Annotated in this window: 58 protein-coding genes and 5 pseudogenes (2 of these 63 only partly in view); 38 read left to right on the top strand and 25 right to left on the bottom strand. The window is 65.2% G+C overall.

Annotation, left to right across the window (positions count from 1 at the left end):
- On the top strand, positions 1-230 hold the 3' end of the coding sequence (gene folD, locus BLV47_RS09900) for a bifunctional methylenetetrahydrofolate dehydrogenase/methenyltetrahydrofolate cyclohydrolase FolD (protein WP_092312774.1). It extends 625 nt beyond the left edge of the window; only the last 230 of its 855 coding nucleotides appear in the window; its start codon lies beyond the left edge, outside the window; it ends in the stop codon at positions 228-230.
- 297 nt (positions 231-527) lie between these two features.
- Positions 528-1466, top strand: coding sequence for a D-alanyl-D-alanine endopeptidase (pbpG, locus tag BLV47_RS09895; RefSeq protein WP_092312771.1), 939 nt, complete (start codon positions 528-530; stop codon positions 1464-1466).
- A 52-nt stretch (positions 1467-1518) separates the two neighbouring features.
- On the opposite strand, the gene BLV47_RS09890 is transcribed toward pbpG, so the two are convergent.
- Positions 1519-2193 carry a peptidase C39 family protein gene (locus tag BLV47_RS09890; protein ID WP_092317131.1) on the bottom strand — a complete coding sequence of 225 codons (675 nt, stop codon included), beginning with the start codon at positions 2191-2193 and terminating at the stop codon, positions 1519-1521.
- Positions 2194-2419: 226 nt separating this feature from the next.
- On the opposite strand from BLV47_RS09890, the gene BLV47_RS36125 reads away from it, so the two are divergent.
- Positions 2420-2584, top strand: coding sequence for a hypothetical protein (locus BLV47_RS36125; protein ID WP_167365635.1), 165 nt, complete (start codon positions 2420-2422; stop codon positions 2582-2584).
- A gap of 77 nt (positions 2585-2661) precedes the next feature.
- On the opposite strand, the gene BLV47_RS09885 is transcribed toward BLV47_RS36125, so the two are convergent.
- Together BLV47_RS09885 and BLV47_RS09880 are read right to left on the bottom strand one after the other, a co-directional pair.
- Positions 2662-3417 (bottom strand): TerC family protein, encoded by a 756-nt coding sequence (locus BLV47_RS09885; protein ID WP_092312768.1) that lies wholly within the window; start codon positions 3415-3417, stop codon positions 2662-2664.
- Positions 3418-3447: 30 nt separating this feature from the next.
- Entirely contained in the window at positions 3448-3696 is a 249-nt protein-coding gene (locus tag BLV47_RS09880) for a hypothetical protein (protein ID WP_060840196.1), read from the bottom strand.
- 133 nt (positions 3697-3829) lie between these two features.
- Between BLV47_RS09880 and nhaR the strand changes: the two genes are divergently transcribed.
- On the top strand, positions 3830-4735 hold the full coding sequence (gene nhaR, locus BLV47_RS09875) for a transcriptional activator NhaR (RefSeq protein ID WP_092312765.1): 906 nt from the start codon (positions 3830-3832) through the stop codon (positions 4733-4735).
- Here nhaR and BLV47_RS09870 read toward each other — a convergent pair.
- Positions 4716-5891 (bottom strand): MFS transporter, encoded by a 1176-nt coding sequence (locus BLV47_RS09870; RefSeq protein ID WP_092312762.1) that lies wholly within the window; start codon positions 5889-5891, stop codon positions 4716-4718. The genes nhaR and BLV47_RS09870 overlap by 20 nt on opposite strands.
- A gap of 320 nt (positions 5892-6211) precedes the next feature.
- On the opposite strand from BLV47_RS09870, the pseudogene sstT reads away from it, so the two are divergent.
- Positions 6212-7444 (top strand): annotated as a pseudogene (sstT, locus tag BLV47_RS09865) (serine/threonine transporter SstT).
- Between the two features lie 64 nt (positions 7445-7508).
- Here sstT and BLV47_RS09860 read toward each other — a convergent pair.
- Positions 7509-8018 (bottom strand): DUF1993 domain-containing protein, encoded by a 510-nt coding sequence (locus tag BLV47_RS09860; RefSeq protein WP_092312759.1) that lies wholly within the window; start codon positions 8016-8018, stop codon positions 7509-7511.
- A 71-nt stretch (positions 8019-8089) separates the two neighbouring features.
- Positions 8090-9118, bottom strand: coding sequence for an AraC family transcriptional regulator (locus BLV47_RS09855; protein WP_092312756.1), 1029 nt, complete (start codon positions 9116-9118; stop codon positions 8090-8092).
- 175 nt (positions 9119-9293) lie between these two features.
- Between BLV47_RS09855 and BLV47_RS09850 the strand changes: the two genes are divergently transcribed.
- A complete protein-coding gene (locus tag BLV47_RS09850) occupies positions 9294-11813 on the top strand; it encodes a flavin-containing monooxygenase (RefSeq protein ID WP_092312753.1) in 2520 nt (839 codons plus the stop codon).
- Between the two features lie 217 nt (positions 11814-12030).
- Complete coding sequence (locus BLV47_RS09845; protein ID WP_092312750.1) at positions 12031-12681, top strand: YceH family protein; 651 nt, start codon at positions 12031-12033, stop codon at positions 12679-12681.
- A gap of 120 nt (positions 12682-12801) precedes the next feature.
- Here the strand turns inward: BLV47_RS09845 and BLV47_RS09840 are convergent, their stop codons facing one another.
- Positions 12802-13620, bottom strand: a complete 819-nt coding sequence (locus tag BLV47_RS09840) for a shikimate 5-dehydrogenase (RefSeq protein ID WP_092312747.1) — start codon at positions 13618-13620, stop codon at positions 12802-12804.
- A gap of 254 nt (positions 13621-13874) precedes the next feature.
- Between BLV47_RS09840 and BLV47_RS09835 the strand changes: the two genes are divergently transcribed.
- Both BLV47_RS09835 and BLV47_RS09830 read left to right on the top strand, forming a co-directional pair.
- Positions 13875-14234: a hypothetical protein gene (locus BLV47_RS09835; RefSeq protein WP_060840205.1), complete on the top strand. Its 360-nt coding sequence runs from the start codon at positions 13875-13877 to the stop codon at positions 14232-14234.
- A gap of 276 nt (positions 14235-14510) precedes the next feature.
- Positions 14511-14705, top strand: coding sequence for a hypothetical protein (locus BLV47_RS09830; RefSeq protein WP_016965586.1), 195 nt, complete (start codon positions 14511-14513; stop codon positions 14703-14705).
- Between the two features lie 78 nt (positions 14706-14783).
- On the opposite strand, the pseudogene BLV47_RS09825 reads toward BLV47_RS09830, so the two are convergent.
- Positions 14784-15191 (bottom strand): annotated as a pseudogene (locus tag BLV47_RS09825) (AI-2E family transporter); the annotation flags it as partial.
- 195 nt (positions 15192-15386) lie between these two features.
- On the opposite strand from BLV47_RS09825, the gene trhP reads away from it, so the two are divergent.
- Entirely contained in the window at positions 15387-16712 is a 1326-nt protein-coding gene (trhP, locus tag BLV47_RS09820) for a prephenate-dependent tRNA uridine(34) hydroxylase TrhP (protein ID WP_092312744.1), read from the top strand.
- A 135-nt stretch (positions 16713-16847) separates the two neighbouring features.
- On the opposite strand, the gene BLV47_RS36970 is transcribed toward trhP, so the two are convergent.
- From BLV47_RS36970 to BLV47_RS09810, 3 genes and pseudogenes are all read right to left on the bottom strand, one after another.
- Entirely contained in the window at positions 16848-17603 is a 756-nt protein-coding gene (locus BLV47_RS36970; protein ID WP_375136282.1) for a methyl-accepting chemotaxis protein, read from the bottom strand.
- A gap of 102 nt (positions 17604-17705) precedes the next feature.
- Positions 17706-18437: pseudogene (locus BLV47_RS36965) on the bottom strand (cache domain-containing protein); the annotation flags it as partial.
- Positions 18438-18718: 281 nt separating this feature from the next.
- Positions 18719-20035 (bottom strand): Na+/H+ antiporter family protein, encoded by a 1317-nt coding sequence (locus BLV47_RS09810; protein ID WP_167365689.1) that lies wholly within the window; start codon positions 20033-20035, stop codon positions 18719-18721.
- Between the two features lie 347 nt (positions 20036-20382).
- Here BLV47_RS09810 and BLV47_RS36960 point away from each other — a divergent pair.
- Positions 20383-21672: pseudogene (locus BLV47_RS36960) on the top strand (cache domain-containing protein); the annotation flags it as partial.
- Positions 21673-21774: 102 nt separating this feature from the next.
- The gene (locus BLV47_RS36955) at positions 21775-22530 is read left to right on the top strand and encodes a methyl-accepting chemotaxis protein (protein WP_425272167.1); all 756 of its coding nucleotides are present in this window, start codon (positions 21775-21777) and stop codon (positions 22528-22530) included.
- Between the two features lie 171 nt (positions 22531-22701).
- Here BLV47_RS36955 and BLV47_RS09800 read toward each other — a convergent pair whose 3' ends face one another.
- Genes BLV47_RS09800 through BLV47_RS09785 form a run of 4 tightly spaced genes read right to left on the bottom strand, consistent with a single transcriptional unit; the run spans position 22702 to position 25314 of the window.
- A complete protein-coding gene (locus tag BLV47_RS09800) occupies positions 22702-24015 on the bottom strand; it encodes a sensor histidine kinase (protein ID WP_092312732.1) in 1314 nt (437 codons plus the stop codon).
- Positions 24012-24680 (bottom strand): response regulator transcription factor, encoded by a 669-nt coding sequence (locus BLV47_RS09795; RefSeq protein WP_092312729.1) that lies wholly within the window; start codon positions 24678-24680, stop codon positions 24012-24014. The genes BLV47_RS09800 and BLV47_RS09795 overlap by 4 nt, the downstream gene beginning before the upstream one ends.
- The gene (locus BLV47_RS09790) at positions 24680-24994 is read right to left on the bottom strand and encodes a PepSY domain-containing protein (protein WP_092312726.1); all 315 of its coding nucleotides are present in this window, start codon (positions 24992-24994) and stop codon (positions 24680-24682) included. Before BLV47_RS09790 ends, BLV47_RS09795 begins: the two co-directional genes overlap by 1 nt.
- Positions 24994-25314 (bottom strand): PepSY domain-containing protein, encoded by a 321-nt coding sequence (locus tag BLV47_RS09785; RefSeq protein WP_092312723.1) that lies wholly within the window; start codon positions 25312-25314, stop codon positions 24994-24996. Before BLV47_RS09785 ends, BLV47_RS09790 begins: the two co-directional genes overlap by 1 nt.
- A 162-nt stretch (positions 25315-25476) precedes the next feature.
- Here BLV47_RS09785 and BLV47_RS09780 point away from each other — a divergent pair, with 162 nt between their 5' ends.
- The 13 genes from BLV47_RS09780 (at position 25477) to codA (ending at position 38609) form a co-directional block, all read left to right on the top strand.
- The gene (locus BLV47_RS09780) at positions 25477-26556 is read left to right on the top strand and encodes a patatin-like phospholipase domain-containing protein (RefSeq protein ID WP_092312719.1); all 1080 of its coding nucleotides are present in this window, start codon (positions 25477-25479) and stop codon (positions 26554-26556) included.
- A 129-nt stretch (positions 26557-26685) separates the two neighbouring features.
- Positions 26686-27042 (top strand): 6-carboxytetrahydropterin synthase QueD, encoded by a 357-nt coding sequence (gene queD / locus BLV47_RS09775; protein ID WP_092312716.1) that lies wholly within the window; start codon positions 26686-26688, stop codon positions 27040-27042.
- A gap of 138 nt (positions 27043-27180) precedes the next feature.
- The gene (locus BLV47_RS09770) at positions 27181-27687 is read left to right on the top strand and encodes a nucleoside 2-deoxyribosyltransferase (RefSeq protein ID WP_092312713.1); all 507 of its coding nucleotides are present in this window, start codon (positions 27181-27183) and stop codon (positions 27685-27687) included.
- A 141-nt stretch (positions 27688-27828) separates the two neighbouring features.
- A complete protein-coding gene (locus tag BLV47_RS09765) occupies positions 27829-28689 on the top strand; it encodes a MurR/RpiR family transcriptional regulator (RefSeq protein WP_092312710.1) in 861 nt (286 codons plus the stop codon).
- 32 nt (positions 28690-28721) lie between these two features.
- Entirely contained in the window at positions 28722-29279 is a 558-nt protein-coding gene (ddpX, locus tag BLV47_RS09760) for a D-alanyl-D-alanine dipeptidase (protein WP_092312707.1), read from the top strand.
- 149 nt (positions 29280-29428) lie between these two features.
- Entirely contained in the window at positions 29429-31003 is a 1575-nt protein-coding gene (locus BLV47_RS09755; protein ID WP_092312704.1) for an ABC transporter substrate-binding protein, read from the top strand.
- Positions 31004-31121: 118 nt separating this feature from the next.
- Entirely contained in the window at positions 31122-32138 is a 1017-nt protein-coding gene (locus tag BLV47_RS09750) for an ABC transporter permease (RefSeq protein ID WP_092312701.1), read from the top strand.
- 1 nt (position 32139) lies between these two features.
- Positions 32140-33036: a D,D-dipeptide ABC transporter permease gene (gene ddpC / locus BLV47_RS09745; protein WP_092312699.1), complete on the top strand. Its 897-nt coding sequence runs from the start codon at positions 32140-32142 to the stop codon at positions 33034-33036.
- Positions 33033-34028 (top strand): ABC transporter ATP-binding protein, encoded by a 996-nt coding sequence (locus tag BLV47_RS09740; RefSeq protein ID WP_092312696.1) that lies wholly within the window; start codon positions 33033-33035, stop codon positions 34026-34028. Before ddpC ends, BLV47_RS09740 begins: the two co-directional genes overlap by 4 nt.
- Complete coding sequence (locus tag BLV47_RS09735) at positions 34025-34996, top strand: ABC transporter ATP-binding protein (protein ID WP_092312693.1); 972 nt, start codon at positions 34025-34027, stop codon at positions 34994-34996. Before BLV47_RS09740 ends, BLV47_RS09735 begins: the two co-directional genes overlap by 4 nt.
- Before the next feature lie 101 nt (positions 34997-35097).
- Positions 35098-35721 carry an NUDIX hydrolase gene (locus BLV47_RS09730; protein ID WP_092312690.1) on the top strand — a complete coding sequence of 208 codons (624 nt, stop codon included), beginning with the start codon at positions 35098-35100 and terminating at the stop codon, positions 35719-35721.
- A 178-nt stretch (positions 35722-35899) separates the two neighbouring features.
- Entirely contained in the window at positions 35900-37171 is a 1272-nt protein-coding gene (gene codB / locus BLV47_RS09725; RefSeq protein WP_092312687.1) for a cytosine permease, read from the top strand.
- Between the two features lie 181 nt (positions 37172-37352).
- A complete protein-coding gene (codA, locus tag BLV47_RS09720; RefSeq protein WP_092312684.1) occupies positions 37353-38609 on the top strand; it encodes a cytosine deaminase in 1257 nt (418 codons plus the stop codon).
- Positions 38610-38621: 12 nt separating this feature from the next.
- On the opposite strand, the gene BLV47_RS09715 is transcribed toward codA, so the two are convergent.
- The 4 genes from BLV47_RS09715 to BLV47_RS09700 form a co-directional block, all read right to left on the bottom strand.
- Positions 38622-39281, bottom strand: coding sequence for a hypothetical protein (locus tag BLV47_RS09715; RefSeq protein ID WP_092312680.1), 660 nt, complete (start codon positions 39279-39281; stop codon positions 38622-38624).
- Positions 39282-39390: 109 nt separating this feature from the next.
- Positions 39391-40386 (bottom strand): diaminopimelate epimerase, encoded by a 996-nt coding sequence (locus tag BLV47_RS09710; protein ID WP_092312676.1) that lies wholly within the window; start codon positions 40384-40386, stop codon positions 39391-39393.
- Between the two features lie 73 nt (positions 40387-40459).
- The gene (locus tag BLV47_RS09705) at positions 40460-40888 is read right to left on the bottom strand and encodes a RidA family protein (protein WP_092312673.1); all 429 of its coding nucleotides are present in this window, start codon (positions 40886-40888) and stop codon (positions 40460-40462) included.
- Between the two features lie 32 nt (positions 40889-40920).
- Positions 40921-41919 (bottom strand): cyclase family protein, encoded by a 999-nt coding sequence (locus BLV47_RS09700; RefSeq protein ID WP_092312670.1) that lies wholly within the window; start codon positions 41917-41919, stop codon positions 40921-40923.
- A 98-nt stretch (positions 41920-42017) separates the two neighbouring features.
- Here BLV47_RS09700 and BLV47_RS09695 point away from each other — a divergent pair, with 98 nt between their 5' ends.
- Complete coding sequence (locus BLV47_RS09695; RefSeq protein ID WP_092312667.1) at positions 42018-42908, top strand: LysR family transcriptional regulator; 891 nt, start codon at positions 42018-42020, stop codon at positions 42906-42908.
- A gap of 3 nt (positions 42909-42911) precedes the next feature.
- On the opposite strand, the gene BLV47_RS09690 is transcribed toward BLV47_RS09695, so the two are convergent.
- On the bottom strand, positions 42912-43382 hold the full coding sequence (locus tag BLV47_RS09690; RefSeq protein WP_092312664.1) for an Lrp/AsnC family transcriptional regulator: 471 nt from the start codon (positions 43380-43382) through the stop codon (positions 42912-42914).
- Positions 43383-43733: 351 nt separating this feature from the next.
- Here BLV47_RS09690 and BLV47_RS09685 point away from each other — a divergent pair, with 351 nt between their 5' ends.
- On the top strand, positions 43734-44885 hold the full coding sequence (locus tag BLV47_RS09685) for an MFS transporter (RefSeq protein WP_092312661.1): 1152 nt from the start codon (positions 43734-43736) through the stop codon (positions 44883-44885).
- A gap of 18 nt (positions 44886-44903) precedes the next feature.
- On the opposite strand, the gene BLV47_RS36120 is transcribed toward BLV47_RS09685, so the two are convergent.
- Positions 44904-45056 (bottom strand): hypothetical protein, encoded by a 153-nt coding sequence (locus tag BLV47_RS36120; protein WP_167365634.1) that lies wholly within the window; start codon positions 45054-45056, stop codon positions 44904-44906.
- A 125-nt stretch (positions 45057-45181) separates the two neighbouring features.
- On the opposite strand from BLV47_RS36120, the gene BLV47_RS09680 reads away from it, so the two are divergent.
- The 3 genes from BLV47_RS09680 (at position 45182) to BLV47_RS09670 (ending at position 46774) form a co-directional block, all read left to right on the top strand.
- Positions 45182-45757 (top strand): helix-turn-helix domain-containing protein, encoded by a 576-nt coding sequence (locus BLV47_RS09680; protein WP_092312658.1) that lies wholly within the window; start codon positions 45182-45184, stop codon positions 45755-45757.
- A gap of 70 nt (positions 45758-45827) precedes the next feature.
- Complete coding sequence (locus BLV47_RS09675; protein WP_092312655.1) at positions 45828-46277, top strand: hypothetical protein; 450 nt, start codon at positions 45828-45830, stop codon at positions 46275-46277.
- A gap of 50 nt (positions 46278-46327) precedes the next feature.
- A complete protein-coding gene (locus BLV47_RS09670; protein ID WP_092312652.1) occupies positions 46328-46774 on the top strand; it encodes a GNAT family acetyltransferase in 447 nt (148 codons plus the stop codon).
- A gap of 11 nt (positions 46775-46785) precedes the next feature.
- On the opposite strand, the gene BLV47_RS09665 is transcribed toward BLV47_RS09670, so the two are convergent.
- Together BLV47_RS09665 and BLV47_RS09660 are read right to left on the bottom strand one after the other, a co-directional pair.
- Positions 46786-47202 carry a hypothetical protein gene (locus BLV47_RS09665; protein ID WP_092312649.1) on the bottom strand — a complete coding sequence of 139 codons (417 nt, stop codon included), beginning with the start codon at positions 47200-47202 and terminating at the stop codon, positions 46786-46788.
- 141 nt (positions 47203-47343) lie between these two features.
- The gene (locus BLV47_RS09660; RefSeq protein WP_092312646.1) at positions 47344-48159 is read right to left on the bottom strand and encodes an AraC family transcriptional regulator; all 816 of its coding nucleotides are present in this window, start codon (positions 48157-48159) and stop codon (positions 47344-47346) included.
- 540 nt (positions 48160-48699) lie between these two features.
- Between BLV47_RS09660 and BLV47_RS09655 the strand changes: the two genes are divergently transcribed.
- The 5 genes and pseudogenes from BLV47_RS09655 to BLV47_RS09635 all read left to right on the top strand — a co-directional run bounded on the left by BLV47_RS09655 (position 48700) and on the right by BLV47_RS09635 (position 50866).
- The gene (locus BLV47_RS09655) at positions 48700-49017 is read left to right on the top strand and encodes a YXWGXW repeat-containing protein (RefSeq protein WP_092312643.1); all 318 of its coding nucleotides are present in this window, start codon (positions 48700-48702) and stop codon (positions 49015-49017) included.
- 36 nt (positions 49018-49053) lie between these two features.
- Positions 49054-49647: pseudogene (locus tag BLV47_RS09650) on the top strand (RNA polymerase sigma factor); the annotation flags it as partial.
- Complete coding sequence (locus BLV47_RS09645) at positions 49644-50081, top strand: hypothetical protein (RefSeq protein ID WP_092312637.1); 438 nt, start codon at positions 49644-49646, stop codon at positions 50079-50081. The pseudogene BLV47_RS09650 and the gene BLV47_RS09645, both read left to right, overlap by 4 nt.
- On the top strand, positions 50078-50557 hold the full coding sequence (locus BLV47_RS09640; protein ID WP_092312634.1) for a periplasmic heavy metal sensor: 480 nt from the start codon (positions 50078-50080) through the stop codon (positions 50555-50557). The genes BLV47_RS09645 and BLV47_RS09640 overlap by 4 nt, the downstream gene beginning before the upstream one ends.
- Positions 50558-50650: 93 nt before the next feature.
- The gene (locus BLV47_RS09635) at positions 50651-50866 is read left to right on the top strand and encodes a YXWGXW repeat-containing protein (RefSeq protein WP_092312631.1); all 216 of its coding nucleotides are present in this window, start codon (positions 50651-50653) and stop codon (positions 50864-50866) included.
- Positions 50867-50873: 7 nt separating this feature from the next.
- On the opposite strand, the gene BLV47_RS09630 is transcribed toward BLV47_RS09635, so the two are convergent.
- On the bottom strand, positions 50874-51749 hold the full coding sequence (locus BLV47_RS09630; RefSeq protein WP_092312628.1) for a LysR family transcriptional regulator: 876 nt from the start codon (positions 51747-51749) through the stop codon (positions 50874-50876).
- A 196-nt stretch (positions 51750-51945) separates the two neighbouring features.
- Here BLV47_RS09630 and ampC point away from each other — a divergent pair, with 196 nt between their 5' ends.
- The 3 genes from ampC to BLV47_RS09615 all read left to right on the top strand — a co-directional run bounded on the left by ampC (position 51946) and on the right by BLV47_RS09615 (position 54876).
- On the top strand, positions 51946-53115 hold the full coding sequence (gene ampC, locus BLV47_RS09625; RefSeq protein ID WP_092312625.1) for a class C beta-lactamase: 1170 nt from the start codon (positions 51946-51948) through the stop codon (positions 53113-53115).
- Between the two features lie 327 nt (positions 53116-53442).
- A complete protein-coding gene (gene pcsA / locus BLV47_RS09620) occupies positions 53443-54165 on the top strand; it encodes a phosphatidylcholine synthase (protein WP_092312621.1) in 723 nt (240 codons plus the stop codon).
- A 48-nt stretch (positions 54166-54213) separates the two neighbouring features.
- Positions 54214-54876 carry a LysE family translocator gene (locus tag BLV47_RS09615; RefSeq protein ID WP_244168851.1) on the top strand — a complete coding sequence of 221 codons (663 nt, stop codon included), beginning with the start codon at positions 54214-54216 and terminating at the stop codon, positions 54874-54876.
- A gap of 82 nt (positions 54877-54958) precedes the next feature.
- On the opposite strand, the gene BLV47_RS09610 is transcribed toward BLV47_RS09615, so the two are convergent.
- Positions 54959-55303: the 3' end of a sulfite exporter TauE/SafE family protein gene (locus BLV47_RS09610; protein ID WP_092312615.1), read on the bottom strand. The gene runs 438 nt beyond the window's last position; only the last 345 of its 783 coding nucleotides appear in the window; its start codon lies beyond the right edge, outside the window; the stop codon is at positions 54959-54961.

The following is a 55303-nucleotide window of genomic DNA, read 5'->3' as shown; positions in this document are numbered from 1 at the left end:
CCGCAGGCAAGCCCGGCCTGGTCAAGGGCGAATGGATCAAGGAAGGCGCCATCGTCATCGACGTGGGCATCAATCGTCAGGAAGACGGCAAACTGGTGGGCGACGTCGTGTATGAGACTGCCCTGCCCCGCGCCGGCTGGATCACACCCGTACCTGGCGGCGTCGGCCCCATGACCCGCGCCTGCCTGCTGGAAAACACCCTGTACGCCGCTGAAACGCTGCACAGCTGAGTTTTTGCCAGCCCGCTTCAATCAGCCCGCCATTGGCGGGCTTTTTTATGCCACCGCCGCACACTCCCAACTCCCGGCATATAGCTCCTGAATCTTAGCGCCCCAGGCCAAGCCGAGCCTATGCTGACGAACACCTGCCACTCAGGGAAAAACTGGTGTTTTTTCTTGGTTTTTAAGGGTTTTCGACTGACCGCTGAAGAACAATCGACAGTTCCTCAGCTATATTCATAAAATGTAACGTTTTCCCGAAAAAACCCGTTGCCAGACGGCATATCCATCTTTATCGAGTCCGCCCGCGTGAAAATTCGTCTCTCCATCCTCAGCTTGTTGTTTGCTGTGTCCGGCACCTTGATCGCGCACAGCGTCGACGCCAGCGAAACCACCGCGGCGCCAAGAGACACTTCACAGTTGCATATCGCCTCCGGCAGCGCCCTGCTGCTGGATCTGCAGACCAACAAAGTCATCTACTCCAGCAACCCGGACGTCGTGGTGCCCATCGCCTCGGTCACCAAGCTGATGACTGCCATGGTCGTGCTCGACGCCAAGCTGCCACTGGATGAACACATCTCCATGAACATCAGCGACACCCCGGAGATGAAGGGCGTGTTTTCCCGGGTCAAGCTCAACAGTGAGCTGAGCCGTCGCGACACCTTGCTGATTGCCCTGATGTCCTCGGAAAACCGCGCCGCCGCCAGCCTCGCCCATCACTATCCAGGCGGCTACTCGGCGTTCATCGCCGCCATGAACGCCAAGGCCAAGTCCCTGGGCATGACCCATACCCGCTATGTCGAGCCCACCGGACTGTCGATCCACAACGTCTCCACCGCTCGCGACCTGAGCAAGCTGTTGGTGGCCGCTCGCAAATACCCGCTGCTGAGCGAACTGAGCACCACCAAGGAAAAGACCGTGGCGTTCCGCAAACCCAACTACACCCTGGGCTTTCGCAACACCGACCACCTGGTCAACAAGGAAAAATGGGACATCAAGATCACCAAGACCGGCTTCACCAACCAGGCCGGCCACTGCCTGGTGCTGGTCACCAGCATGGGCAATCGCCCGGTAGCCCTGGTGATTCTCGACGCCTTCGGCAAGTACACCCACTTTGCCGACGCCAGCCGCATCCGCAACTGGGTCGAAACCGGCAAAAGCGGTTCGGTGCCGGACGTGGCCCTGCGCTACAAGGCCGACAAGAACCTCAAGAACCACCAGAACGCAGCCCCGCAAGCCTCACATTGATCTCCAGCAACAACAACGGCGCCCTAAGGCGCCGTTGTTGTCTGTAGAGCGTTCAATGACCGTCGAGCGCCTTGCCGGCCCGAGCCGCCGCCTGCTCCTGGCCGGCCCGGGCCAGCTCATTGGCCGCGTTCAACCAGCGCTGGCGATCGACCTTGGCCGGTAGCTGGTTGGGCGCCTGAATCAATACCGCGAAACTGCCGGCGTCTTTCCAGGACGACTCGAAGGCACTGAAGCTCATCAGCTGCCGACGGTCTTTCGCCCCCCGCAACAGCACTGTCTGCTTATCCCGGTTATAACCGGCAAGCACCGCATAGCGCGGCTGCGCCCACAAGCTCGAACCCTCGGTAAAACGCACCAGCACCGGATAGCCCGCAGCCACCTGGGTCAGCAAGGCCGACAGCTGATCATCCAGGGGATAGACCACCATGCCGTATTGCCGGGCCAGGCCCTGCAGGTTCTGCTGCAACTGCGCCTCGGCTCCCGGCAGGTGCAAAGGCTTGTCCAGCAGCCCGGGGGTAATCACGACGCCCTGTTGCGACAACATACTGGCTAGCGCTCCGGGAGCGCTCTGGTACGTCTCGCCACGGAAGAACGGCACGCTGTTGAGCTCCACCCGCTCCGGCAGTCGCTGAATCTCCGGTGCCACGCTGCCGGCACAACCGGCCAGGCCCAGAACACAGGCGCTGGCCAGCAGCGCCGCTCGAAATCGAGGAAATACCCGCACCATCATTGCTCTCTAATAGACAGACGCCGGACGACCCTGCTCCGGCTGGGGGCTTGATCATAGGGCCCTCACGGGCGAGGGTATAGCGTTAGGCAACAGTTAATTGAAAACCATAGAGCGAAGTGTTCGAAGACTCGCGACTATTGGTCAATAGCCTGAAACACAGGGGCTACTAGACTGTCCATTAGTAAGTGTGTGTGCCCTGGACAGGGCATATAAGGAGGCACTGATGAGCCTGACAACGACAATCCTGATGCTGATCCTGGGCTGGCTGGCCGTCGCCGGCGCCATGCTCTGGGGCGTGCTGCGTATCACCCGCCGCCACCATCCTCAGCCCCGCAAGCCAGGCATCGAAAGCGAAAAGAGCGCCCGGCGCCCCGCCGCTGTGCACTGACCCACCTTCCCTTCCCGTAAAACGACACGGCCGCCTGACTCCAGCGAGTGCAGACGGCCGTTTGCCTTGGCTACGAATCAGACCTCGGTCTGCTGCGCCTGGCGCTTTTGCCGAGCCCGGCGGGCCAGCATGTTCAAGCTCTCAATGGCCGCCGAGAACGCCATCGCCGCGTACACATAGCCCTTGGGCACATGGGCGCCGAAACCTTCGGCGATCAGGGTCATGCCGATCATGATCAGGAAGCCCAGGGCCAGCATGACCACGGTCGGGTTGTCATGGATGAACTTGGCCAGCGGTTCGGCGGCCAGCAACATCACCAGCACCGAGATCACCACGGCAATGATCATGATCGGCAGGTGCTCGGTCATGCCCACCGCGGTAATGATGCTGTCGATGGAGAACACCAAGTCCAGCATCAGAATCTGCCCGATCGCCGCGGCAAACCCGATGCTCACCTTGGAAGTGGCAGTCGCGGGCTTCTCGGGCTCAGGGTCCATGCTCTGATGGATCTCGGTGGTGGCTTTCCATACCAGGAACAGGCCACCGGCAATCAGGATCATGTCCTTCCAGGAGAAACTCTGCCCCAGCGCGTCGATCACCGGCTCGGTGAGCTGGACGATGAAAGCAATGGTGCTGAGCAGCGCCAGACGCAGGAACAACGCCATGCTGATCCCGATGCGCCGCGCCTTGGCCCGGTGCTTTTCCGGCAGCTTGTTGGTGAGGATGGAAATAAAGATCAGGTTATCGATGCCAAGCACGATCTCCATCACCACCAGAGTGGCCAGAGCTACCCAGGCGGTGGGGCTGGCAGCGAGCTGTAAAAGGTAATCCATGGGTCAATCCTGCATCGGTGAAATGAAAAGTCAGATTTCCTGGGAAGAGTCGGGCTTCTTGGCCGCGTCATCCTCTGGTTTTTCCTTGCCGGTCACGCTTTGCGTGGCCTCGCTCAAGGCCTGTTCGGCAGCCTTGTGGGTGTCATCGATGGCTTGCTTGGCCGTCTCGGCAGCCTTGTCCAGCACTTGTTGGGCGCTTTTTTCCGCCTGATCACAACCCGCCAGGGTCAGCATAGACAGGGCCAGCAACGAGGCCGCGCCCAGGGTTTTGAATGACATGCCGTATTCCTCGATAGAACGGACAGGGCCATGCGGGCTCCGTCGATAGCGGGGCATTCTAGGGAGACGAATACTTCAGGAAAATTCGTATTTTTGGCAGTTATACTTCGGTTTTTACGAACCGATAATCACCATGCTCAACTACCGCCAACTACATTACTTCTGGGTTGTGGCCAAGACCGGCAGCATCGTGCGTGCCTGCGAGCAGCTCAACCTGACCCCACAAACCATCAGCGGCCAGATCAGCCTGCTGGAACAGACCTACGGCATCGAACTGTTTCGCCGGGTCGGGCGCCAGCTGGAACTGAGCGAAGCCGGACGCCAGGCACTGCCCTACGCCGAACAGATGTTCCAGCTCGGCGGCGAACTGGAAGCCATGCTCCGCGCCCGCCCCGACGAGCAGCAGATCCAGTTCCGGGTCGGCGTGGCGGATGTGGTGCCCAAGTCCATCGTCTATCGCCTGATCGCCCCGACCATGGAGCTCAGCGAGCCGATTCGCCTGACCTGCCGCGAAGACAAACTCGAACGGCTACTGGCGGATCTGGCCATCCAGCGCCTGGACCTGGTGATCTCCGACAGCCCGATGCCCTCGCACCTGGACATCAAGGGCTACAGCCAGAAGCTCGGGGAATGCGGCATCAGCTTCTTCGCCACCACCGAACTGGCCCAGCAGCACGGCGCCGACTTCCCTCGCGGCCTGCACGGTGCGCCGCTGCTGATTCCCGGGCAGGAAACCGTGGTGCGCAGCCGCCTGCTGCGCTGGTTCGCCGAACAGCAACTGCAGCCGCGGATCATCGGCGAATTCGACGACAGCGCCCTGATGCAGGCCTTCGGCCAATCCGGCAGCGGGATCTTCATCGCCCCCAGCGTGATTGCCGAGGAAGTCCGGCAGCAGTACGGCGTCCAGCTGATCGGCCAGACCGACGCCGTGACCGAGTCGTTCTATGCCATCTCGGTGGAGCGCAAGGTCAAGCACCCGGGCATCCTGGCCATCACCGAGGGTGCGCGCCGCGAACTGTTCACGCCCCTGGCGCATTGACAGAGGCGCAGGCCGGGGGCGTCTTGAGGTTCATCAGCAGCAGGGCCAGGGCAATCGACAGCAGAATGAACGCCGATGCCGCCATCCCCAGGCTGCCCAGGCCTAGGGTATCGATCACCCGCCCGCCCACCATCGCCCCCAGGCCGATCCCCAGGTTGGCCCCGGCGATGTTCAGCGACGCGGCGAATGCCGGCGCTTGCGGCGCGGCCTTGATCAGGCGCACATGGCTGACCAGGAACATCGCGGCCTGGGTCACGCCCCAGACGCCCATGGCCGCCGCCAGCCCCAGGGTCGAATCAATGCTCGGCACCAGGGCCAGCATGCCGCCGATCATCAAGGCGCAGAACACCATGGAGGCGATCAGCGGATGGCGGTCCACGGCCCGGCCGCCCAGGGAATTGCCGATCAGCCCCACCGCGCCAAAACCCATCAGGCACCAGCCCACCAGGGTGCCGTCGAAACCGGCCAGGCGTTCGAGGATGTCCGCCAGGTAGGTGTAGGCGGTGAACATGCCGCTGAACACCAGGATCGACAGCAGCACATGCCCTTGCATCAGCGGGCTGCGCAGGATGCGAAACTGCGCCCGCAGGCTCGCCTGCGGGTTGTGCGGCCTGGTTTTCGGCAGATAGACCCACAGCAGCAGGGCCTTGGCGAAGGCCACCAGGGCCAGGATGCCAAAGGCGCTGCGCCAGCCGAACGCATCGGCAATCAGGGTGCCCACGGGAATCCCGAACACCGTGGCACAGACGATGCCGAAGCCGATCTTGGCGATGGCGCGCCCGGCATGATCCGGGCCGACGATATCCACCGCCGTTTCACTGGCCAGGGCCCAGAACACCGGCAACCCCAGGGCCGGCACCAGGCGTGCCAGGGCCATCACCCAGATGTTCGGCGCCAGGGCCGCCAGGGTGTTGGCCAGGCCAAACATCAGCAGCACGCTGATAAACAGCTGCTTGCGCGGAAAACGCGCGAAATACGCCGTGAGGAAGGGCCCGAACGCCGCGACGGTAAAGGCGAACAGGGTCACCAGCAAGCCGGCCTGCGACACGCTGACCTGCAAGTCCCGGGCTATCGACGGCAACAGGCCGACGATGACGAACTCCGTGGTCAACACGGTAAAACCCGCGGCGGACAACAGCAGGATGGGCAACAACATCGCAAACTCCAGAAACAACGACAGCAGCGACAGCCCGAAGGGCCCGCTGACTGGATAGAAAAGGGGGTGGCGAATCTTAACAGAGTGGGTACGGGTCAGGGCAACCGCGCCGGCACCGGGCGTCGCAGGTGGCAGATCGTCACATCGACGCAGGAAGCCCGGGCGCCTGTGATAAAGTCCGCCCCCTGCCAAAAACAGTGGTTGTCGTACTGGCTTGCCCGTCAGGCCAACCGATCGCCCGTTGCCCTTTGCCACCGCATCCCTGGATGCCGGCTCAGCCCCGGCATGCACTGCACATTAAAAAAAACAGAGATACCGCTATGAGCGCTGCACCTCCTTCCTTCCTCCACACCCTCAAACGCCTGAGCCTGGTGACCCAGATCGTCATCGGCCTGATCGCCGGGATCGCCCTGGCCCTGCTGGCCCCCGAAGTGGCGAAGTCCACCACCTTCATCGGCTAGGTCTTCGTCTCGGCGCTCAAGGCCGTGGCACCGATCCTGGTGTTCGTGCTGGTCATGGCCTCCATCGCTAACCACAAGCACGGCCAGGAAACCCATATCCGGCCGATCCTGGTGCTCTACCTGCTGGGCACCTTCGCCGCGGCGGTGGTCGCGGTGATCGCCAGCAGCCTGTTCCCCTCGTCCCTGGTCCTGGCCACCCACGACGTCGCCGTGAGTGCCCCCGGCGGTATCAGCGAAGTGCTGCAAAGCCTGCTGCTGAGCGTGGTGGACAACCCGGTCAGTGCCCTGATGAACGCTAACTTCATCGGCATCCTGGCCTGGGCCATCGGTATGGGCGTGGCCATCCGGCATGCCGGCGAGACCACCCGCGGCGTACTCGATGACCTGTCCAACGGCGTGACCGTCATCGTGCGCGTGGTGATCCGCTTCGCCCCCCTGGGGATCTTCGGCCTGGTGGCCTCGACCCTGGCCACTTCCGGCTTCGACGCCCTGTTCGGCTACCTGCACCTGCTGGCGGTACTGATCGGCTGCATGCTGTTCGTGGCCCTGGTGATGAACCCGCTGATCGTGTTCTGGAAGATCCGCCGCAACCCCTTCCCGCTGGTGCTGACCTGCCTGCGCGAGAGCGGCATCACCGCCTTCTTCACCCGCAGCTCGGCCGCCAACATTCCGGTCAACCTGGAACTGAGCAAGCGCCTGGGCCTGCATGAAGACACCTACTCGGTGTCCATCCCCCTGGGGGCCACCATCAACATGGCTGGCGCGGCAATCACCATCACCGTGCTGACCCTGGCCGCCGTGCACACCCTGGGCATAGCCGTGGACCTGCCTACTGCCGTGCTGCTCAGCGTGGTCGCGGCGATCTGCGCTTGCGGCGCTTCGGGTGTCGCCGGCGGCTCGCTGCTGCTGATTCCCCTGGCCTGCAGCCTGTTCGGCATCCCCAGCGAAATCGCCATGCAGGTGGTCGCGGTGGGCTTCATCATCGGCGTGCTGCAGGACTCGGCGGAAACCGCACTGAACTCCTCCACCGACGTACTCTTCACCGCCGCGGCGTGCATGGCCCAGGAAGACAAGGCGCAAGCCACCGCCTGATCCAACGCCCACTAAAAAGCCCGGCCAGGGTCAACCTGGCCGGGCTTTTTTATCGCCTGGTGTTTTAGAACGCGCCCATGTAATCGCGCTTGCCCACTTCCACACCGTTGTGCCGCAGGATCGCGTAGGTGGTGGTGACGTGGAAGAAGAACTGCGGCAGGCCGTAAGTCAGCAGGTAGGACTGGCCACTGAAGCGTTTCTCTTTCGGGGTGCCCGGACGGGTGACGATCTCGATGCCTTCCTTGCCATCGATCTGCGAAGGCTGGATGCCGTCGATGAAGGCCAGCACCTTGGCAATCAGCGCCTGCAGGTCGGCGAAGGTGGTTTCGCTGTCGTCGTACTTGGGCAGCTCGACCTCGGCCAGGCGGGCCGACACGCCCTTGGCGAAGTCCACGGCGATCTGCACCTGACGCACCAGCGGGAACATGTCCGGGTACAGGCGCGCCTGAAGCAGGGCATTGGGCTCGATGTTCTTCGCCGTGGCGTGAGCTTCGGCCTTGTGCAGAACATCGCTCAGGGCATTGAGCATTTGCTTGAAGACGGGAACGGAAGCGGCGTACAGGGAAATAGTCATGACAGTCTCGACACAGATGGCGGGAATACAACGAGCAGCGATTATAGCCACTGCGGCCCGGAGCGGGGCCTTTATCCCGGAGGTCCCCGGCGATAGGCGCTGGGGGCGACGCCGAACCAGCGCTTGAAGCTCTGGGAAAAACTCGACAGATCGCTGAAGCCCAACTCTTCGGCGATCCGGGTCAGACTCAAGGCGCGATTGCCCAACAGCTCAAGGGCCCGGGCACCACGCTGTTCGGCCAGCACCTGGCGATAGCTGGTGCCCTCTTCCTGCAGACGCCGTTTCAAGGTGCGCACACTGGTCCGAGCCAGACGCGCCATGTCCGGCAGATCCGCGACCCTGCCGGCCGGCAGGGCCTCGAGATGCTGGCGGACCAGGGCCGCCGTGCTCTGATGGGCCTGTCGGCGCTCAAGCAACTGCCGGCACAGCTGCTCGCACATCGCCACCGTCAGCGGATTGGCCTGGGGCAAGGCGCGATCCAGAAACCGCCGGTCGAATGCCAGGCTGTCCAGCGCCGCCCGGTACTCGGGCACCCGGCCCAGCACCCGCGGCACATCGCTGGCCGCGCGATCCGCTGGCGGGGCGGCACGACGGGTCAGTCGGGCCAGAGAAAAATCCTCACCGACAATCTCCTTCATCAAGACCGCGGCAGCGGCCATGTCCCGTTCCAGCAGAAACCCGGCCACCTGCGGATCGGCTACCGGCGGCGCACCGAACGTCAGCACACCCAGATCCCGCTCCAGTCGGTAGTCGATGGACGCGAAGGCATAGGTCAGCGGCAGAAAGCGCAGGGCCAGATTCAGCGCATCCGCCGGCGTTGCGCTGCTGATCAGGCCATAGCCGAACAGGCCGTAGGTGGAGAAGTGGTAACGCGCGCCCACCTCATAGCCCAGCCCGGGAGGATGGCCCAGGAGCTGCAGCAGATTGCTCACCAACCGCAGCTCCTGAGCCGCCAGCAGCAGCGTGTTGGGGTCTTGCAATACCTCCAGGGACACCGCGCAACCGGCCAGCAGGCGCGTCGGCGACAGGCCCCTTTCAAGCGCAAAATTCACCAACAGCAAGGCGCTGGACGGTCCCCGGGTGAATGCTTGAACGTTCATGGCCTGACTCAAGGGCGGCGGATTTGGCCCAAATACTAAAACACTTGTCCCGTTGCAGCATGGGGTCCACGGATATTTACCCCCATGCTTGACTCAACGGGGCCACGCCACCATCGGCAGAACACGGCTCCGAATCGATCCATCCAGCGTCCACAACAATAACAACGAGGTCGTCATGCCCGAATCCACCGCCCCGCAAAACCTCTGTTCCAGCCCCTGCGCGCCCCTGGAAGCCCTGATCATCGGCGCCGGCTTCGGCGGCCTGGGCATGGCCATCGCCCTGCGCAAGGCCGGGGTCAGCCGGTTCCTCCTGCTTGAGAAAGGCCAGGACGTCGGCGGCGTCTGGCGCGACAACACCTACCCCGGCGCCGCCTGCGACGTACCTTCGCACCTGTACTCATTTTCCTTCGAGCCCAACCCACGCTGGTCCCGGGTATTCGCGCCCCAGGCCGAGATCCACGACTACCTGCAGCATTGCGCCCGCACCTACGACCTGCTGCAACACATTCACTTCGGCAGCGAAGTACGCCACGCCCGATTCGATGAAACCGGCCATTACTGGCAGGTCATCTGCAACGATGGCCAGGAGCATTTCACCCGCCTGCTGATCAGCGCCGTCGGCCAACTGAGCCGTCCCGCCCTGCCCAAACTGCCGGGCATGGACACCTTTCGCGGCAAGGTCTTTCACTCCGCCCACTGGGACCACCACTACCCCCTGGCCGACAAACGGGTGGCGGTGATCGGCACCGGCGCCTCGGCCATTCAGTTCGTGCCGCAGATTGCCGATCAGGTGGCGGCGCTCAAGGTCTTCCAGCGCTCGCCGGCCTACATCATGCCCAAGGCCGACCGGGCCTACAGCGAACAGGAAAAACAGCGCCTGGCCCGCCAGCCCTGGCGGCTGAAACTGCTGCGCGCGGCCCACTACCTGCATTTCGAATCCCGGGCCCTGGGCTTCACTCGCCTCAAGGGCCTGACCCAGTGGGTGGTCGGCATTCCCTTTCGCCAACTGCTGGAGGCCTCGGTGCCCGACCCCGAGCTGCGCCGCCAGATGACCCCGGACTACCCCATCGGCTGCAAGCGCATCCTGCTGTCCAACGACTACCTCAAGACCTTTGCCCGCCCCCATGTCGAGCTGCTGACCCAGGGCATCGCCCGCATCACCGAGCACGGCATCGAAACCCTCGACGGCCAGCAGCACCCGGTGGACGCGATCATCTACGGCACCGGCTTCGCCGCCACCGAGTTCCTTGCGCCCATGCACATCAGCGGCCGCAACGGCCTCGAACTGAACCAGGCCTGGCAAGCAGGCGCCAGCGCCTACCTGGGGCTCAGCGTCCCCGGCTTTCCCAACTTCTTCATGCTCTACGGGCCCAACACCAACCTGGGCCACAACTCCATCATCCACATGCTGGAAAGCCAGATCAGCCACGTGCTCAAGGCCCGCCAGGCACTGCTGGCCAGCGGCGCGCAAACCCTGGAAGTGGAGGAGGCCCCGCACCAGCGCCTGCAACAGCAGATCCAGCGGCGTCTGGCCGATTCGGTCTGGAGCGGCTGCACCAGCTGGTACGTCGACGCCCGCGGCCACAACAGCACCAACTGGCCCGGATTCACCTGGACCTACAGATGGCTGACCCGCTATGCCGGGCTTGCCGCCTATCGTTTCGCCGGCTCCCTGGAACGGCACTCGGCGGCGGCCGACGGGCTGCGCGTGGCGTCACCGCGGGATTGGCTGGAACGGGGTAGCGCGGCCTGGCTGCGGCTGTTCCTGCGGGCCAGCTTCCGCGCCCTGATCGGCCCGCCCCGGGAGCTGGTGCGCCAACGCCAGCTCGTCAACGCCCTGGCCTGGCTGATGCCCGGCTGTGCCGGGGTTCGCCGCCGGTGGCACTGGCTGGGCAGCTTGCCGGTGCAAAAAGTCGAAGCCGCTGCCACGCCCGGCAAAGGCGTGATTCTCTACCTGCACGGCGGCGCCTTCTGCCTGGGCAGCCCTCACAGCCACTTCAGTGTCACCAGCCGTCTGGCCCGGGATAGCGGCTGCAGCGTCTGGGTGCCCGACTACCGACTGGCACCGGAGCATCCCTACCCCGCCGCGCTGGAGGATTGCCTGGCCTGTTACGACGCCATCCGCGCCCAGGGCTGCCCGGCCGAACAACTGCTGATTGCCGGCGACTCCGCCGGGGGCGCCCTGGTCCTGGCCTTGGCCCTGGCTCTGAAACAGCGCGGCGAGGCGATTGCCGCCGGGCTGATACTGCTGTCGCCGGTCACTGATCCGGATCTGCGCGGCGCCAGTCTGCAATCGCGCCAGACGGTCGACCCGATGATTCGCCGCGACTGGCTGGAGCAAGCCCTCAAGGCCTACGCGGCGCCAGCGCCAACCCTGACCCATCGCCCCCTGGAGGCGGACCTGCGTGGCCTGCCGCCCATGCTGATCCAAGTGGGCGACCAGGAGTTGCTGCTGTCGGACTCGGTGCGCCTGGCCGAGCGCGCCCGGCAGGCTGGGGTGAGCTGCCGCCTGGAAATCTTTGAGGAGCGCTGGCACGTCTTCCAGTTGCAGGCGTTCTACCTGCGTTCCGCGAGAAACGCCCTGCTCGCCGTCGCCCGCTTCAGCCGCCAGTGCCTGGAAGCATCGGGGGAGCCCGCAGCCGCCGCAGACTCGACGCCGGCGACACAGCCGGCAACAGATCCGCAACCGAGCTGAGCGGGTCGCCCTCGCCCACAGCGCAGGGCGGGGGCACTCCGGCAAACCCGGAATCTGTCCGGGTCCGACCAAGTTCTGATGGCAAGATCCGGGTTCTGAAGGTAAAACAGAGCCCCTCCAAGGTGGCCCACCCGGCCACGGAACAACCGCGGCGCCGATCCAGGCCCTGTTGCGGTTTTTCACGACCCACCCATCAGTGACCAAGGGACCAGCACTTATGAGCGACGAGCACGACACTCCCGGCGAAGAACTGCGCTTGAGCAGCAGCGATATCCGCATCCTGGGTTCGTTGATCGAAAAGCAGGCCACCAACCCGGAAACCTACCCCCTGACCCTCAACGCCCTGGTGCTGGCCTGCAATCAGAAAACCAGCCGCGAACCGGTGATGAACCTGACCCCGGGCCAGGTTGGCCAAAGCCTGCGCGCCCTCGAAGCCCGGGGGTTCACCCGGCTGGTCATGGGCAGCCGCGCCGATCGCTGGGAACAGCGCCTGGACAAGGCCCTGGAACTGGTGCCGGCGCAGTTGATCCTCTGCGGCCTGATGTTTCTGCGCGGGCCGCAAACCGTCAACGAGCTGCTGACCCGCAGCGGCCGCATGCATGATTTCGAAGACAGCGAGCAAGTCCTGCACCAGCTCGAACGCCTGATCGCCCGAGGCCTGGCCCTGCACATTCCGCGTCAGGCCGGTCAGCGCGAAGACCGCTACACCCATGCCCTGGGCGACCCGGCGGACATCGAGGCGATTCTCGCCGCCCGCGGCAACCCGGTGGAACGCGGCACGGGCAGCGGCGTTTCAGTGGAACGCATCGAAGAACTGGAAGCACGGATTGCCGCCCTGGAACAGCGCCTGGCCCAGCTCGAAGGCTGATGCTCATAGCCGCTGCCGAAAGCTGCGATTGCCCTCCAAAAACGGCGCGGCACCCTTGCGGGCGCCGAAGGCCGTCAGGACCCGATCACAGCCTGCGGCAGCGGCTACAGGGTTTCGGTTTCAGGCCCGGGCGAAGGCCACGGCCTTCTGGAACTGCTCCTCGCTCGGGCGCACCCCGGTATACAGCACGAACTGCTCCAGAGCCTGGATGGCAATCACTTCCAGGCCGGTGATGACCGGCTTGCCCTCGGCCTGGGCCCGCAGGATCAACGGCGTCTGCGGCGGCACCGCCACCACATCGAACACCCTGTCCGCCGCCGCGATCGCCTCGGCGTCGAACGCCAGTTGCTGCGCTTCAGGCCCGCCGCTCATGCCGATCGGGGTCACGTTGATCAGCATCTGCGGCCGCAGGCTGCCCAACTCGGCCTGCCACTCATAGCCCAGGGAACTGGCCAGAGCACGCCCGGCCACTTCGTTGCGGGCCACGATTACCCCGCGGGCATATCCGCCATCACGCAAGGCACTGGCCACAGCCTTGGCCATGCCGCCGCTGCCGCGCAGGGCGAAGGTCGACTCCCGGGGCACGGCGTGTTCGGCCAGCAAGCGAGCCACGGCGATGTAATCAGTGTTGTAGGCCTTCAGATGGCCGTCGGTATTGACGATGGTATTGATCGAGGCAATCGCACGGGCCGAGGCATCCAGCTCATCCACCAGGGCGATGCAGTCTTCCTTGAACGGCATGGACACGCCGCAGCCACGAATACCCAACGCGCGAATCCCTCGCACCGCGCCGGGCAGGTCCCGGCTGCTGAAAGCCTTGTAATAGAAGTTGAGCCCCAACTGCTCATACAGGTGATTGTGAAAGCGCAGGCCGAAATTCCCCGGACGCCCGGACAGCGACATGCACAGCTGGGTGTCTTTGTCGGGATTCATTTGCATGTTCATCTCCTTGCTGGGCACTTTCGGATAGACGGGATTGGTCAGCCAAGCCCTTGTGCCCGATCATATCGCCGCGGGTTCACAGGCCTCTTCGGCGCCCAGGGATGACGGTAAAGAGGCCGGTACAGACCTTACACAATATTTACTCAGCGGCTGTGCAGATTTTGCAGAAACCGCTGTCTTAGAAGTATCCCCGCGTCAGTTCTTGAGTCTGGTGCAGACCATGAACGCGGAGGTTGAACCGAGGAACAACCATGATTTCCAAAATCCCCAAGATAGCCTTGCTCATTGGCGCACTCGCTGTTGCAGGCCAGGCATCCGCCCACGGCGGTGGCTGGGCCGGGCCCGCCGCATTGGGTGCTGTTGTCGGCGCAGCCGTAGTGGGTTCGGTGATCGCCAACCAGGATCGTCCGGTCTATGTGCAGCAGGCGCCGGTGTATGTCCAGCCGCAACCGGTGTACGCCGCGCCACCGCCGCCGGTCTACTACCAGCCGGCCCCGGTCTATGTACAGCAACCGGTCTACTACCGCCCGGCACCGGTGTACTACGGCCCGCCCCGCGGCTACTACGGCCACCCTCATTACTACTACGGCCCGGGTCCCGGCCGCTGGTAACACAGCACTGAAACAACCACAGGCCCCGCCCATCCAGCGGGGCTTGTTGCATTTTGCCATCACCCAAATGTCTGAATAGCTCAGCATCATGTCGCGATTGGAACAGTATTTGCCTGAAAATCCGGCAATAGTGTGCCCATCCCAGCGACGCGTCGGGCGACATGGGACTGTCACGCATGTGTCATTCAGGGACTGCAAGATCAATCGGGTCCGCTCGCCCCGCGCCTGTCATAGCAGCCCCGCCACAACAGGCCCATAACAACAAGGACGAACCCCATGCCCACGCAAAACCCGCACCGCGTCGAAGGCCTCTGCACCTCCAGCCGGGTGTACGACGCCCTGACCGAACTCAAGCATCTGGAAGGCCATCGCAGCGCCAAGTTCCTTTCGCTGCTGACCCAGAACCTGGTGCGCAAGGGCCTGCTCAACGAGCAGGAAGTGCTGCACATGCTCGATCAGGTGGTGGACTGAAGCGTCCATGCCGGTAGCACCGGTAGCAATCTCCGACAACGCAATAGGTGATGTTTCGTAGCACCGGGCCATCCAGTACTAGGGCAATCGCACCCGATGCCGGGTTTCGCCGAACAGCGCCCAGCTCGACATGAACAATGCAGCGATCAACGGCCCGATGACAAAACCGTTGAGGCCGAAAACCGCCAGCCCGCCCAGGGTCGAGATCAGGATCAGGTAATCCGGCATCCGCGTGTCCTTGCCCACCAGGATCGGGCGCAGCAGGTTGTCCACCAGACCGATCACCAGCACCCCGAACAGCACCAGCAGCACCCCTTGCCAGATCGCGCCGCTGACCAGGAAATACACCGCCACCGGCCCCCAGACAATCCCCGCCCCCACCGCCGGCAACAGCGACAGAAAGGCCATCAGCACCGCCCAGAACAGCGCCCCGTAGAACGGCAGCAGGATCCAGATGAACGCCACCGTCACCAGGGCCAGCAACAGCAGCAGGCTTTTGTTTTGCAGGGTGTTTTGATTCATGTCCGATCCAGGTCAGCCGACGCCCGATCGCGGCGTCCTGGGGGTTAGTCCGCAGCCGCGAGGCCGAGTGCGTTTTTTCTGCGCCAGACATAGACCCAGATCAATGAATGCCCCGGCGCACTGGCTTACCCTCGCGACCTTTTGCGACCGACAAGCCCCATGACGCTCCTCGCCAAACCCGAACTCCTGGCCCCCGCCGGCACCCTGAAGAACATGCGCTACGCCTTCGCCTACGGCGCCGATGCGGTGTACGCCGGCCAGCCGCGCTACAGCCTGCGGGTACGCAACAACGAATTCGACCACGCCAACCTGGCCCTTGGCATTCGCGAGGCCCAGGCCCAAGGCAAGCGTTTCTACGTGGTGGTCAACATCGCCCCGCACAATGCCAAGCTCAAGACCTTCCTCAAGGACCTGCAACCGGTCATCGACATGGCCCCGGATGCGCTGATCATGTCCGACCCGGGCCTGATCATGCTGGTGCGCCGGCACTTCCCGCACATGCCGATCCACCTCTCGGTGCAGGCCAACACGGTGAACTGGGCCAGCGTCGAGTTCTGGCAGCAACAGGGGCTGACCCGGATCATCCTGTCCCGGGAGCTGTCGCTCGAAGAGATCGAGGAAATCCGCCAGCAAGTACCGGCCATGGAGCTGGAAGTCTTCGTCCACGGCGCGCTGTGCATGGCCTACTCCGGACGCTGCCTGCTCTCGGGCTACATGAACAAGCGCGACGCCAACCAGGGCACCTGCACCAACGCCTGCCGCTGGAAATACAAGGCTGAAGAGGCCACCGAGAACGACCTCGGGGAAATCGTCCAGACCTTCCAGCCAGAGCCGACCCTGGGCCTGGGCGCACCCACCGAGCAAGTGTTCCTGCTGCAGGAAGCCAATCGCCCGGACGAACTGATGCCGGCCTTCGAGGACGAGCACGGCACCTACATCATGAACGCCAAGGACCTGCGGGCGGTGCAGCATGTGGAGCGCCTGACCCGCATGGGCGTGCACTCGCTGAAGATCGAAGGCCGGACCAAGTCGCACTTCTACTGCGCGCGCACCACCCAGGTGTACCGCCGGGCCATCGACGACGCGGCGGCCGGACGCGAGTTCGACCGCAGCCTGATGAACGACCTGGAATCCCTGGCCCAGCGCGGCTACACCGAAGGCTTCCTGCGCCGCCATGTGCATGACGAATACCAGAACTACCAGAACGGCAGCTCGGTGTCGGAGCGCCAGCAGTTCGTCGGCGAACTCACCGGCGAGCGCCGTGACCGCCTGGCCGAAGTCAAGGTCAAGAACCGATTCACCGTGGGCGATCACATGGAGCTGATGACCCCCAAGGGCAACTTCCACTTCGATCTGCACGAACTGCAAAACGCCAAGGGCCAAGCCATCGAAGTCGCCCCCGGTGACGGTCACACCGTGTACCTGCCGATTCCGGATCAGGTCGACCTGCGCTTCGCCCTGCTGATGCGCGACATCAGCGCCTGACCCGGCGCAAGGACAACGCGTTGTAGCCACGACTGCGCGTGAGCGTGCAGCGGTCGCGCTGCCTGGCCCGCCAGGCAAGGCCATTCGGGCCCTTTCCGGGCCTTGCCGGCTCGGCAGCGGCTATCGCAAGGTCCCTCAGATACGGAACTGCCCCACCAGCCGACCCAGGCGCTGGCCCAGGTCCGCCAGGCTGCGGGACGTCTGGGCCCCGCGCTGGGTTTCATCGGCGACGCTGTCCACCGCCACGGCGATCTGGTGCACGCTGCGGTTGATCTCCTCGGCCACCGCGGTCTGCTCCTCGGCGGCGCTGGCAATCTGCGCGTTCATCGAATTGATGGTGCCGATCAGCTGGGCCATGGTGTCCAGCGAAGCCCCGGCTTCGTTGGCCTTCACCGAGGTGCCGTCGCCGGCGTCGCTGGAGCGGCGCATGGCGTCCACCGCCACCCGGGTGCCCTGCTGCAGACGGTCGATCATGCCCTGGATTTCCTGGGTGCTCTGCTGGGTCCGGCTGGCCAGGGCGCGGACTTCGTCGGCGACCACGGCAAAACCGCGCCCGGCCTCCCCGGCCCGGGCCGCTTCGATGGCGGCGTTGAGCGCCAGCAAGTTGGTCTGCTCGGCAATCGAGCGGATCACGTCCAGCACGCTGACAATCGACGACACGTCCTGCTGCAGGCTGTCCAGGGAGGTGCCGCTGTTGCGGATATCGCTGACCAGGGAATGGATCTGCTGGATGCTGCCATCGACCACACGCTTGGCCGCCTGGCCTTCTTCATCGGTCTGCTGCGCGGCCACCGCCGCGCCCTGGGCACTGCGCGCCACTTCCTGGGCCGCGGAAGACATTTCATTGATCGCCGTGGCCACCTGATCGGTCTCGTGGCGCTGACGCTCCATGGCCTGCTCGGAGCGGTGCGCCTGATCCGAGACCTGGGTCACCAGCTCGGTGAGCTGCCCGGTCATCTCGGTGATCTGCCGCACCAGGCTGTGGATCTTGTCGACAAAGCGGTTGAACGAACCGGCCAACTGCCCCAGTTCGTCCTGGCTGGTGATCGCCAGGCGGCGGGTCAGGTCGCCTTCGCCGGCGGCGATGTCATCCAGATTGGCCTTCATCAGGTTCAGCGGCCGCAGCATGGTGTTGGCCACCAGCAGCCCCAGGCCCGCGATCACCAGCAGCACCACCGCGGCGATCCCGAGAATGCTCAGGACCATGCCTTCCATGCGCTGGTTGACGCTGTTCTCCACCGCCGCCACCTGGGCGTCGATGCCGTCGAGGTTGACCGAGGTGCCCAGCACCATGTCCCACTTGGGCAGGTATTCGGTGTAGCCCAGCTTGGGCACCAGCACATCGCTGCCCGGCTGGGTCGAGCTGTATTGCACGTAGTGACTGCCGTCCTTGCCGACCCGCACCAGTTCGCGGTTGACGTAGACCCCATTGGGGTCGCGGTTGTCCTTGAAGCTCTTGCCCACGCCGTCGGCGCTATTGCCCTTGAACAGGCGCACAGTCTCGGAGTCGTAGCCGAAGAAGTAGCCGTCCTTGCCATAGGTGATGTTCGACAGCAGCTTGAGCACCTCGGCCCGAGCCGCCTGATCCCCGGGAGCTGCCGCGTCGTACAGCGGCTTGACCGTGTTCAAGGCTACTTCGACATAGCTTTGCAGCGTGGCCTTGGCCTCGCCCAACAGGCGCTGACGGGTTTCCTCGACTTCTTTCTGGGCCTGCTGACGCAGCATGAATACCGTGCTCAGGCTGATCACCAGCGCAAACAACAGTACCGGGAGGACTGCCAGGGACAGGACTTTGGCCTTCAGGCTCAAGCGCATAGGGGGGCTCACTCTGTTTTTTATTGGCGTGATAACCGCGTTAGCGGCACGCCAAAACAAAAGTTGAGCCTGAACCCGCAGGAGCCGGCTTGCCGGCGAAGAGGCCCTTGAGCCTTGCACCGACCTTGTCGACGCCTTCGCTGGCAAGCCATCTCCTACAACACCCCCCGGCTTCTAGGAGAGCGAAATAATCAGAGGACCATGGCCGCCACCCAGCCGAAGGCCAGCAGCGGCAGGTTGTAGTGCAGGAAGGTCGGGACCACGGTGTCCCAGATATGGTGGTGCTGGCCATCGATGTTCAGGCCCGAGGTCGGCCCAAGGGTCGAGTCCGAGGCCGGCGAGCCCGCATCCCCCAGCGCCCCGGCGGTGCCGACGATGCAGACGATCGCCAGCGGACTGAAGCCCAGTTGCACGCACAGCGGTACAAAGATCGCCGCAAGGATCGGCACCGTGGAAAACGACGAGCCGATGCCCATGGTCACCAGCAGCCCCACCAGCAGCATCAGCAAGGCGCCCACGCCCTTGCTGTGGCCGATCCACGCCGCCGAGGCCTGGACCAGGGAATTGACCTCGCCGGTGGCCTTCATCACTTCGGCAAAGCCCGAGGCGGCAATCATGATGAAGCCGATCATGGCCATCATCTTCATGCCTTCGGTGAACAGCTCGTCAGTCTCGCGCCAGCGCACGATGCCCGACGCCGAGAAAATCAGAAACCCGCACAAAGCACCGATAATCATCGAGTCCAGCAGCAACTGGATCACGAAGGCTGCGACAATCGCCAAGCCCGCCACCAGCAGGGTCCGCGGGTTGTACTGCACCGCCACCTGCTCGACCTTCTCGATCCGCTCCAGGTCATACACGCGCTTCTTGCGGTAGCTGACAAAGGCCAGCAGCAAGCCGCAGAGCATGCCCAGGGCCGGAATGCCCATGGCGTGGGTGACATTCACCTGGCTGATGTCCACCCCGCTGCGGGCCACGTTGGCCAGGAGGATCTCGTTGAGGAAGATATTGCCGAAGCCCACCGGCAGGAACATGTAGGGGGTGATCAGGCCGAAGGTGATGACGCAGGCGATCAGCCGCCGGTCCAGCTGCAACTTGGTCAGCACATACAGCAGCGGCGGCACCAGCAGCGGAATGAAGGCAATGTGGATCGGCAGGATGTTCTGCGAGGCAATCGCCACCACCCACAGCAGGCCGATCAGCAGCCATTTGACCTGACCGCCGCCCTGAGCGTCCTGGCGATCCACCAGCACCAGGATCTTGTCCGCCAGGGCGTGGGCCAGGCCGGATTTGGCGATGGCCACGGCGAACGCGCCGAGCAAGGCGTAGGACATGGCCACGGTAGCGCCACCGCCCAGGCCACTGTTGAACGCCTTGAGCGTGGCCTCGATGCCCAGGCCGCCGGTCAGGCCGCCCACCAGCGCGCCAACGATCAGGGCGATCACTACATGCACGCGGGACAGGCTGAGCACCAGCATCACGCCAACCGCGGCAATTACTGCGTTAATCATCGTTACCTCATTACTGCGCCGGCAAAAATGGCGCAAAAGCCTGTGACCGACCGGAAGGCAGCGGGCTGCCGACATCGAAATGAAAGTGGGTCTTATTAGAGGGCGCGCACTTTGCAGCAGCGCAACCGGCTTGTCAAAACCCCGCCCCCGCCCCTGTAGGAGCGAGCTTGCTCGCGAAGCCCCCAAGACCGAGCCCGTACCCGTGACCAGGGAGCTTGCTCGCGTCGGGCAGCACAGCAGCCCCAGCGCCTCGCGGTTTATTTTCGAACAAGCGTTTAAAGAACACCGTTCGTCGGCCGTTACAGTGCGATGTCTCAGATATTTATCGAATAAAGGACGCCTCCATGCCACTCAGACAACTCTCCATCCAATGGAAGATCACCTTGCTGGCCGGACTCTGCCTGTTGGGCATCGTCTCGCTGTTGGTGGGGCTTTCGCTGTATCGCATGGAGCACAGCTCCGAGCTGGTCAAGGCGTCGAGCATGGAGATGCTCAACGAAGCCGCCCAGGCGCGGATCGAGGCCCAGGGCGAAGTCCAGGCGCTGGGCATTCGCCAGCAGTTCATGGACGCCTACCAATATGGCCACGGTTTTTCGCGCCAGGTGCTGTTCCTGCGGGAACAGGCCGAGAAGCGTTTTCTCGACGCCTTCGACCTGCGCGAGGACCTGACCCGCCAGGTCAAGTCGGCGCTGCAGGCCAACCCCGACCTGCTGGGCCTGTCCCTGGTGTTCGAAGCCAACGCCCTGGATGGCAAGGACGAACTGTTCAGCGGCCAGGGCGAGCTGGGCAGCAATGAAAAGGGCCGCTTCGCCCTGTACTGGTCCCAGCCCACCCCGGGCCAGCTGACCGCCATGGCGCTGCCGGAAAGCGACATGAGCGACACCCGCACCGGCCCCAGCGGCCAGCCGGCCAACGCCTGGTTCACCTGTCCGCGCAGCACTCTCAAGCCCTGCGTGATCGAACCCTACTTCTATGACATCGCCGGCCAGAAGGTGCTGATGACCAGCATCGTCTTCCCGCTGCTGGTCAACGGCAAAGTCATCGCCTCGCTGTCGGTGGACATCAACCTCAACAGCCTGCAGGCCATCAGCCGCAACGCCAGCCAGAAGCTCTACGCCGGCCAGACCAACGTCAGCATCCTGAGCCCGGTGGGCCTGCTGGCCGGCTACAGCCCGGACGCCAGCAAGCTCAGCCAGCGCCTGGACAGCGTCGACAGCCTCAACGGCGCCGAGCTGATTCGCCAATTGGCCGGCAGCACCCAGACCCACAGCCTGCACAGCAACCATGAACTCAAGGTGCTCGCCCCCTTCACCCCGATCCCCGGTGGCAAACCCTGGGGCGTGTTGCTGGACGTGCCGGAAAAGGTCCTGGTGGGTCCGGCCGAAGCCCTGAAAAACCAGCTCGACGCCGGCAACCGCAGCGGCAGCCTGATCGAACTCGGCCTGGGCCTGCTGGCCGCGGTGATCGGCCTGCTGCTGGTGTGGCTGATGGCCCGCAGCGTGACCCGGCCGATCCTCGGCGTGGCCCACATGCTCGAAGACATCGCCAGCGGTGAAGGCGACCTGACCCGGCGCCTGGCCTACGACAAGCAGGACGAGCTGGGCCAGCTGGCCGGCTGGTTCAACCGTTTCCTCGACAAGCTGCAGCCGATCATTGCCGAAGTGAAACGCTCGGTGCAGGACGCCCGCGGCACCGCCGACCAGTCATCGGCCATCGCCACCCAGACCAGCGCCGGCATGGAACAGCAGTATCGCCAGGTGGATCAGGTGGCGACCGCGTCCCACGAAATGAGCGCCACCGCCCAGGACGTCGCCCGCAGCGCGGCCCAGGCCGCCCAGGCGGCGCGGGATGCCGACCAGGCCACGCAACAGGGCCTGAGCGTGATCGACCGCACCACCCGCAGCATCGACCAGTTGGCCGCCGACATGAGCGCCGCCATGACCCAGGTCGAAGGCCTGGCCGCCAACAGCGAACAGATCGGCACGGTACTGGAAGTGATCCGCTCGATTGCCGAGCAGACCAACCTGCTGGCGTTGAACGCCGCCATCGAAGCGGCCCGGGCCGGGGAAGCCGGGCGCGGCTTCGCGGTGGTGGCCGACGAAGTGCGCAACCTGGCCCAGCGCACCCAGGAATCGGTAGAGGAAACCCGCCAGGTGATCGAGCAACTGCAAACCGGCACCCGGGACGTGGTGGGCTCCATGAACAGCAGCCATCGCCAGGCCCAGGGCAGCGTCGAACAAGTGGGCCAGGCCGTGACCGCCCTGCGCCAGATCGGCGACGCGGTGACGGTGATCAGCGACATGAACCTGCAGATCGCCAGCGCTGCCGAACAGCAGAGCGCAGTGGCCGAGGAGATCAACAGCAACGTGGCGACCATTCGCGACGTCACCGAATCGCTGTCGGAACAGGCCAATGAATCGGCGCGGGTCAGCCAGTCCCTCAACAGCCTGGCCAACCAGCAACAGAGCCTGATGGACCAGTTCCGCGCCTGACCCTGTAGCCCTTGAGGACGCCAAAGGCCCCCATGGGCCTTTGCGCAGCTTCGCACCCTCAGCAGCGCCTGCAGGGCCAATGCCGATCCGAGAGGGGGGTAGCCGCAACAGCCCACAGGGACGCAAAGATCCACCGGCTGCCAGCGCTCGCCGGTCGATCGCCCGGCGCGCTCAGCGCCTGGGCAGCTCGATCTCCACCCGCAAGCCACCCCACTCGCTTTGCCCCAGGCTCAGGCGGCCGCCACAGGCATCGACGATGTCGCGCACGATGCCCAGGCCCAAGCCATGGCCATCGGTCCGTTCATCCAGCCGGGCGCCACGACCGAGCACCTCTGCCCGCCGTGCTTCGGGAATACCCGGGCCGTCGTCCTCCACCCGCAGGCAAAAGCCCTGCGGCCGCTCCTCGACGCTCAGGCGCACCTGGGCATCGGCCCATTTGCAGGCGTTGTCCAGCAGGTTGCCCAAGAGCTCCAGCAGGTCTTCCCGGTCCCAGGGCAGGCGCAGCCCCGATGGCGCCTGGTAGCTCAGGTCCAGGTGCTCGCCATGGATCATGTTCAAGGTCGCCAGCAAGCCCGGCAGTTCGGCATCGCATTCGAACAGCACCCCGGGCAATGCATCCCCCGCCAGCCGCGCGCGGTTGAGTTCGCGATTGAGGCGTTGCTGCACTTGCTGCAATTGCTCCAGCAGCACCTTGCGCACCTCGGGGTGGTCATCGAGCCTGGGCCCCGAAGCCAGGCTCAGGAGTACCGCCAGCGGGGTTTTCAAGGCGTGGCCCAGGTTGCCCAGGGCATTGCGCGAGCGGTTCAGGCTGTCTTCGGTGTGGGCCAGCAAATGGTTGATCTGCGCCACCAAGGGCTCCAGTTCCAGCGGCACCCGGGCATCGAGTTGCGAGCGCTGGCCCTGTTGCAACTGGGCGATCTGCTCGCGGGCGATTTCCAGGGGACGCAGGGCCCGGCGCACGGTCATGCGCTGCAGCAGCAGGATCAGCAGCAACCCCGCCAGCCCCAGGCCAAGACCGACCTGACGCATGCGCTGGAAGCTCTCGCGCACCGGGGTGTAGTCCTGGGCCACGCTGATGGAAATGGACTGGCCCAGACGCTTGTAGTCGCTGCGCAACACCAGCAGTTGCTGGCCCTCGGGCCCCAGTTGCAGGTCGCTTTGCAGGCCGGCGCGCGGCAACTGCGGCAGCTCCTGGTCCCACAGGGAGCGGGAACGCCAGTGCACGTCGGCAAAATCGATCCGGAAGTAATGCCCGGAAAAGGGCCGCTGATAGGCCGGCGACAGGCGCCGCTCGTCCAGCTGCAAGCCTTGCGGGCCGCGCACCAGGGCCAGCAGCAGGCTCTCGCTGTCTTCCCGCAGCCCGGCCTCCAGATAACGCTGCAGGCCCACTTCAAACAGCCACAGGCTGGTCTGGGCCAGCACCAGGCCAACCACCAGCATCACCGTGATCAGTCCCAGGCTCAGACGCCGCTGGATCGACCTCACGAAGCACTTGCGCCGAACAGATAGCCCTGGCCGCGGCGGGTTTCGATCACTTCGCGGCCGAGCTTGCGTCGCAAGTGGTTGACGTGGACTTCGAGCACATTGGAGTCGCGCTCGGTTTCACCGTCGTAGAGGTGTTCGGCCAGGTGGCTTTTGGACAGGATCTGCTGCGGGTGCAGCATGAAATAGCGCAGCAGGCGGAACTCGGCAGCGGTCAGCAGCACGTCCTGGCCATCGCGGACCACGCACTGGCGGCCCTCGTCCAGGTGCAGCCCGGCGGCCTGCAGGGTCTGCTGGTTGGCCTGGCCGTGGGAGCGCCGCAGCAGGGCCTGGACCCGCAGGTGCAGTTCCTCGGGATGAAAGGGCTTGCTCAGGTAATCGTCGGCGCCGGCCTTGAGCCCCTCGATCCGCTCGGCCCAGGAACCGCGGGCGGTGAGCACCAGCACCGGGGTTGCCAGCCCGTCCGCGCGCCACTGGCGCAACACGTCCAGGCCCGGGACCCCGGGCAGGCCGAGGTCGAGAATGATCAGGTCGTAGGGTTCGCTGGCGCCCTGGTACAGCGCGTCGCGGCCGTCGGCCAGCCAGTCCACGGCGTAGCCCTGGAGCTTCAGGCCTTCAAGCAGCTCATCGGCCAGGGATACGTGATCTTCCACCACAAGCAGGCGCATCAGTCGTCTTCCTCGTCTTTCAACAGGCGCCCAGTGGCGGCGTCCAGGTCCAGCTCGCGGACCACACCGTCCACGGTCAGCAGCTCGACCTCATAGATGTACAGGTCATGCTTCTCTTCCAGCTCGGCTTCCAACAGCCGGGCCCCGGGGTAGCGGTCCAGGGCCTGTTTGAGCAACTGTTCCAGGGGCAGGATCACCCCCTGCTGGCGCAGGCGCAGGGCCTCGTCCTGGTCCAGGTCGCGGGCCTGAGCCAGGGAGCAGAGCAGCAGCGCCAGGGCGGCACAGCTGCCGGCGGTGCGCAGAGTGCGGTTCATTAGGTGTCCTGATGATCCTTGAGTACCTGGCCGCTCACCGCGTCCAGTTCCAGGTCCCATTCCAGCCCCTGCGGGTCGCGCAGCTCAACCTGGTAGATGTACTTGCCGTACTCCTCTTCCAACTCGGTTTCGCTGATGCTCGCCCCAGGATGCCGGGACAGGGCCGTGGCATTGAGTTTTTCAAAGGACACAATGGTACCAGCGTCGCGCAGCCGCAGGGCTTCGTCGGGGCCCAGGTCGCGGGCGTGGGCCAGGCTGGCGACCAGGCCGGTGCTCAGGGCAATCAGGCTGGCGCTGAACAGCGCGGTCAGGGTTTTCATGGCGGTTCTCCAAGGTCAGGGGCCAAAAAGCCGATGCCGCAGACGATACCCAAGGCAACTTAATTGAAACTGAATCGCCATCATGGGCCTGACAGAACTTTCACTCGGCCCCCGACGCCCGGGTTCTCTATACTCGGCGGCTGATTCAAGAGTGAGCCCGGTATGACCGCCATCCATATCAAGTTTCCCGCCCTGACCCTCAAGGCCGGCCCTCGCGCCCTGGCGCGCATCCGCCGCCAAGGCCTGCACGCCGGCGACGTCGGCACCTTGCCGGGCGCCGCCGGCGGCCCCAAGGCCTTGGGCATTCAGGGGCTGGACCTGGCGCTGTTCGGTGAGTGGCTGCCCGCCGCGCCCCGCGAACGCTCGCTGATCGGCGCCTCGGTGGGCTCCTGGCGCTTCGCCAGCGCCTGCTTGCCGGACGCCGCCGAAGGCATCCGCCGCCTGGGCCAGCTGTACAACGCCCAGAGCTTCGCCAAGGGCGTGAGCATGGCGCAGATCAGTCAGAGCTCGCAGCGCATGCTCGACGACCTGCTCGATGGTCGCGATGCGACGATCCTCGACAACCCTCACTACCGCCTCAACATCATGGTGGTCAAAAGCCACGGCCTGCTCGCCGACGACCATCGCGGGCGCCTGGGCCTGGGCCTGTCCTCGGTGATCGCCGACAACCTGCGGGGCCGCGCGCGGCTGGCGCGGCACTTCGAGCGCCTGGTGCTGCACGACCCGCGCCTGGCCCCGCCGCTGCAGGCCCTGGAGGACTTTCCCTCGCGCTTCGTGCCTCTGGATCGCGGCAACCTGCGCCAGGCACTGCTGGCCTCGGGCTCGATCCCCATGGTCATGCAGGGCGTGCGCGAACTGCCCGGCGCCGGCGCCGGCACCTTCCGCGACGGCGGCCTGCTGGACTACCACCTGGACCTGCCCTACAGCGGCAGCGACATCGTGCTCTACCCGCACTTCACCGACCGGGTGATCCCCGGCTGGTTCGACAAGACCCTGCCCTGGCGCCGGGCCAGCCCCGAACGCCTGCGCGACGTCCTGCTGCTGGCGCCGTCGAAGGAGTACCTGGCGCGCCTGCCCTACGGCAAGCTGCCGGACCGCAACGATTTCAAGCGTTTCATGGGCGACGACGCCAGCCGGCAGAAATACTGGCGCAGCGCCATGGACGAAAGCCGGCGCCTGGGCGACGAATTCCTCGAACTGGCGGCGCAGAACCGCCTGGGCGAACGCCTGCAAAGCCTCTAGAAACCCACCGGTGCGGCGGACTGACCCTTTAGTCAGGGTTTTTCCGCAGCCCGGGAGCCAAGCTGATAAACTCGCCGCCTGCCTCAACTCGCCCACGGGCGACGCCACCTGACAGAGCTGACCGACACTGTGGAAATCTTCAAAGAATTTACCTTCGAATCCGCCCATCGCCTGCCCTTCGTGCCTGAAGGCCACAAGTGCGGCCGCCTGCATGGCCACTCGTTCAAGGTGGCGATCCACCTCAGTGGCGAGATCGACGCGCACACCGGCTGGATCCGCGACTTCTCGGAAATCAAGGCGATCTTCAAGCCGCTGTACGAGCGCCTGGACCACAACTACCTGAACGACATCCCCGGCCTGGAAAACCCCACCAGCGAAGTCCTGGCCAAGTGGATCTGGAACGAGCTCAAGCCATTGCTGCCGGAGCTGAGCGCGATCCGCATCCACGAAACCTGCACCAGTGGCTGCATCTATCGCGGCGAATGAGCCGTGCCCTGCCCTGCGCGGCTGGGCTGATGACGCCGAATCAGTGATCGGCCTGGAGCACCGCGTTTAGCGCCTTTGGCGTGGCGCTGCCACCCAGCGGGAGCAAGCTCCCTCGCCACAGAAGAGATCGAGCTGCCCATGAGCCCACGCATCTACCTCGCCGGCTTCGACGTGTTCCGCAGTGATGCCCAGGCCCATGGCGAGTACCTCAAGCGACTGTGCCGCGAACAGGGCCTGCACGGCCTGTTCCCCCTGGATAACCAGGCGCCGCAGCACCTCTCGCCAGAAGCCTGCGCGCAGTGGATCTGCCAGCAGAACCTGGCCATGATCCGCGACTGCGACGCCCTGCTGGCCAACCTCAACGACTTTCGCGGCCTGGAGCCCGACTCCGGCACCGCCTTCGAAGTGGGCGTGGCCATCGCCCTGGGCAAGCCGGTGTGGGCCTACTTCAGCGGCCCCGCGACCCTGCGCCAGCAGGTGTCCCCTGACGCCCAGGGCCGCGATGCCCAGGGGTTTGCGGTGGAAGACTTCAATCTGCCGCGCAACCTGATGCTGGCCTGTTCCTGGAGCGGTCGCAGCCGCACCGTGGAAAGCGCCATCATCGACCTCGGCCAGTGGCTGAGCAGCCCCGCCCCTCCTCGCTGAAAAGCGCCTCCCGCGACACTTCTTGCGGAAAACGACACGGCATCACAAAAGCCTTGTTTTGCCGCGAAGGCCGATGTTATGTTTCTAACACGATCTACAAAAATGAAATTTTAATAACATTATCCGCGAACGCCTGGCGAGATGGTCATGGACAAGAACAGTTTCCAAGTCACCCTGGAACAGCAGTTTGCAAGCCTGACGCCCACCGGCAAGCGCATCGCCACCTACCTGCTGGCCAACCTCCAGCAGTTGCCCTTCGAGACTGCCGACAGCATCGCCCAGCAAGCCGGCACCACGGGGATTTCCGTGGGGCGCTTCCTGCGTTCCCTGGGCTACCGCAACCTGGATGACGTCAAGCAAGGCCTGCGCGGCGATGCCCCGGCCTCCTGGCTGATCACCGATCGGCTCGGTGCGTTTCGCAGCGAAGCCCATCAGGACGATGCCCTGGAGCGCTCGATGCACCGCGAGATCGAGGCCATTCAGTACGTCTACGGCCTGGCCCGCAGCCCGGTGTTCGCCGCCATCGTGCGGCAGATCGTCGAGGCCGACGCGGTGTTCATCATCGGTATCCAGTCGACCCGGGGCATTCTCAACGCCTTCCACAGCCACCTGGAATACATCCGGCCCAAGGTCTATTACGTCGACGGCCTGTCGGGCATCTACGCGGAAACCCTGAACTCGGGCTTCGCCAAGCCCTACGCGATCATTTCCGACTTTCGCGCCTACTCCGCCATCACCCAGACCTTCTGCGAAGTGGCCAACGCCAACGCCCTGCCCCTGGCCCTGGTCACCGACCTGCAATGCCCCTGGGCCCGGGACTACCCGCTGGACCTGCTGCAACTGAAAACCGATGTCGGCCAGTTCTGGGATTCCCTGGCGCCGCTGACCTGCCTGTTCAACCTGATGGTGTCCGCAGTGGCCGAGGGCTATGGCGAGCGCCTGGATGAGCGCCTGGCGAAAAACCGCAAGCTGCAGGAAGCCTTCGGCCAGTTCGAATCCTGACCTTCAAGCGTGCCCCTAGATGGAGTGAGTGAGTGAACAACAGCCCCCTTGTCGAAATCGACGCCCAGCGCCACCAACTGGAAATCGACCTGGTCTACGCCAGCGCCGACAACCTGGCCGGCCAGGTGATCTACCGCAACGCCCGCTGCCTGCTGCACAAGGACGCCGCGGCCTGCCTGTACAAGGCCAGCCAGCTGGCGCGCATGGCCGGCCTGGGCCTGCGCATCTACGACGCCTATCGCCCGGCCTACGCCCAGCAGCTGCTGTGGCAGGCCCTGCCCGACCCGGACTACGTGCGCGACCCGCGCCTGGGCTCGCATCACACCCGTGGCGTGGCCGTGGACCTGACCCTGGTGGATGAATGCGGCCAGGCGCTGGACATGGGCACCGCCTTTGATGCCATGGAGCCCAAGTCGCACCAGTTCTACCGCGACCTGCCGCCCCAGGTGCAGCGCAATCGCCTGATGCTGCTGGGGATCATGCTCAGCGCCGGTTTCGAGGCGATCCCCACCGAGTGGTGGCACTACGAGCTGCCCAACGCCGAGGACTTCCCCCTGATCCAGGAGCACGACCAGCCCTTCGAACACTGATTTCCCGTTCCCCAGCCGGCCACAACAACAGGCAGCCCACTGCCCCAAGCCGGTCGTACTGCAACACCGCTTCAGCAACAACTGCCCGGTTATAGCTTTTATAAAAAACCTGACGAACTTCCATTAATCGAATGATCAAGGAAACCGGCATGACCCCTAACCGCAATCACCCTGATGTGCGTCTGTCCACCCGTGTCGCCCTGTCGCTGCTGTGCGCCGCCCTGAGCCTGGGCGCCTGGCAAGCGGCCAGCGCCGCCGCGCCCAAGGACACCCTGATGATCGGCAAGGCTGCCGACCCGCAGACCCTCGACCCGGCCGTGACCATCGACAACAACGACTGGGCCGTGACCTACCCGGCCTACCAGAAGCTGGTGACCTACAAGGTCGAGAACGGCAAGGGCAGCACCGAAGTCCAGGGCGACCTGGCCGAGAGCTGGAGCACCTCCGCCGACAACCTGACCTGGGACTTCAAGCTCAAGCCCGGCAATAAATTCGACGACGGCAAACCGGTGGACGCCGCGGCGGTGAAGTTCTCCTTCGAGCGCCTGATGCAGCTCAAGCAAGGCCCGTCCGGAGCCTTCCCGGATGACATGAGCGTGGCGGTGGTCGACCCGCTGACCGTGCGCTTCACCCTGAAGAAGCCCTACGCGCCCTTCCTCTACACCCTGGCCCACAACGGCGGCGGCATCATCAACCCGGACGTGGCCAACAAGGGCGAAGACGTCAACGCCTACCTGTCGACCCACACCGCCGGCTCCGGGGCCTTCCGCCTGAGCAACTGGCAGAAGGGCCAGTCGCTGACGCTGGAGCCCAACAGCTACTACGCCGGGCCCAAGCCGAGCCTGAACAAGGTGGTGATCAAGATCATCAGCGAGGCTTCGGTGCGACGCCTGCAACTGGAGCGCGGCGACCTGGACATCATCGAGGACATGCCCGAAGACCAGCTCGGCACCCTGGCCGGCAAGTCCGGAGTGGTGATCCAGACCTTCCCCTCGCTGCGGGTCAACTACCTGTACCTGAACAACCAGCGCGCGCCCCTGAACAATGTCGAGGCACGTCAGGCGCTGGTCCAGGCCATCGACTACAAAGGCATCGTCGACGGCATCCTCAAGGGCCAGGCCAAGCTGATGAACGGGCCGATCCCCGACGGCATGTGGGCCCACGACCCGAGCCTGCCGCTGATGCAGCAGAACCTCGACGGCGCCAAGGCCAGCCTGGCCAAGGCCCCGCAGAAGATCAGCAATCTGACCTACCTGTACTCGGACAAGGACGCCAACTGGGAATCCATCGGCCTGACCCTGCAAGCTGGCCTGGCGCCCCTGGGGATCAACCTGAAGATGGAAAAGCTGGCCAACGCCACCATGCGTGAACGGGTCGGCAAGGGTGACTACGACGTGGCCATCGGCTCCTGGAGCCCGGACTTCGCCGACCCCTACATGTTCATGAACTTCTGGTTCGACTCTAGCCTGCAGGGCTTGCCGGGCAACCGCTCGTTCTACAGCAACCCCGAGGTCGACAGCCTGATCCGCGAAGCAGCCGCCACCAACGACACCGCCCAGCGCATCGAGCTGTACCAGAAGGCGCAGAAGATCGTCCTCAAGGACAACGTCTACGCCTACCTGTATCAGAAGAACTACAGCCTGCCGATGCGTGATTCGGTGAAGGGCTACGTGTTCCATCCGATGCTGGAACAGGTGTTCAACATCGCTGAAATCAGCAAGTAGGACCGCGCCCGTAGTCCCGGTCGCCGCCCTCTGAACCGGGTCGGCGCCGGGTTGCCGTGTTCCCGGCTGGACGCCGTCGTGCGCCCTGCCGTTCGTCAAGCGTTAACGAGGTTGCCTCATGGCCTTCCTGAATATGTTGCGCAAACGCCTGCTCGGCCTGTTGCTGGTCGTGGTCGGGGTTTCGCTGATTACCTTCACCATCTCGCACCTGATTCCCGGTGACCCGGCGCGGCTGATCGCCGGCGACCGGGCCAGCGATGCCATCGTGCAGAACATCCGCCACCAACTGGGCCTGGACCTGCCGCTGTACCAGCAATATGGGCGCTACATGCTCGACCTGCTGCACGGCGACCTGGGCACCTCGATCCGCACCAGCCGCCCGGTGCTGGAAGACTTGCAGACCTTCTTCCCGGCGACCCTGGAACTGGCCCTGGCGGCGCTGTTGCTGTCGGTGCTGGTGGGGGTGCCGCTGGGGGTGCTGTCGGCGGTCTATCACAACCGCTTTATCGACCAGATCGCCCGTACCCTGGCGGTCACCGGAATTTCCACCCCGGCGTTCTGGCTGGGTCTGGGGCTGATCCTGCTGTTCTACGGCCACCTGGGCTGGCTGCCCGGCAGCGGGCGCCTGGACGAGGGCCTGGAGCCGCCACCGACGATCAGCGGTTTCTACCTGATCGACTCGTTGCTGGCCGGCGACATTCCGCTGTTTTTCAATGCCCTGCAGCACCTGATCCTGCCGGCGGTGACCCTGGGCTTCGTCAACCTCGGAGTGGTGGCGCGGCAGATCCGCTCGGCGATGCTCGACCAGCTCGGCGAGGACTACATCCGCACCGCCCGGGCCTACGGCCTGTCGCGCTGGGCGGTGATCCTGCGCCACGCCCTGCCCAACGCGCTGATTCCTTCGGTGACGGTGCTCGGCCTGACCCTGGGCGACCTGCTGTACGGCGCGGTGCTGACCGAAACCGTGTTCGCCTGGCCGGGCATGGGCGCCTATGTGGTGAAGTCGATCCAGGCCCTGGATTTCCCGGCGGTGATGGGCTTCGCGATTCTGGTGTCGTTCATTTATGTGCTGCTGAACATGGCGATCGACCTGTTGTACCGGGTGATCGACCCGCGCATTGGCGAGGTAAATTGAGATGTCCGCTCCCTTGAACATTCCCCTGCCGGTGCCCGCACAAGCCAATGACTGGCGCGCGCGCCTGGCCTACCTGGGCTACCGCGTGCGGCAGAGCCCGCTGACCATCGCCGGGCTGGGGATGACCCTGCTGGTGCTGCTGTGCATGGCCTTCGCTCCCTGGCTGTCGAGCCATGACCCCAATGCCCTGAACCTGGCCCAGCGCCTGGCCGCCCCCAGCGCCGCCCACTGGTTCGGCACCGACGAAGTCGGCCGCGACCTGTTCAGCCGGGTGCTCCACGGCAGCCGCCAGTCGGTGGGCGTGGGCCTGTTCGTGGCCTTCGCCTCGTGCCTGGCCGGTGGCCTGTTGGGCTGCCTGTCGGGGATCATCGGCGGGCGCTTCGACAGCCTGATCATGCGCCTGATGGACATCATGCTCTCGGTGCCGTCGCTGGTGCTGATCATGGCCCTGGCCGCCGCCCTGGGCCCGAGCCTGTTCAACGCCATGCTGGCGATCACCCTGGTGCGCATTCCGTTCTACGTGCGCCTGGCCCGGGGCCAGGCCCTGAGCATCCGCCAGATGGGCTACGTCAAGGCGGCGCAGACCTACGGCGCCGGGCGCTGGCACATCGTCAGCTGGCACGTGGGGCGCAACGCCATGCCGCCGTTGCTGGTGCAACTGAGCCTGGACATCGGCAGCGCCATCCTCATGGCCTCGGCCCTGGGCTTCATCGGCCTCGGGGCGCAGCAGCCCACCGCCGAATGGGGGGCGATGGTGGCCACCGGGCGCAACTTCATCCTCGACAACTGGTGGTACTCGACCTTTCCCGGGCTGGCGATCCTGTTCACCGCCACCGGTTTCAACCTGCTGGGTGACGGCATCCGTGACCTGCTCGACCCACGGCAACAGGGGAAATGACCATGAGCTCATCCGCCGTTCTCAACATCGATAACCTGAGCCTGGAATTCCCCGCCTACCGCAGCAATGTGCAGGCCCTCAACGGCGTGTCGCTGCACGTCAACCCGGGGGAGATCGTCGGCGTGGTCGGCGAGTCCGGCTCCGGCAAGTCGGTGACCGCCATGCTCAGCCTGCGCCTGCTGCCCGAGCGCAGCTACCGCATTACCTCCGGCAGCCTGTCGCTGCTGGGCCGGGACATGCTCACCACCCCGGAAAAACAGCTGCTGCAGATCCGTGGCCGCGACGCGGCGATGATCTTCCAGGAGCCGATGACCGCCCTCAACCCGACCCGGCGCATCGGCCGGCAGATGCTCGATGTGATCATCCATCACCAGTGCCTGAGCCAGGCTGAGGCATGGGCCAAGGCCATCGACCTGCTGCGCGACATGCACATTGCCGACCCCGAGCAGGTGCTGCAGGCCTACCCCTTCGAGCTGTCCGGCGGCATGCGCCAGCGGGTGATGATCGCCTTGGCGTTCTCCTGCGACCCGCAGTTGCTGATCGCCGACGAACCGACCACCGCCCTGGACGTCACCGTGCAGCGCCAGGTGCTGCTGTTGCTGCGCGAGAAGGCCCGGCAACGGGGCACCGCGGTCCTCTTGATCACCCACGACATGGCGGTGGTCTCGCAGTTCTGCGACCGGGTGTATGTGATGTACACCGGCGCCGTGGTCGAGCAAGGCAGCACCGCCCAGGTCATGCTCGACCCGCAGCATCCCTACACCCGCGGCCTGCTCAGCGGCCTGCCGGAGCAAGTGGCCCCCGGCGCGCCGCTGCTGACCATTCCCGGGCAGGTGCCGAACCTCGCCCACCTGCCCGGCGGCTGCACCTTTCGCGAGCGCTGCCCACAGGCCATGGCGCTGTGTGCCCAACGGCCACCGCTGCATTCGATCAACGCCAGCGAGCAGCGCAAGAGTGCCTGCTGGCTGGCCGCCCCGGAGTCCGCCCAATGACTGCCACCCCCTCGCTAACCGGCAACGCGCCACTGCTACGCCTCAACGACGTGCAGGTGCGTTTCCCCCTGAGCAACGACTGGCTGGGCCGACCCCGGGCCTTCGCCCACGCGCTGAACGGCATCGACCTGGAACTGCGCCCCGGGGAAACCCTGGGCATCGTCGGCGAGTCCGGCTGCGGCAAGAGCACCCTGGCGCAACTGCTGATGGGCCTGGTCAAGCCCAGCAGCGGCGACCTGCGCTGGGCCTACGCCAGCGACCGCGAGCGCCACAGCCACGTGCAGATCGTGTTCCAGGACCCGCAATCGTCCCTCGACCCGCGCCTGCCGATCTGGAAGATCATCACCGAGCCGCTGTTCGCCCTGGGCAACACCCCGGCCGCACAGATGCGCGAGATCGCCGCCAAGGTGGCGCAGCAGGTGGGCATCCGCGGCGAATACCTGGAGCGCTACCCGCACCAGTTCTCCGGCGGCCAGCGCCAGCGCATCGCCATTGCCCGAGCCCTGGCGTCGGATCCGGACATCATCGTTCTCGACGAGCCGACCTCGGCCCTGGACATCTCGGTGCAGGCGCAGATCCTCAACCTACTGGCGGACCTACAACGCAGCCGCGGCCTGACCTTCGTGCTGATCTCCCACAACGTCTCGGTGGTGCGGCACATGGCTGACCGGGTGGCGGTGATGTACCTGGGGCAGATCGTCGAACTGGGCAGCGCCGAGCACGTGCTGGAGCGCCCGCGCCATCCCTACACCCAGCTGCTGCTGGAGGCGGTGCCGCGCCTCGGCGCGCCCCTGGCGGACAGCCAGGTTTCGGCGCCCACCGAACTGCCGGGCAACCGCAAGCTGCCCGGCGGCTGCTTCTTCCTTGACCGCTGCAACCGCCGCGGCCCGGGTTGCGAACGGCCGCAAGCGCTGCTGGGCGATGCAACGCAGCAAGTGCGTTGCCACCTGCAAGACCTCGGGGGGTGATCCCACCGCGTCACGCCGCCGGCCACGGCGTGGCGCTTGCTCCCTGGCCGCCAAGGGCTTAAAACAGGCGCCTTCTCTCTGACGTCGCAGGAACCCCTCTCATGGAAAGCCACTGGCTGACCCACGCCAAACGCCTGCAAGCCATCGCCTCCACCGGCCTGCATTTTTGCAAGGACGTGCACGACCGCGAGCGCTACCAGGAAATCGCCGATATCGCCCACGACATGCTGGCGCAACTGGGCAACGTGCCCCTGGAACGCATCACCGATCTGGTGTCGGACTTCGCCCAGCGCTACTCGACACCGATGGTCGAAGTGCGCGGCGCGCTGATCGAGGACGGCAAGATCCTCCTGGTGCGCGAACAGCACGACGGTCTCTGGGCCCTGCCGGGCGGTTATGCCGATGTCGGCCTGTCGGCCAGCGAGAACGTGATCAAGGAAATCCACGAAGAAGCCGGGCTTGAGGTGGCGGTACGCGCCTTGTACGGCGTCCGGCACAAGGCCAAGGGCCCCTACAAAGCCGACCACCGCGACTTCTACAAGCTGTACTTTCTCTGCGAGCGCCAAGGCGGCCCGGCCCCGGTGGCCGGCAGCGAAGCCACCGACGCCGGTTTCTTCGCCCTCGAGCAATTGCCACCGCTGTCCCTGGGCCGCACCGTGGAACGGGATATCCAGGAAGCCTTCGACTTTCAGCAAGGCAAGACCACCCAGGTGCTGTTCGACTGATCCACAGCGGCGTGACTCAAGATGACGCCGCCTGCACCGCTTTCGTGCCTTTGCAGGCGCTCACCCGTGGCTGAATGCCCGCCATCGTCTATACCTGCCGGGCAGCTCCCCGGTTGTCAGTCCGCTTGGCACGCCGGCTGCAGCAACCGGCTATCACTCAGCGACCAGGGACAGGCCCATGACCCAGCACGAACCCGGCAACGACTACCCCCTGAGCGAAGTTCCGCCGCACGCCCGCAAGGGTCTGGCCTCCATGGCCATGGTGCTGCTGGGCTTCACCTTCTTCACCGCCACCATGTTCGCCGGCGGCAAGCTGGGGGTGGCGTTCGACTTCACCACCCTGCTGCTGGTGATCCTGCTCGGCAACCTGCTGCTGGGGGTGTACGCCGCGAGCCTGGGCTACATCGCCTTCAGGAGCGGGCTGAACACGGTGCTGATGGGGCGCTTCTGCTTCGGTGAGCGGGGCAGCAAGCTCAGCGACCTGATCCTCGGCCTGACTCAGGTCGGCTGGTACGCCTGGGGCACCGCCACCGCCGCGGTGGTGCTGGGCAAGTACTTCCAGCTGGATGCGGGCGCGGTGCTGGGGTTGATGCTGCTGTTCGGCATGGCCTTCTGCGCCACCGCCTATATCGGATATCGCGGCCTGGAGATCCTGTCGTGGATCGCCGTGCCGGCCATGGGGCTGCTGCTGGTGCTGTCGATGGCGGTGGCGACCACCCAGGTCGGCGGTCTCGACGGCCTGCTGGCCCTCACGCCCAGCGCCAGCCTGGACCTGTCCACCGCCCTGACCCTGGTGTTCGGCACCTTTGTCAGCGGCGCGACCCAGGCCACCAACTGGACCCGCTTCTCGCGCTCGGCGCGGGTGGCGGTGAGCGCCAGCCTGATCGGCTTCTGCCTTGGCAATGGCCTGATGGTGCTGATCGGTGCCTACGGCGCCATCGTTTACCAGCAGCCGGACGTGGTCGAAGTGCTGTTGCTGCAAGGTTTTGCCAGCGCCGCCATGGCCATGCTGCTGTTGAACATCTGGAGCACCCAGGACAACACCATCTACAACTTCGCCGTGGCCGGCTGCAACCTGCTGCGCACCGACCGGCGCAAAACCGTGACTCTGGTGGGCGCACTGATCGGCACCCTCTTGGCAATGCTCGGCATGTACGACTTGCTGGTGCCTTATCTGGTGCTGCTGGGCACGGTGATTCCGCCAATTGGCGGGGTGATCATGGCGGATTTCTTCTATCGCTGGCGCGGCCGCTATCCGCGCCTGGCCGACAGCCAGTTGCCAGACTGGAACTGGCCGGGCCTGGCCGCCTACGGCCTGGGCACCCTGGCGGCGTTCTGCTCGCCCTGGGTCGCACCGCTGGTGGGGATCGCCGTCGCCAGCCTGAGTCATGTCCTGTTCAGCGCCTGGCTGGGCGCCCGCTCCGCCGCTGGCGCCGAGGCTCGGAGCTGAACCCGCACCTTGCTCATTCAAGGCGTTCCGGGTCTATCATGGCCCGGTCACGCAACACCCTGTACCTGCCCAGCGGCCTTGTCGCGGCTGGCGCATGGACAGTCCAATGACCGTGGGGCAAGGGCCAGCGCCCGGATCTCACGGCGCAACCACTGATTGCCCGACTCGAGGAATTGCCCCGATGCTGATCACCAACGCCCGCCTGCGCCACCGTGAAGGTCTGCACCAACTGCACCTGGAAAACGGCCGCATCGCCCGCATTGTCCTGCAAGGCCCCGACACCTCTGGCGCCGTCCCGGCCTTCGGCCCCGAGCACCTGGATGCCGGCGGCAACCTGGTGGTGCCGCCCTTCGTCGAACCGCACATTCACCTGGACGCCACCCTCACCGCCGGCGAACCACGCTGGAACATGAGCGGCACCCTGTTCGAAGGCATCGAGTGCTGGGGCGAGCGCAAGGCCAGCATCACCGCCGAAGACACCCGCGCCCGCGCCCACAAGACCATTCGCGCCCTGGCCGCCCACGGCATCCAGCACGTGCGCACCCACGTCGACGTCACCGACCCGGACCTCACCGCCCTCAAAGCCATGCTTGAGGTGCGCGAGCAGACCGGGCACCTGATCGACCTGCAGATCGTCGCCTTCCCCCAGGAAGGCATCGAATCGTTCCGCAACGGCCGCGAGCTGATGGAAGAAGCCATCCGCCTGGGCGCCGACGTGGTGGGCGGCATTCCCCACTTCGAATACACCCGCGACCAGGGCGTGAGTTCGGTGAAGTTCCTCATGGATCTGGCCGAACGCACGGGTTGCCTGGTGGACGTGCACTGCGACGAAACCGACGACCCGCATTCGCGCTTTCTCGAAGTGCTGGCCGAAGAAGCCCGCAGCCGCGACATGGGTTCGCGGGTCAGCGCCAGCCACACCACCGCCATGGGCTCCTATGACAACGCCTACTGCGCCAAGCTGTTCCGCCTGCTGGGGCACTCGGGCATCAGCTTCGTCTCCTGCCCCACCGAAAGCATCCACCTGCAGGGGCGTTTCGACAGCTTCCCGAAACGCCGTGGCGTGACCCGGGTCAACGAGCTGCTGGATGCCGGGATGAACGTCTGTTTCGGCCAGGATTCAATCGTCGATCCCTGGTATCCCCTGGGTAACGGCAACATCCTGCGGGTGCTGGAAGCCGGCCTGCACATCTGCCACATGCTCGGCTACCGCAACCTGCAGAACGCCCTGGACCTGGTCACCGACAACAGCGCCAAGGCCCTGGCCCTGGGCGAGGGTTACGGGATTGAAGAAGGTCGACCGGCAAACCTGCTGATCCTCTCGGCCGACAGCGATTACGAAATGCTCCGCAGCCAGGGCCTGCCGCTGTATTCGATCCGCCACGGCAAGGTGCTGATGCAGCGGCAGATGGCACAGGTGCAACTGGCCGGCGACTGATCGCGGCGATCCTTACTTGACCCGGAACGGCCGGGCCGCCATGAACGCCACCGGCAACAGCGGCAAGGCGAGGATCGTCAACACGCCATCCGCGGTGAGGGTCACCGGCGTCAACAGCACCTGGCCGACCTTGCTCTTCTCCCGGTACGCCGAGAAATTCAAGGTGTAGGAGCTGTTCAACGCGTTGGCCTGGTAGGCGCTGATATCCCGTTTGGACTTAAAGCGGCTGCCGCGAATGGCATAGCGGTGCAACAAGGCGTTTTGCGACGTCGCCACGACGAAGCCCAACGCCTTGGCTTCATCGACCTGCCGGGCGTCGAGCTGGTCCAGCCCGGGAATTCTCAGGAGCAGGTTACCGTCCAGGTTCTGCCCCGCATTGACGAGGATCTGCGAAAACTCGGCCTGCATTTTTCCGTGCAGGTCCGACTGGATAGCCTTGAGCAACTCGGGATCGACCCTCACGAAGTAGTGGTACTTCTTGCCCAGGATGACAAAGCTCTGCGCGTCCGCCGTGATATAGAACTGGCTCACGGTTTCCGTATAGACCTCATTGCTGGCGCGGCTTTCGTACAGCTGGCTGGTCAGGCAACCGCCAAGACTGCCAGCGACTAAAGCCCCCAGGGCCATGACCGAGCCTTTGAGCAAGGCTCGGCGGGGCATTCCTTTTTGCATGTCGAATCCTTTCCAGAGAGGTGGGCCGTAGCGGGAGATGAGCCGAGGCGGACGCCACGCTATAGGAACTCCGGCCGTTTTGCACTACGCCACCGCAACTCCAGCGCCCTCACTCAGCCAGCGCCAGCGCCGTGCCGAACAGGCTCACCCGGGTCAACACCCCATCGCGCTCTTGCAACATCAGGGGCGCTGTGCCGCCAGGCATCACCACCTGCACCTCGCCAGCCTTGACCCAGCCCACCCGCCACGCCGCACAAGCCACGGCGCTGGCGCTGGTGCCCGACGACGCGGTCGGCCCTTCGCCGCGCTCGAACACCCGGGCAACGATGCGCTGCGCCGACTCGCGCAGTGCCCATTGCAGGTTAACCCCCGCCGGGCACGGCTCGCCGCTGCCCTGGGGCAAGGCAAAAGCCGTAGCGGTCAGCCCTTGCGCCAGCGGCGCCGCAAGCATCTGCGGGTTGCTCGGCAAGGCGTCGGCTTCTTCCACCAGGGTCACACAATGGGGGTTGCCAATACGCACGAACTGACTGTGCTCCCACGCCGGGTTCAGCGCCTGCAGCGGCGCCACCCGGCTCAGCTCGCGACCGTTCAAGGTCACGGCCTCGACACCTATCGCCGCTACCGCCTCGGGCCCAAAGGCCGGTTGGCCCAGATCCAGCCAGAAGCCCTGCTGCCCCGCCACTTGCGCCGGCTCCACCACAGTGGCCAGCGGCGAGGCGCCCGTGGCTTGGTCGTGGTGCACCTGCAACAGCGTCGGTCCCTGGGTGGCCAGCAGGCCCTGGTCGGCCAGGGCCTGGGAAAAGATCGTCAGGCCATTGCCGCTGCGTTCGGCCAGGGTGCCGTCGGTGTTGACGATCAACAGGTCGAACGGCGCCTGAGCCTGGAACGGCCCCACCAGCAGACCGTCGCTGCGGTGGGCCTTGGCCCCGGGCGGGCGGGTGCCCGGCGCCCAGTCGCAGAGCGCGGCGATCGCCTGTTCCGCCCACAGGCGCCGGTCCCGGGCCGCCTGGGCCGCATTGCCGGGCAAGGCAATTCCCAGGCCACGCAGCGCAGCGGGCGTCACCACCCGATAAATATTGCCCCGTGCATCGTAGAACCCCGCCATGACACCGCCTCCGGAAAAACGAGCCGCTGACATTACGCAGAATGCAGCGGCTCCACCAGAGGTCAGCTCCAGCTCAGGACGGCAAGGCGGCAATCGCCTCGATTTCGAACAGCATGCCGTCCAGGGCCAGGCGTGGCACCGGGATCAGGGTACAGGCCGGGGTTGCCGCCGGTCCCCACAGCGCCTGCAACTGGCGGCCAAAGATCGCCAACCGCTCGTGGCTGTGATCGACGATCAACACCGTGAGCTTGGCCACCTGGCTGACCTCCGCGCCCACGCTGGCCAGGGCGGTCTGCAAGTTGGCCAGGGCCTGGCACACCTGGGCGGCGAAGTCCGCAGCCAACTGACCGTCAGGCGTTTCGCCGCCCTGCCCGGCGATGAACACCAGACGAGCACCGGCGGCCACTTGCGCCACATGGGAATAGCCGTTGGCGCTGGGATCATAGAGCCCGGGCGGGTTGGACAGGCGCAGCACCGGGTTTGAAAAAAGCGCGGTAGACATGTTCATCTCCTGAGCAAAAGCCTTTCGCCCATTCAACGAATGGGCAAGGCCATGGGCCGGATCGGCGCGGCATCGGCACCGCGCAGCTTGAGTGAAGCACCGATAAAGGCGAACTGGTACACCTTGTCCCGGGACAGGCCTTCCAGGTTGACCAGCTCCATGATCGGCGCGCCCTGCATCGCCAACAGGTAAGTGTGCAACGGTAGGTAATTGCCCTCGACCTCGGAAGGGAAGGTTTCAAAGCTGAGGTTGTCCGCCCCCACCACCATGGCGCCGCCCTCTTCCACCAGGAACTTCGCCGCATCCAGGCTCAGCCCCGGCGGGTTGGCCATATAGCGCTGGGCATTGTCGTAGTCGCGCATGCGCCCGGTGCGGATCAGCACCACATCACCCTTTTCCAGCGCCACCTTCTGTTTGGCCAGGGCCTGTTGCAGGTCGGCGCGGGTCACCCGGTAGCTGTCCGCCAGCTGTTCCTGGCCCTTGGCCGCAGCCACATCAATCAGCACCCCGCGGGCAATGATCGGCGGCAGCTTTTCCGCGCCGGTGACGTTCCAGCCACGGTCCCCCAGGTGCTGATCGGCGCGGTAGCCGTTCCAGATCTTGCCGTTGAGGCCGAAGTGGTTGAGGGCGTCGATATGGGTGCCCATGTGGGCGTACATCGATACTGCCGAACCGCTGTAACTGACGTGTTGGTTCATCGGTTCGCCGACCTGCATCGGATCGGCGACCACATTGCCGTGGGGGGTGTGGGTCATCCACATCTGGTACGGCGGGTCGCCGGCGGCCTGCCAGCTGGGCATGCCAATGAAGTAGTCCACTGCCAGGTCGTAGGCCTGTTCGCCACTGACCCGAGCCATGATCGCCGCCCGGGATTCAGGGGTGATCAGGTTCAAGCGACCGATCTCATCCTTGGGCCCCCAAGGGCTGATCCCCACCTCGGCGCGGGCCGCAGTGGCGGCGCTGCAAGCACCGCTGAACAGGGCCAGGGCGAGCACCCCGGGGAGGATCTTCGAGATTGCGTGATGGGCCATGACAACACTCCTGTGAAATGAAGTGCTCATGGTATTGAGGGATCAATCAGAGATAATCAGCCGATTCGTGGATAGATATTCAACCCTGGGGAAACAATATGGATGTACTGATGGCCATGCGCACCTTTCGCCGGGTGGTGGAACGGGCCAGCTTCAGCCAGGCCGCCGCCGACCTCGGACACTCCACCGCCGCCGTCAGCAAGCAGGTGCGGCAACTGGAAGAGCGCCTGGGCAGTCTGCTGATCCTGCGCACCACCCGGCGCATGAGCCTCTCGGAAGCCGGGCAGAGTTACTTCAATGAATGCTGTCATCTGCTGGATGAGCTGGACGCCCTGGAGCGCGCCACCCAGGCCGGCAGCCACGAACCCGACGGCCGCCTGCGGGTCAACGCGCCCATGTCGTTCGGGCTCAAGGTGCTGTCGCCGATCCTGGTGGCGTTCATGCAGCGCTACCCGCAATTGCAGGTGGACCTGACCCTCAACGATCAGGTGCTGGATGTGGTGGGCGAAGGCTTCGATGTGTCCCTGCGGATTCGCCGGCAACTGGAGGATTCGACCCTGATCGCGCGCCACCTGGGACAGGTTGAGCAGGTGATCTGCGCCGCACCGGCCTATCTCCAGGCCCAGGGCACACCACGCGCGATTGCCGACCTGCGGCGCCACCGCTGCCTGGCCTACCGGCTGGCGGAGCATCCCGGACACTGGCAACTGGAGGGCCCGCAAGGCCAGACCCGGCTGGAGCTGCCGGTGCACTTTGCCGTGGACAACAGCCTGCTGCTCGGCGACATGCTGGTAGCCGGCCTGGGCATCGGCGCCCTGCCCGGCTTTGTCGCCCAACCGCTGCTGGACAGTGGTCAACTGCTGCGAGTGTTGCCGGAACAGCGCCTGCCCAGCCGCCAGATCTACGCGCTGTACCCCAGCCAGCGCCACCTGTCACAGAAAGTCCGGGTGTTCATCGACTTCCTGGTGCAGGCACTGCACACCCCCTGAGCCTCAACCGTCGGTGGGCACCTGGAGTCCGACCTTGACCCGGCTCATCGCCACCAGGGTTTTGAAGCGCTTGACGTTGGCATTGTCGAAGAACAGCTCGCGGGTCAGCTGGGTGTACTGGGCCATGTTGCGCACGCAGAAAATCAGCACGAAATCACATTCACCGGCCACGTAGTAACACTGCTGGACCTGGGGACAGGCCTGGAAACTGCGCTTGAGCGCGTCGATCTGGTCGATGCGCTCACTCTCCACTTCCACCTCGACGATGATGCTCAGCTCATGGCCGAGGGCATCCGGGGCAACTTGCGCGGTGTAGCGCTCGATCACGCCCTCGTCCATCAGGCGCTTGAGCCGTCGGTTGACCGCCGCCGTGGACAGGTTGACCCGCAGGCCAAGCTCGCTCTGCGCGGTACTGGCATCGCGTTGCAGCTCGGCGAGCAGCTTCAGGTCATAGGCATCGAGACTGGTGTTCATGAACGGCGCAACTCCGGAAAACAACGGCGCACAGTGGAATGATTTTGTGCAAAAGCCGCCGATTATGCGCAATAGACGTCTCACCTGCGCACTATTATTTGTTCCTGCGGCCCCCGGCCGTGAAATGCCCGCAACGATTGCCAGCGCGACCATGGGCCGGCCAATCACTGGCCCGGTTGGGTTTTTCTGCAACCTTCAACCGATAGTTTTGTCACAATCCCCCTCGGCCACCCTCGAAGCCTCCTGAAGGCGCCACCGATACCAGGCTGCACGAACAAGGGATCGGTGCGACAGCACAACCGGTCAGCCAGCGTTGCCCCCCTCGCTGGCACCTGATCGCCAAGGATTTTTATGACTGCCAGCAACACCCACTTCCAGGCCACCCCCGGCCGCCTCGAACAGATGTCCACGCGCATCGCCTTTTTCATCGCCGGTTTCGGTATTGCCGCCTGGGCCCCGCTGGTGCCCTACGCCAAGGCCCGGGCCGGGCTCGACGAAGGCACCCTGGGCCTGCTGCTGTTGTGCCTGGGGGTGGGTTCAATCCTGGCGATGCCGATCGCCGGGGCCCTGGCCGGGCGTTTCGGTTGCCGTCGGGTGATGGCCGGCGGCACTTTACTGATCTGCCTGGCCCTGCCGCTGCTGGCGACCCTGAGCTCGATCCCGCTGCTGATGGCCGCGCTGTTCATGTTCGGCGCCGGCCTGGGTGGTGTGGATTCCACGGTCAACCTGCAAGCGGTGATCGTCGAGCGTGCCAGCGGCAAGACCATGATGTCGGGCTTCCACGGGCTGTTCAGCCTGGGCGGCATTGTCGGCGCCGCGGGGGTCAGCGCCTTGCTTGGCTTGGGCCTGTCGCCGCTGGGCGCGACCCTGGTGGTGATCGCCCTGATGCTGCTGGCCCTGCTCAAGGCCGCGCCGCACATGCTGCCCTACGGCAGCCAGAGTCCGGGCCCGGCCTTTGCCGTGCCCCACGGCGTGGTGCTGTTCATTGGCTGCCTGTGCTTCGTGGTGTTTCTCGCCGAAGGCGCGGTGCTGGACTGGAGCGCGGTATTCCTCACCGCCGAGCGCAACCTGGATGCCGCCTACGCCGGCCTGGGGTACGCCGCTTTCGCCCTGACCATGACCCTGGGTCGCCTGACCGGCGATGCCATCGTCCATCGCCTGGGGGCGCGCCGGGTGATCATCATCGGCGGCAGCACCGCGGCGGCCGGCCTGCTGCTGGCGACCCTGGCCCCGGCCTGGGAAGCGGCGCTGCTGGGCTATGCCCTGGTGGGCGCGGGTTGCTCGAACATCGTGCCGGTGCTGTACACCGCCGTGGGCAAGCAGCAGGTCATGCCGGAAAGCATCGCCGTGCCGGCCATCACCACCTTGGGCTATGCCGGCATCCTGGCCGGCCCCGCGGTGATCGGCTTCATCGCCCATGGCAGCAGCCTGAGCCTGGCCTTCGGCCTGATCGCGGTCCTGCTGCTGGCGGTGGCGGCCAGCGGCAAGGTGCTCAAGGTTTAAGTGCCGCTCCCTCCGGCGCTAGCGGCTGTACCAGCGGGGTGATTCGACGAACAGGTGGGTCTGCCCGGCCACCAGCCAATCCCCCAGGCACTGATGCAGGTGGGCCAGGCAATGCACCGCCAGAGAGATCTCGTGATACGGAATCACCACCAACCGCAGGCTCAGCCCCATGAACTTGCCCAGTGCCGCACACTCATCCAGGACACTCCATTTGTTTTTATATCGAACAATCAGACGATATAATGAACGGCGTATTTTATCGACGTCAAGAGAAACAAGGATGATTTAACAGACAAATGAACGACAAAACGAACGAAGCAAGTACCCTTTCGCCTATTGGCCAACTGGCCATGGCCATCAAGCGCGAACGTCTGAACGCCGGTCTTTCCGTCTCGGAACTGGCCAAGCGGGCGGCCGTGGCCAAGTCCACCCTGTCCCAGCTGGAAGCCGGAACGGGCAACCCGAGCATCGAGACCCTGTGGGCCCTGGCCCAGGCCATGGGCCTGCAGGTCACACGCTTTTTCGAGCAGCCGACGCATCAGTTGAAGGTCATCCGTGCCCATGAAGGCACCACCGCCCACGCCGAGGACGCCCATTATGCGGCCGCCCTGCTGGACCACTGCCCACCCGGAGCACAGCGCGATCTGTACCGCCTCAGGGTGCAACCCGGCCAGCCGCGGCAATCCAAGGCTCATTTGCCGGGCACCGTGGAACATCTGGTGATTGGCCGCGGACGGGCCTTGGCCGGACCGGCGGACAACCCAGTCAAGCTGAATGCCGGCGACTACATCCGCTACAGCGCCGACCAGCCGCACGTGTTCGAAGCCCTGGAGGCCGACACCATGGCGATCCTGGTGATCGAACATCGCTAGCCGCCCGGGCATTTATCTGCAACACCCAGTCTGGAATCATGGCCCCCCGCCTCAACAGGAGTGAGCACCAATGCCGCATTTCTCCCGCGCCGCCCTTCTCGGCCTGCTGCTGTCCAGCCTCGCGGCCCAGGCCGCGCAGAAGCAGGAACAAGATCAGGACCAGCACATCTACTACAGCATGGTGCCCGGCCAGTTCATGCTGATCGGCAAGCAGCCGGACGGTGGCCCGACCTACTCCGGCACCGCGGTGATCCGCTACGAGAACCAGGCCCTGACTCTGGTCAAGACCATCAATGGCCAGACCACCAGCGCCATCGGCAAGGTGGAACGGGCCAATATCGCCCAGGCCGATGTGTTGCGCTTCAGCGAGCCCGGGCAAAGCGCCACCTGCCTGGTCCGCGGCGACCTGGACAACTACTCGCGCTTGAGCTGCTACTGGACCCGGGACGGCGTGGACCACCGTGAGCCGGGGCTGGAAGCCTATTTCCCCACCGAAACCTGGCCCGGCCATCAAGACTGAAACCAGCCGGCCGCCGCAACCCGCCCCCCACCCATCACCGAGCCCACGCCATGATCCAACTCGTCGAATACTGCAACACCCGGCACCGCCAGCCCGTGATCGAGCTGTGGCAGCGGGTCTTCGGTTACGCCACCGCCCACAACGCGCCGGAGCTGGCCATCGAGCGCAAGCTTGCAGTGGATGACGGGCTGTTCTTCGTCGCCCTGGCCTCAGGGCAGGTCGTCGGCACCCTGATGGCCGGCTACGACGGCCACCGCGGCTGGCTGTACTCCCTGGCGGTAGACCCGCAACAGCGCCGGCTCGGCACCGGCCGGGCCCTGGTGCACCACGGCGAACAGGCCCTGCAAGCCCGCGGCTGCCTGAAGATCAACCTGCAGATCCTCAGCAGCAACGCCGCGGTGCAGGGCTTCTACCAGGCCCTGGGTTATCAGGTTGAACCCCGGATCAGCATGGGCAAGGTGCTCAGCGCCAACGTCCCCGAGCACCTGCGCACCTGAAGCGACTGGGACTACCAGTTGTGCTGATTGACGCGCGGTGGGCTCAGCAGTTGCTGGGCCATGGCGGCAGCGGCCAGCGGCGAGGCACTGTGCAACAGCGGATAGCCCCAGAACTTTTCATAGCTGTCGGCAAACGCCTCGACCCGGGCCTGTGACTCCGGCTGCGGGGCGATGACGATCATCGCCTTGATCCAGCGGCGGATCGCCGCCTTGTTGCGCTTCATCCACAACGAGCCCTGCTTGAGCATCGCTTTGCTCTGAGCGCTGTTGCGCTGCTCGGGCTCAGGCAGCACATCACTCATCAGGACAAAGGCCTGAGCCCGCTGCATAAGCCCCTCCAACTGCTGGAAAGGATCGACTCCCGGCTGCCCTGCGCCTTCGGCGCGACGCATCCAGACCAGGGGAAAATGCTGATGATCGAAGTACATGGGAACACCTCAAGAATCTGACAAACAAGAATGCTTATCATCTTCCTGCCCACCATTGTCCGCATCAGCCGAGATCGACAAGTTATTGACCAATCCGGCCAGATCTGGCCGCTGCCGCAAGCTGCGAACGGGCACCTGCGGCTACAGAGCCTGGTCGCCCTCCAGGGCCTGGCGACGTTCGGCAAAAAATCGCCCGGGCGGCTGACCCACGGCTTTCTTGAACATGCGGATAAAGGCGCTGGCGCTGTCATAGCCCAGGGTCAGCGCCACACACTCCACCGAGTCGCCCCGAGCCAATTGCCTGAGCCCCAGGAGGATGTGCAACTGGCGCTGCCAGCGACCGAAACTCAGACCAGTCTCGGCCACGATCAAGCGGCTCAGGCTGCGTTCGCTGAGGCCGATCTGCTCGCCCCACTGCCCAAGGCTCAGGCGCCGTTGCGGCTGTTCAAGGATCTGCTGGGCCAGACGCCGCAGCTGTGCATGCTGGGGCATGGGCAGGTGGATCTGCTCGCGGGGCGCGACCGCCAGCTCATCCAGGGTCACCGCGACCAGGCGCCCGGCGGCGCCGTCCTGGTCATACAGGAACGGCAGTTGCGCACAGCGCTTGAGCAACTCCTGCAACAGCGGCGACATCACCAGGGTGCAGCAGGCCTGAGGCAATGAACGGGCGTGCTCGGGCTCGACCAACAGGCAATAGCCCTGGGCATTCTCCAGCCCCTGGACCCGATGCTCGATCGCGCTGGGAATCCACACCGCGCACTGCGGCGGCGCCAGCCACAGGCCCTCGGCGCTCTCGCAACTGAGCACACCGCCCGCGGGAAACAGCAACTGGGCCTTGCGATGACTGTGCCATGGTCGTTCCCAGCGCTCTTCTTGCATTGAGATGCGCAGGGCGCACACCGGACGCGCAATCGCATCCGGGTCCTGAGCCTGGTCCTGCTGTTCCAAGACGGGCATCCACCTTCCTCCACACTCCCGGGGCATGCCGGCCATCGGCGCGACGCCGGTGCCGGCCCTGCAAGGTCGAGGATTGTGCCGGGCCCGCGGGGCTTAGCCAAGCAACTGGCCACACCGGCGTGCCGCCCCGTGCCCTAGCGGTAATAGCCATAGCGGTAGCAGCAGCCATGATAGTGCCCGGGGTAAACCACGCAGCCCCCCAAAGACAGCATCGTGGCCATAACAATCAGCAGTGCGATACGACGGGACATGGTGCATTCCTCAAGGGTTCAGTGATGCAACCTCTGTGCGGCGCCGACCAACCTCGCCGCTGCTGCACAGGGTTACCGATTGAACGGCTCCCCCTGGCAACTTCCGTCGCCGCCACCGCCGACATATTTCCCTCCGCCACGGCCCGTATCAGTCCCCTGGCCCGCTCGCTGAACCGCGGTTGAACCGGGCGCGGATAAACGTGCATTTCCCCGCGACGGATTCTTCGGCCACCTATCGTTGAACCCATCAGCTGCGTTCAATCGCGAACGCAGGCCTGAAGGAGCCATCATGAAGCTTGCCCGTTGCCTGCCACGTCTTCGCACCCTGCTGCTGATCCCCCTGGCCTTCACGGCCCTGGCCGGCAGCCCGGCCTTCGCCCAGACCGTGATCATTCAGCAGGCCCCGCCGCCCATGCGCTACGAAGCGCCGCCCATGGCCCGTCCCGGTTACGCCTGGGATCGCGGCCACTGGCGCTGGCACGCAGGCGGCTATGTCTGGGTGCCGGGCCACTGGCAGCCAGTGATGCGCCGCGGCCAGTGGGTGCCCGGGCACTGGCAGGCCCGCGGGCCGAACTGGTACTGGATCGAAGGCCATTGGCTGCGCTGAGCACGCGCTCTTGCGAATCGCCCCTCCACTGCACCGAGAACCGCCGATTTGAACGACACCGACCCGGATATGGAGTTGCTGGCCCGCATTGGCAACAACGAAGCCCAGGCCGTGAAAGAAATGGTCACCCGCAAGCTGCCGCGCCTGCTGGCCCTGGCCAGCCGCTTGCTGGGTGACGCCGACGAGGCCCGGGACATCGCCCAGGAGAGTTTCCTGCGGATCTGGAAACAGGCGGCGCACTGGCGCAGCGAACAGGCGCGCTTTGATACCTGGCTGCACCGGGTGGCGCTGAACCTGTGCTACGACCGCCTGCGCCGGCGCAAGGAGCACCTGCAGCTCGACAGCGAGCAAGCCTTCGAGGTGGTGGACCACGGCCCGACACCCGACGAACAACTGGAAGCCAGCGCGCAGAGCCGGCGCATGGCTGCGGCCCTGGACCGACTGCCGGATCGCCAGCGCGAGGCGATCGTCCTGCAGTACTACCAGGAACTGTCCAACACCGAGGCCGCGGCGCTGATGAACATCAGCGTCGAAGCGCTGGAGAGCCTGCTGTCACGGGCCCGGCGCAATCTGCGCAGCCACCTCGCCGAGGCCCAGGGTGCGGACCTCTCAGGAAGGAGAACACCATGACCCCCGAACGCTTTGCATACCTGGCCGATGCCTATGGCGCGGACCTGCAACGCTGGCCCGCCCGTGAGCGAGATGCCGCACGGGCCCTGCTCCAGGAAGGCAATGCGCTGGCCAGCGAAGCCCTGCGCCAGGCGCGCTGGCTCGACAGCCAGCTGGACAGCTACCAGCTGGCCGCGCCTGAACCGGCCCTGGCGCAACGGATCATTGCCACGGCCGCCACAGCGCCGCGCGGCGCCTCCTTCTGGCAACGCTACGCCGGCTGGCTGGCGTCCCTGGGCTGGGTCGGGGTCGGTCTCACCGGAGTGGCCGCCGGCATGCTCGCGGTGGCCCTGAGCCTGCCCCTGTCGGCATCCAGCGAGGCCCTGCCCAGCGTGTTCGACCAGAGCGACGCGGAATTCATCCTGAGCATCAATACCGAGGAGGCCGAACAGTGAGCCTGTCCATCCGTCCCCTGAAAACCTGGCTGCTGCTGTCGCTGCTGCTCAACGTATTCCTGATCGGCGGCGTGGCCGGCGGCCTGTATCAGTGGCTCGGCCGTCCCCAGCCGCCCCAGGCCCTGGCGGTGCCCCAGCATGGCCTGCGCCAGGCCATGGCGCAGATGCCCGAGGAGCGCCGACGCCAGTTGCGCCAACTGCTGCGCCAGGCCCGCAACGACAGCCAGCCACAGATCATTGCCGGGCGCGAGGCGCGCCAGGGGGTGGTGCGTGAACTGGGGGCCGAACAATTGAACCGCAGTGCCCTGGACGCCGAACTGGGTAGATCCCGCGAGGCCGACATCGCCCTGCGGGCCCGGGTGGATGAAGCCCTGGCCAATTTTGCCGGCAGTCTGTCGCTGACAGAACGCCAGCAACTGGTGGAATCCCTGTACCCGCGTGACCTGGGGGAAAAACGCGGGGCCAAGCGCAATTGAAATCCCGGCGACGGATTTCCCAGCCGACCACGTTCAACCATTCGGCACCCGCGATCACCGCGGGCCCACTGTCACTTCCCAAGGAAACCGCCCATGCGTCGTGTGATCCAAAGCCTGCTCATCGCCACCTTGCTTGGCACCACCCTGGCCGGCTGCGTGGTGGCCCCGGTCCATCCACGCCGGCCGCCGCCACCGCCCATCGTTGAAGTGATCCCCGTGGCGCCGGCCCCCAGCTACCACTGGGTGGCCGGACACTACAGCTGGCACGCCGGCCAGTGGCTGTGGACGCCGGGACATTGGCGCTACTGATGAGGACCTAGGCGGCCACCGCCTGCAGCAGCCAGGCCTTGAAGGCGCTCATGGCGGAAGTTTCCGCCCGCGACTGCAAGCGCGTCAGCCAATAGCTGCCGGTGACGATGCCGATGTCGAACGGCTGCACCACCGCGCCGCTGGCCAACTGCCGCTCGAACATCAAGGGCGGTGCCAGGGCCACGCCCAGGCCCTGCAAGGCGGCTTCGAGCATGCCCAGGGAAGAGTCGAAGACCACGCTCTGGGGCAGCAGACTATGGCTGCCCAGCCCCGCCGCCTGGAACCACTGCGGCCACTCGTCGGTGCGGTAGGAACGCAGCAGGGTCTGGCCCAGAAGGTCCGCCGGGGTGTGCAACTGGCGGGCAAGCTCCGGCACGCAGAGCACCGACAGCGGCGCCTGCAGCAGTGGCAGGGCATCGATGCCGTGCCAGGCCCCGGTGCCGAAACGTATGGCGTAGTCCAGGCCCTCGGCGGCCACATCCACCCGGTTGTTGTTGGTGCTCAGGCGCAAGTCGATGAACGGATGGCGAGCCTGGAAGTCCCCCAGGCGCGGCAGCAACCAGCCCACCGCGAAGGTGCCCACGGCGCCTACCGTCAGCACCTCGCGATAGTGCCCGCCGTCGAACCGCCCGAGGGTCTGGGCGATGCGGTCGAAGCACTCGCGCAGCACCGGCAGCAGTGTCTCGCCTTCGCTGGTCAGCATCAGCCCCCGGGGCAGGCGCTTGAACAGGGTGACCTTGAGCTGGGCCTCCAGGCTCTTGACCTGATGGCTGACCGCCGCCTGGGTCACGCACAGCTCGATGGCCGCGCGGGTGAAGCTCAAATGACGTGCCGAGGCTTCGAAGGCGCGCAGCGCATTCAAGGGCAGATGAGGACGGAGCATGACTATTCCCTAGTTTTTCTAATGGCTCGTGCGAGATATGGTCGTTTGTCGATCCGGCACCGACTGCCTACATTAAGCGGGCTCAGCGCAGGCTGCCTATGTCCTGCAGCGAGCCTTTTGCGAACAAGCTTCCGCTTGCAGAGCCGCGCTTGAAATTGCGGCCAATTTACTCAAAACACAGGGAAATACACCGATCATGCGGCATAAAACCTTAACCGGATTCGCGCTTGGCAGCGCCTGCTCCCTGTTCCTGGCCAGCACCAGTGCCCTGGCCACGCCCCAGGACAACCACCTGAAGAACACCGTGGACGCCAGCATCCGCCCCTTGATGCAGCAGCAGAAGATCCCCGGCATGGCGGTAGCGATCATCGCCAAGGGCGAGCGACATTACTTTAACTACGGGGTTGCCTCCAAGGACAATCAGCAGCCGGTCGACAACGACACCCTGTTCGAAGTGGGTTCGGTGAGCAAGACCTTCAGCGGCATCCTCGCCGCCCTGGCCCAGGCCGAGGGCAAGCTGCAGCTTTCCGACAACGCCAGCCAGTACCTGCCGGCCCTGCGCGGCAGCGCCTTCGATCACATCAGTCTGTTGCAACTGGGCACCTACACCGCCGGCGGCCTGCCACTGCAGTTTCCCGATGAGGTCCAGGGCGAAGACAAGATCCTGGACTACTACAACACCTGGAAACCCCGCTTCAGCCCCGGCGTCCAGCGCCAGTACTCCAACCCGAGCCTCGGCCTGTTCGGCTACCTCGCCGCCCGCAGCCTGGGCCAGAGCTACGAGCAGTTGCTGGAGCAGCGCCTGTTCCCAGGCTTCGGCCTCAAGCACAGCTACCTCAAGGTGCCGCAGGATCAGCAGCAGCACTACGCCATGGGCTATGATCAGCAGGACCAGCCGGTGCGGGTCGGTCCCGGCCCGATGGATGCCGAAGCCTACGCAATCAAGACCAGCGCCTCGGACCTGCTGCAATTCATTGCCGGCAACCTGCAACCTGGCCAGCTCGACAAGCCGCTGCAACAAGCCGTCGCCAGCACCCAGAGCGGCTACTACCAGGTCGGCGACATGACCCAGGGCCTGGGCTGGGAACGCTACGCTTACCCCGTCCCCCTGGCCCGCCTGGTGGCTGGCAACGCCCCGAAAATGGCCACCGAGCCCCACCCCGTGCAATGGCTGGCCACCCCCGAAGCGCCCAAGGCCGACGCCCTGTACAACAAGACCGGCGCCACCAGCGGCTTCGGTGCCTACGTGCTGTTCGTCCCGAGCAAGCAGATCGGCATTGTCCTGTTGGCCAACAAGAACTATCCCAACCAGGAGCGGGTCAAGGCCGCCCATGCCATCCTCAAGGAACTGGAGACTGCGAAGTAACAGGCCGCGCCGCACGGCACGGGCTATCGACACCACGGCCCGCCGTTGATTGCTGGCGTCAACGCCATGTGCCCTTGCAGGACACATGGCGTTTTTTCATGCCAGGTTCGATGTGACGCCTAGACTCAACGCAGCCCTCTCGACCTTGCCCCCAGCGCGCTTGAGCAGCAGCAAGCGCTAGCCTCAGGACGCTGCGCGCCGGGCCTGATTCAAGGTTCACGCTGAACCTTCTACCAGGCTCTCCGGTCGATAAATGCAACCTGGCAAGGGTTGCCGACGCTGTCGCGCCGGTGTTCGCCAGGAACCACAGCCGCTGGAGAAACGTCCGTGATATCGACCCTGCAAATCGCCAGAATCAAAGCCTGGGGCGCCCACGGCTTTACCGCCACCGGCGTGGTCAGTGCCTTGCTCGCCACCCTGGCGCTGTTCGACAACCAGCCCAAGGCCTGCCTGCTATGGCTGGGGGTGGCGCTGCTGGTGGATGGGGTCGACGGCTCCCTGGCGCGCAAGGTCAATACCCGTTCGGTGCTGCCCAACATCGACGGCTCGGTGCTGGACCTGGTGATCGACTACCTGACCTATGTGTTCATTCCGGCGCTGTTCATCTACCGCTACATGCCCCTGCCGGACTACAGCGCGCTGCTGGCCACGTCGCTGATTCTGCTGTCGTCGCTGCTGTGTTTCTGCAACGTCAACATGAAGAGCCATGACTACTACTTCCAGGGCTTTCCCGCCGCCTGGAACGTGGTCGCCCTGTGCTTCTACCTGATCGAGCCCGGTCCCTGGCCGACCTTGCTGAGCATCTTTGTCCTGGCCCTGCTGACAGCGACCCAGGTGCAGTTCCTGCATCCGTTCCGGGTGCGCAAGTGGATGCCACTGAACATCATCGTGACCTTCATATGGCTGCTCAGCGGCGCATTGCTGATCCTCAGCCACCCGCTGCACAGCCCACCGATCATGGGCCTGTGGCTGGCGGCCTCGGCCTACTTCCTGGGGATCTGCCTGTGGCGTTCGGCGCAGGAATGGGTCAGGGGCGGCCCCCAGCCATAAGCGCTCAGCCCCCAGGCGAATCCCTTTAAACCTGCCGCGACCTGGGGCATGCTGCGTCGACTTCGCCACCTGCCCGACGAGAACGCCGCAATGAACACCAGCACCCTGCTGCTCTACACCTCAAGCTGCTTTATCGGCGCGCTGATCCCCGGCCCGACCTCGCTCCTGGCCATGGCCAACGGCACCTCGCGCAATCGCCAGCTGGTGGCGGTGGGCATGGCCGGCGCGGCGCTCTCGGATGTGCTGATCATCGCCGCCGTGGGTCTCGGCCTGGGGGCGATGCTGATGGCTTCGCAGCAGTTGTTCATGGTTTTGAAATGGGTCGGCGTGTGCTACCTGGCCTGGCTCGGCATCCAGCTCTGGCGCAGCGCACCCCAAGCCCTGAGCGCCCAGCAAGTGCGAGCCGGTTCGCGGCGTGGCGAGGTATTCCGGCGCAGCTTCTCGGTGGCCATGACCAACCCCAAGGTACTGCTGTTTTTCACCGCCTTCCTGCCGCAATTCGTCGATCCCAGCCAACCGGTATTCATCCAGTACGCCACCCTGGCGCTGGTGACAGCGCTGGTCGAGGTGCTGGTGATGGGCCTGTATGCCGCCGGCGGGGTGCAGGCGGCGAAATTCCTCACCGCCAGCGGCATGCGCCGGCTCAATCAGTGCTGCGGCGCGGCCATGCTGTCGCTGGCGGCATTTTTGGCACTCTACCGCCGCAACTGACAGATGCTTTCTGCTTGCCGCTCGAAGCTTGCCGCTTGCGGCTTGCGGCTTGCGGCTTGCGGCTTGAAGCTTGCCGCTGCTCTTAAAAGGCCAGCTTGTAGCCGATGGAGAACAGCATGACCGCCAGGCATGGCCGCAGGATCTCGTCGGACACCCGCCCGGTCATGTGGCTGCCAATCCAGATCCCCGGCAGCGATCCCATCAGCAGGAAGCCCAGCAGTTGCCAGTCCATGTTGCCCATGCTGGCGTGACCCAGGCCGGCCACCAGGGTCAGGGGCACGGCGTGGGCGATCTCGGTGCCCACCAGGCGCTTGGTGGCCAGGAACGGATAGAGAATGAACAGCGCCACGGTGCCCAGGGCGCCGGCGCCGATGGAGGTCAGGGCGACCATGGTGCCGAGGATCAGCCCGGTGACCACGGTCAGGCC

Origin of the sequence: Pseudomonas saponiphila, assembly GCF_900105185.1 — a bacterium.
Taxonomy (GTDB): domain Bacteria; phylum Pseudomonadota; class Gammaproteobacteria; order Pseudomonadales; family Pseudomonadaceae; genus Aquipseudomonas; species Aquipseudomonas saponiphila.
This window is presented reverse-complemented; position numbering and strand designations above follow the sequence as displayed.

Bases quoted from the DNA above. Each gene is read 5' to 3' on its own strand.
- BLV47_RS09855 (WP_092312756.1), bottom strand. From the start codon at position 9,118: ATGAACGTTCAAGCATTCACCCGGGGACCGTCCAGCGCCTTGCTGTTG.
- BLV47_RS09885 (WP_092312768.1), bottom strand. From the start codon at position 3,417: ATGGATTACCTTTTACAGCTCGCTGCCAGCCCCACCGCCTGGGTAGCT.
- BLV47_RS09675 (WP_092312655.1), top strand. From the start codon at position 45,828: ATGCCGCATTTCTCCCGCGCCGCCCTTCTCGGCCTGCTGCTGTCCAGC.
- BLV47_RS09635 (WP_092312631.1), top strand. From the start codon at position 50,651: ATGCGTCGTGTGATCCAAAGCCTGCTCATCGCCACCTTGCTTGGCACC.
- BLV47_RS09715 (WP_092312680.1), bottom strand. From the start codon at position 39,281: ATGCAAAAAGGAATGCCCCGCCGAGCCTTGCTCAAAGGCTCGGTCATG.
- BLV47_RS09630 (WP_092312628.1), bottom strand. From the start codon at position 51,749: ATGCTCCGTCCTCATCTGCCCTTGAATGCGCTGCGCGCCTTCGAAGCC.
- BLV47_RS09730 (WP_092312690.1), top strand. From the start codon at position 35,098: ATGGAAAGCCACTGGCTGACCCACGCCAAACGCCTGCAAGCCATCGCC.
- BLV47_RS09890 (WP_092317131.1), bottom strand. From the start codon at position 2,193: ATGGTGCGGGTATTTCCTCGATTTCGAGCGGCGCTGCTGGCCAGCGCC.
- BLV47_RS09840 (WP_092312747.1), bottom strand. From the start codon at position 13,620: ATGCAAATGAATCCCGACAAAGACACCCAGCTGTGCATGTCGCTGTCC.
- BLV47_RS09850 (WP_092312753.1), top strand. From the start codon at position 9,294: ATGCCCGAATCCACCGCCCCGCAAAACCTCTGTTCCAGCCCCTGCGCG.
- BLV47_RS09680 (WP_092312658.1), top strand. From the start codon at position 45,182: ATGAACGACAAAACGAACGAAGCAAGTACCCTTTCGCCTATTGGCCAA.
- BLV47_RS09835 (WP_060840205.1), top strand. From the start codon at position 13,875: ATGATTTCCAAAATCCCCAAGATAGCCTTGCTCATTGGCGCACTCGCT.
- BLV47_RS09740 (WP_092312696.1), top strand. From the start codon at position 33,033: ATGACCATGAGCTCATCCGCCGTTCTCAACATCGATAACCTGAGCCTG.
- BLV47_RS09655 (WP_092312643.1), top strand. From the start codon at position 48,700: ATGAAGCTTGCCCGTTGCCTGCCACGTCTTCGCACCCTGCTGCTGATC.
- BLV47_RS09705 (WP_092312673.1), bottom strand. From the start codon at position 40,888: ATGTCTACCGCGCTTTTTTCAAACCCGGTGCTGCGCCTGTCCAACCCG.
- BLV47_RS09765 (WP_092312710.1), top strand. From the start codon at position 27,829: ATGGTCATGGACAAGAACAGTTTCCAAGTCACCCTGGAACAGCAGTTT.
- BLV47_RS09785 (WP_092312723.1), bottom strand. From the start codon at position 25,314: ATGAAAACCCTGACCGCGCTGTTCAGCGCCAGCCTGATTGCCCTGAGC.
- BLV47_RS36970 (WP_375136282.1), bottom strand. From the start codon at position 17,603: ATGGAGCGTCAGCGCCACGAGACCGATCAGGTGGCCACGGCGATCAAT.
- BLV47_RS09790 (WP_092312726.1), bottom strand. From the start codon at position 24,994: ATGAACCGCACTCTGCGCACCGCCGGCAGCTGTGCCGCCCTGGCGCTG.
- BLV47_RS09615 (WP_244168851.1), top strand. From the start codon at position 54,214: ATGCTGCGTCGACTTCGCCACCTGCCCGACGAGAACGCCGCAATGAAC.
- nhaR (WP_092312765.1), top strand. From the start codon at position 3,830: ATGCTCAACTACCGCCAACTACATTACTTCTGGGTTGTGGCCAAGACC.
- BLV47_RS09685 (WP_092312661.1), top strand. From the start codon at position 43,734: ATGACTGCCAGCAACACCCACTTCCAGGCCACCCCCGGCCGCCTCGAA.
- ampC (WP_092312625.1), top strand. From the start codon at position 51,946: ATGCGGCATAAAACCTTAACCGGATTCGCGCTTGGCAGCGCCTGCTCC.
- trhP (WP_092312744.1), top strand. From the start codon at position 15,387: ATGACGCTCCTCGCCAAACCCGAACTCCTGGCCCCCGCCGGCACCCTG.
- codB (WP_092312687.1), top strand. From the start codon at position 35,900: ATGACCCAGCACGAACCCGGCAACGACTACCCCCTGAGCGAAGTTCCG.
- BLV47_RS09795 (WP_092312729.1), bottom strand. From the start codon at position 24,680: ATGCGCCTGCTTGTGGTGGAAGATCACGTATCCCTGGCCGATGAGCTG.
- BLV47_RS09750 (WP_092312701.1), top strand. From the start codon at position 31,122: ATGGCCTTCCTGAATATGTTGCGCAAACGCCTGCTCGGCCTGTTGCTG.
- BLV47_RS09670 (WP_092312652.1), top strand. From the start codon at position 46,328: ATGATCCAACTCGTCGAATACTGCAACACCCGGCACCGCCAGCCCGTG.
- BLV47_RS09780 (WP_092312719.1), top strand. From the start codon at position 25,477: ATGACCGCCATCCATATCAAGTTTCCCGCCCTGACCCTCAAGGCCGGC.
- codA (WP_092312684.1), top strand. From the start codon at position 37,353: ATGCTGATCACCAACGCCCGCCTGCGCCACCGTGAAGGTCTGCACCAA.
- BLV47_RS09770 (WP_092312713.1), top strand. From the start codon at position 27,181: ATGAGCCCACGCATCTACCTCGCCGGCTTCGACGTGTTCCGCAGTGAT.
- BLV47_RS09700 (WP_092312670.1), bottom strand. From the start codon at position 41,919: ATGGCCCATCACGCAATCTCGAAGATCCTCCCCGGGGTGCTCGCCCTG.
- BLV47_RS09755 (WP_092312704.1), top strand. From the start codon at position 29,429: ATGACCCCTAACCGCAATCACCCTGATGTGCGTCTGTCCACCCGTGTC.
- BLV47_RS09690 (WP_092312664.1), bottom strand. From the start codon at position 43,382: ATGAACACCAGTCTCGATGCCTATGACCTGAAGCTGCTCGCCGAGCTG.
- BLV47_RS09860 (WP_092312759.1), bottom strand. From the start codon at position 8,018: ATGACTATTTCCCTGTACGCCGCTTCCGTTCCCGTCTTCAAGCAAATG.
- BLV47_RS09665 (WP_092312649.1), bottom strand. From the start codon at position 47,202: ATGTACTTCGATCATCAGCATTTTCCCCTGGTCTGGATGCGTCGCGCC.
- BLV47_RS36120 (WP_167365634.1), bottom strand. From the start codon at position 45,056: ATGGGGCTGAGCCTGCGGTTGGTGGTGATTCCGTATCACGAGATCTCT.
- BLV47_RS09645 (WP_092312637.1), top strand. From the start codon at position 49,644: ATGACCCCCGAACGCTTTGCATACCTGGCCGATGCCTATGGCGCGGAC.
- BLV47_RS36125 (WP_167365635.1), top strand. From the start codon at position 2,420: ATGAGCCTGACAACGACAATCCTGATGCTGATCCTGGGCTGGCTGGCC.
- BLV47_RS09880 (WP_060840196.1), bottom strand. From the start codon at position 3,696: ATGTCATTCAAAACCCTGGGCGCGGCCTCGTTGCTGGCCCTGTCTATG.
- BLV47_RS09845 (WP_092312750.1), top strand. From the start codon at position 12,031: ATGAGCGACGAGCACGACACTCCCGGCGAAGAACTGCGCTTGAGCAGC.
- BLV47_RS09735 (WP_092312693.1), top strand. From the start codon at position 34,025: ATGACTGCCACCCCCTCGCTAACCGGCAACGCGCCACTGCTACGCCTC.
- BLV47_RS36955 (WP_425272167.1), top strand. From the start codon at position 21,775: ATGGAACAGCAGTATCGCCAGGTGGATCAGGTGGCGACCGCGTCCCAC.
- BLV47_RS09870 (WP_092312762.1), bottom strand. From the start codon at position 5,891: ATGTTGTTGCCCATCCTGCTGTTGTCCGCCGCGGGTTTTACCGTGTTG.
- BLV47_RS09660 (WP_092312646.1), bottom strand. From the start codon at position 48,159: ATGCCCGTCTTGGAACAGCAGGACCAGGCTCAGGACCCGGATGCGATT.
- ddpC (WP_092312699.1), top strand. From the start codon at position 32,140: ATGTCCGCTCCCTTGAACATTCCCCTGCCGGTGCCCGCACAAGCCAAT.
- BLV47_RS09710 (WP_092312676.1), bottom strand. From the start codon at position 40,386: ATGGCGGGGTTCTACGATGCACGGGGCAATATTTATCGGGTGGTGACG.
- BLV47_RS09695 (WP_092312667.1), top strand. From the start codon at position 42,018: ATGGATGTACTGATGGCCATGCGCACCTTTCGCCGGGTGGTGGAACGG.
- BLV47_RS09830 (WP_016965586.1), top strand. From the start codon at position 14,511: ATGCCCACGCAAAACCCGCACCGCGTCGAAGGCCTCTGCACCTCCAGC.